Source organism: Corynebacterium sp. 32222D000AT, assembly GCF_053546955.1.
Genome location: NZ_JBPPVW010000011.1, coordinates 1 through 56,838 on the forward strand (window position 1 = coordinate 1; position 56,838 = coordinate 56,838).

The 56,838-nt window shown below is 66.5% G+C and carries 48 protein-coding genes and 2 pseudogenes (1 of these 50 only partly in view); 25 read left to right on the forward strand and 25 right to left on the reverse strand.

All coding sequences use genetic code 11. The features are described from left to right. Window positions 1–207, forward strand: a 207-nt coding sequence (locus ACEE23_RS07675; protein WP_296203177.1) for an integrase core domain-containing protein, incomplete at its 5' end; no start/stop codon positions are given. A 69-nt stretch (window positions 208–276) separates the two neighbouring features. On the opposite strand, the gene ACEE23_RS07680 is transcribed toward ACEE23_RS07675, so the two are convergent. The 6 genes and pseudogenes from ACEE23_RS07680 to benA all read right to left on the reverse strand — a co-directional run bounded on the left by ACEE23_RS07680 (window position 277) and on the right by benA (window position 7,389). Further along, window positions 277–567 carry a muconolactone Delta-isomerase family protein gene (locus tag ACEE23_RS07680; protein ID WP_368520136.1) on the reverse strand — a complete coding sequence of 97 codons (291 nt, stop codon included), beginning with the start codon at window positions 565–567 and terminating at the stop codon, window positions 277–279. Window positions 568–630: 63 nt separating this feature from the next. Further along, a complete protein-coding gene (locus ACEE23_RS07685; RefSeq protein WP_448872901.1) occupies window positions 631–3,294 on the reverse strand; it encodes a LuxR C-terminal-related transcriptional regulator in 2,664 nt (887 codons plus the stop codon). Between the two features lie 144 nt (window positions 3,295–3,438). Next, window positions 3,439–4,287 carry a 1,6-dihydroxycyclohexa-2,4-diene-1-carboxylate dehydrogenase gene (locus tag ACEE23_RS07690; protein ID WP_448872903.1) on the reverse strand — a complete coding sequence of 283 codons (849 nt, stop codon included), beginning with the start codon at window positions 4,285–4,287 and terminating at the stop codon, window positions 3,439–3,441. A gap of 6 nt (window positions 4,288–4,293) precedes the next feature. Then, window positions 4,294–5,355 (reverse strand): annotated as a pseudogene (gene benC, locus ACEE23_RS07695) (benzoate 1,2-dioxygenase electron transfer component BenC); the annotation flags it as partial. A gap of 32 nt (window positions 5,356–5,387) precedes the next feature. Further along, entirely contained in the window at window positions 5,388–5,885 is a 498-nt protein-coding gene (gene benB / locus ACEE23_RS07700) for a benzoate 1,2-dioxygenase small subunit (RefSeq protein WP_448872905.1), read from the reverse strand. Window positions 5,886–5,907: 22 nt separating this feature from the next. Next, complete coding sequence (benA, locus tag ACEE23_RS07705) at window positions 5,908–7,389, reverse strand: benzoate 1,2-dioxygenase large subunit (RefSeq protein ID WP_368520140.1); 1,482 nt, start codon at window positions 7,387–7,389, stop codon at window positions 5,908–5,910. A 505-nt stretch (window positions 7,390–7,894) separates the two neighbouring features. On the opposite strand from benA, the gene catA reads away from it, so the two are divergent. Together catA and ACEE23_RS07715 are read left to right on the forward strand one after the other, a co-directional pair. Next, window positions 7,895–8,764, forward strand: coding sequence for a catechol 1,2-dioxygenase (catA, locus tag ACEE23_RS07710; RefSeq protein ID WP_368521651.1), 870 nt, complete (start codon window positions 7,895–7,897; stop codon window positions 8,762–8,764). Window positions 8,765–8,854: 90 nt separating this feature from the next. Then, entirely contained in the window at window positions 8,855–9,976 is a 1,122-nt protein-coding gene (locus tag ACEE23_RS07715; RefSeq protein ID WP_448872907.1) for a muconate/chloromuconate family cycloisomerase, read from the forward strand. On the opposite strand, the gene ACEE23_RS07720 is transcribed toward ACEE23_RS07715, so the two are convergent. Genes ACEE23_RS07720 through ACEE23_RS07730 form a run of 3 tightly spaced genes read right to left on the reverse strand, consistent with a single transcriptional unit; the run spans window position 9,973 to window position 12,791 of the window. Further along, window positions 9,973–10,737 carry an alpha/beta fold hydrolase gene (locus tag ACEE23_RS07720; protein ID WP_368520143.1) on the reverse strand — a complete coding sequence of 255 codons (765 nt, stop codon included), beginning with the start codon at window positions 10,735–10,737 and terminating at the stop codon, window positions 9,973–9,975. The genes ACEE23_RS07715 and ACEE23_RS07720 overlap by 4 nt on opposite strands. Window positions 10,738–10,756: 19 nt before the next feature. Continuing rightward, window positions 10,757–12,013 (reverse strand): acetyl-CoA C-acetyltransferase, encoded by a 1,257-nt coding sequence (locus ACEE23_RS07725; RefSeq protein WP_368520144.1) that lies wholly within the window; start codon window positions 12,011–12,013, stop codon window positions 10,757–10,759. Next, window positions 12,006–12,791, reverse strand: a complete 786-nt coding sequence (locus tag ACEE23_RS07730) for an IclR family transcriptional regulator domain-containing protein (RefSeq protein ID WP_368520145.1) — start codon at window positions 12,789–12,791, stop codon at window positions 12,006–12,008. Before ACEE23_RS07730 ends, ACEE23_RS07725 begins: the two co-directional genes overlap by 8 nt. 84 nt (window positions 12,792–12,875) lie before the next feature. Between ACEE23_RS07730 and ACEE23_RS07735 the strand changes: the two genes are divergently transcribed. Both ACEE23_RS07735 and ACEE23_RS07740 read left to right on the forward strand, forming a co-directional pair. Further along, a complete protein-coding gene (locus ACEE23_RS07735) occupies window positions 12,876–13,616 on the forward strand; it encodes a CoA transferase subunit A (protein ID WP_368520146.1) in 741 nt (246 codons plus the stop codon). Continuing rightward, complete coding sequence (locus ACEE23_RS07740) at window positions 13,617–14,267, forward strand: 3-oxoacid CoA-transferase subunit B (RefSeq protein ID WP_368520147.1); 651 nt, start codon at window positions 13,617–13,619, stop codon at window positions 14,265–14,267. It abuts the gene before it with no gap. Between the two features lie 21 nt (window positions 14,268–14,288). On the opposite strand, the gene ACEE23_RS07745 is transcribed toward ACEE23_RS07740, so the two are convergent. The 3 genes from ACEE23_RS07745 to ACEE23_RS07755 form a co-directional block, all read right to left on the reverse strand. Then, window positions 14,289–14,852, reverse strand: coding sequence for a TetR/AcrR family transcriptional regulator (locus ACEE23_RS07745; protein ID WP_368520148.1), 564 nt, complete (start codon window positions 14,850–14,852; stop codon window positions 14,289–14,291). Between the two features lie 147 nt (window positions 14,853–14,999). After that, window positions 15,000–15,290 carry a CBU_0592 family membrane protein gene (locus tag ACEE23_RS07750; protein ID WP_070768715.1) on the reverse strand — a complete coding sequence of 97 codons (291 nt, stop codon included), beginning with the start codon at window positions 15,288–15,290 and terminating at the stop codon, window positions 15,000–15,002. Window positions 15,291–15,317: 27 nt separating this feature from the next. Next, a complete protein-coding gene (locus ACEE23_RS07755) occupies window positions 15,318–15,590 on the reverse strand; it encodes a CBU_0592 family membrane protein (RefSeq protein ID WP_368520149.1) in 273 nt (90 codons plus the stop codon). Window positions 15,591–15,997: 407 nt separating this feature from the next. On the opposite strand from ACEE23_RS07755, the gene ACEE23_RS07760 reads away from it, so the two are divergent. From ACEE23_RS07760 to ACEE23_RS07770, 3 genes are read left to right on the forward strand one after another with little or no spacing between them, the layout of a single operon-like run. Continuing rightward, entirely contained in the window at window positions 15,998–16,486 is a 489-nt protein-coding gene (locus ACEE23_RS07760; protein WP_368520150.1) for a hypothetical protein, read from the forward strand. Between the two features lie 2 nt (window positions 16,487–16,488). Then, window positions 16,489–17,982 carry a molybdopterin-dependent oxidoreductase gene (locus ACEE23_RS07765; protein WP_448872397.1) on the forward strand — a complete coding sequence of 498 codons (1,494 nt, stop codon included), beginning with the start codon at window positions 16,489–16,491 and terminating at the stop codon, window positions 17,980–17,982. Window positions 17,983–17,994: 12 nt separating this feature from the next. After that, on the forward strand, window positions 17,995–18,684 hold the full coding sequence (locus ACEE23_RS07770) for a hypothetical protein (RefSeq protein ID WP_368520152.1): 690 nt from the start codon (window positions 17,995–17,997) through the stop codon (window positions 18,682–18,684). Here the strand turns inward: ACEE23_RS07770 and ACEE23_RS07775 are convergent. Further along, entirely contained in the window at window positions 18,681–19,121 is a 441-nt protein-coding gene (locus ACEE23_RS07775) for an Lrp/AsnC family transcriptional regulator (protein ID WP_368520153.1), read from the reverse strand. The two genes, ACEE23_RS07770 and ACEE23_RS07775, sit on opposite strands and share 4 nt — an antisense overlap. Window positions 19,122–19,253: 132 nt before the next feature. On the opposite strand from ACEE23_RS07775, the gene ACEE23_RS07780 reads away from it, so the two are divergent. Continuing rightward, complete coding sequence (locus ACEE23_RS07780; protein ID WP_448872400.1) at window positions 19,254–20,489, forward strand: NAD(P)/FAD-dependent oxidoreductase; 1,236 nt, start codon at window positions 19,254–19,256, stop codon at window positions 20,487–20,489. 84 nt (window positions 20,490–20,573) lie between these two features. Here the strand turns inward: ACEE23_RS07780 and ACEE23_RS07785 are convergent, their stop codons facing one another. The 3 genes and pseudogenes from ACEE23_RS07785 to ACEE23_RS07795 all read right to left on the reverse strand — a co-directional run bounded on the left by ACEE23_RS07785 (window position 20,574) and on the right by ACEE23_RS07795 (window position 28,750). Beyond that, window positions 20,574–22,136 carry an alkaline phosphatase gene (locus ACEE23_RS07785; protein ID WP_448872402.1) on the reverse strand — a complete coding sequence of 521 codons (1,563 nt, stop codon included), beginning with the start codon at window positions 22,134–22,136 and terminating at the stop codon, window positions 20,574–20,576. Window positions 22,137–22,349: 213 nt separating this feature from the next. After that, on the reverse strand, window positions 22,350–23,486 hold the full coding sequence (locus ACEE23_RS07790; protein ID WP_448872404.1) for a class II histone deacetylase: 1,137 nt from the start codon (window positions 23,484–23,486) through the stop codon (window positions 22,350–22,352). A gap of 232 nt (window positions 23,487–23,718) precedes the next feature. Beyond that, window positions 23,719–28,750: pseudogene (locus ACEE23_RS07795) on the reverse strand (DEAD/DEAH box helicase). A gap of 100 nt (window positions 28,751–28,850) precedes the next feature. Here ACEE23_RS07795 and ACEE23_RS07800 point away from each other — a divergent pair. Then, window positions 28,851–29,156 (forward strand): DUF2316 family protein, encoded by a 306-nt coding sequence (locus ACEE23_RS07800; protein ID WP_368520157.1) that lies wholly within the window; start codon window positions 28,851–28,853, stop codon window positions 29,154–29,156. Between the two features lie 108 nt (window positions 29,157–29,264). Here the strand turns inward: ACEE23_RS07800 and ACEE23_RS07805 are convergent, their stop codons facing one another. The 5 genes from ACEE23_RS07805 to ACEE23_RS07825 form a co-directional block, all read right to left on the reverse strand. Beyond that, entirely contained in the window at window positions 29,265–31,346 is a 2,082-nt protein-coding gene (locus ACEE23_RS07805) for a fructose-specific PTS transporter subunit EIIC (RefSeq protein WP_368521655.1), read from the reverse strand. A gap of 193 nt (window positions 31,347–31,539) precedes the next feature. Further along, window positions 31,540–32,922, reverse strand: coding sequence for a hypothetical protein (locus ACEE23_RS07810; RefSeq protein WP_448872406.1), 1,383 nt, complete (start codon window positions 32,920–32,922; stop codon window positions 31,540–31,542). A 649-nt stretch (window positions 32,923–33,571) separates the two neighbouring features. After that, window positions 33,572–35,395 carry an amino acid transporter gene (locus ACEE23_RS07815; RefSeq protein WP_368521662.1) on the reverse strand — a complete coding sequence of 608 codons (1,824 nt, stop codon included), beginning with the start codon at window positions 35,393–35,395 and terminating at the stop codon, window positions 33,572–33,574. A 275-nt stretch (window positions 35,396–35,670) separates the two neighbouring features. Beyond that, window positions 35,671–36,402: a TIGR03089 family protein gene (locus tag ACEE23_RS07820; protein ID WP_368520160.1), complete on the reverse strand. Its 732-nt coding sequence runs from the start codon at window positions 36,400–36,402 to the stop codon at window positions 35,671–35,673. 82 nt (window positions 36,403–36,484) lie between these two features. Beyond that, a complete protein-coding gene (locus ACEE23_RS07825; RefSeq protein ID WP_368521657.1) occupies window positions 36,485–38,128 on the reverse strand; it encodes an LCP family protein in 1,644 nt (547 codons plus the stop codon). 137 nt (window positions 38,129–38,265) lie between these two features. Between ACEE23_RS07825 and ACEE23_RS07830 the strand changes: the two genes are divergently transcribed. The 3 genes from ACEE23_RS07830 (at window position 38,266) to ACEE23_RS07840 (ending at window position 41,193) form a co-directional block, all read left to right on the forward strand. Continuing rightward, the gene (locus tag ACEE23_RS07830; RefSeq protein WP_448872409.1) at window positions 38,266–39,180 is read left to right on the forward strand and encodes a glycosyltransferase family 2 protein; all 915 of its coding nucleotides are present in this window, start codon (window positions 38,266–38,268) and stop codon (window positions 39,178–39,180) included. A gap of 181 nt (window positions 39,181–39,361) precedes the next feature. Continuing rightward, window positions 39,362–40,465 carry a sugar phosphate nucleotidyltransferase gene (locus tag ACEE23_RS07835; RefSeq protein ID WP_368520240.1) on the forward strand — a complete coding sequence of 368 codons (1,104 nt, stop codon included), beginning with the start codon at window positions 39,362–39,364 and terminating at the stop codon, window positions 40,463–40,465. 428 nt (window positions 40,466–40,893) lie between these two features. Next, complete coding sequence (locus ACEE23_RS07840) at window positions 40,894–41,193, forward strand: WhiB family transcriptional regulator (protein WP_070768728.1); 300 nt, start codon at window positions 40,894–40,896, stop codon at window positions 41,191–41,193. Window positions 41,194–41,336: 143 nt separating this feature from the next. Here the strand turns inward: ACEE23_RS07840 and ACEE23_RS07845 are convergent, their stop codons facing one another. Beyond that, the gene (locus ACEE23_RS07845) at window positions 41,337–41,804 is read right to left on the reverse strand and encodes a metallopeptidase family protein (RefSeq protein ID WP_368520162.1); all 468 of its coding nucleotides are present in this window, start codon (window positions 41,802–41,804) and stop codon (window positions 41,337–41,339) included. 94 nt (window positions 41,805–41,898) lie between these two features. Here ACEE23_RS07845 and ACEE23_RS07850 point away from each other — a divergent pair, with 94 nt between their 5' ends. The 7 genes from ACEE23_RS07850 to ACEE23_RS07880 all read left to right on the forward strand — a co-directional run bounded on the left by ACEE23_RS07850 (window position 41,899) and on the right by ACEE23_RS07880 (window position 50,052). Continuing rightward, entirely contained in the window at window positions 41,899–42,351 is a 453-nt protein-coding gene (locus tag ACEE23_RS07850; RefSeq protein WP_368521658.1) for a DUF3499 domain-containing protein, read from the forward strand. A gap of 91 nt (window positions 42,352–42,442) precedes the next feature. Further along, window positions 42,443–43,810, forward strand: coding sequence for a phosphomannomutase/phosphoglucomutase (locus tag ACEE23_RS07855; RefSeq protein ID WP_368520163.1), 1,368 nt, complete (start codon window positions 42,443–42,445; stop codon window positions 43,808–43,810). Between the two features lie 91 nt (window positions 43,811–43,901). After that, entirely contained in the window at window positions 43,902–46,046 is a 2,145-nt protein-coding gene (locus tag ACEE23_RS07860) for a LamG-like jellyroll fold domain-containing protein (RefSeq protein WP_448872412.1), read from the forward strand. A gap of 295 nt (window positions 46,047–46,341) precedes the next feature. Then, window positions 46,342–48,021 carry a nitrite/sulfite reductase gene (locus ACEE23_RS07865; protein ID WP_368520165.1) on the forward strand — a complete coding sequence of 560 codons (1,680 nt, stop codon included), beginning with the start codon at window positions 46,342–46,344 and terminating at the stop codon, window positions 48,019–48,021. Next, window positions 48,018–48,281 (forward strand): hypothetical protein, encoded by a 264-nt coding sequence (locus ACEE23_RS07870; RefSeq protein ID WP_368520166.1) that lies wholly within the window; start codon window positions 48,018–48,020, stop codon window positions 48,279–48,281. The genes ACEE23_RS07865 and ACEE23_RS07870 overlap by 4 nt, the downstream gene beginning before the upstream one ends. Further along, window positions 48,274–49,101: a sirohydrochlorin chelatase gene (locus tag ACEE23_RS07875; protein WP_448873567.1), complete on the forward strand. Its 828-nt coding sequence runs from the start codon at window positions 48,274–48,276 to the stop codon at window positions 49,099–49,101. The genes ACEE23_RS07870 and ACEE23_RS07875 overlap by 8 nt, the downstream gene beginning before the upstream one ends. After that, window positions 49,102–50,052: a sulfite exporter TauE/SafE family protein gene (locus ACEE23_RS07880; RefSeq protein ID WP_368521661.1), complete on the forward strand. Its 951-nt coding sequence runs from the start codon at window positions 49,102–49,104 to the stop codon at window positions 50,050–50,052. A gap of 125 nt (window positions 50,053–50,177) precedes the next feature. On the opposite strand, the gene ACEE23_RS07885 is transcribed toward ACEE23_RS07880, so the two are convergent. Together ACEE23_RS07885 and cobA are read right to left on the reverse strand one after the other, a co-directional pair. Then, window positions 50,178–51,182: an HNH endonuclease signature motif containing protein gene (locus ACEE23_RS07885; protein ID WP_448872983.1), complete on the reverse strand. Its 1,005-nt coding sequence runs from the start codon at window positions 51,180–51,182 to the stop codon at window positions 50,178–50,180. A gap of 212 nt (window positions 51,183–51,394) precedes the next feature. Then, window positions 51,395–52,147, reverse strand: coding sequence for a uroporphyrinogen-III C-methyltransferase (cobA, locus tag ACEE23_RS07890; RefSeq protein ID WP_368520170.1), 753 nt, complete (start codon window positions 52,145–52,147; stop codon window positions 51,395–51,397). 42 nt (window positions 52,148–52,189) lie between these two features. Between cobA and ACEE23_RS07895 the strand changes: the two genes are divergently transcribed. Together ACEE23_RS07895 and manA are read left to right on the forward strand one after the other, a co-directional pair. Next, entirely contained in the window at window positions 52,190–53,128 is a 939-nt protein-coding gene (locus tag ACEE23_RS07895) for a hypothetical protein (protein WP_368520171.1), read from the forward strand. Window positions 53,129–53,149: 21 nt separating this feature from the next. Continuing rightward, a complete protein-coding gene (gene manA, locus ACEE23_RS07900) occupies window positions 53,150–54,361 on the forward strand; it encodes a mannose-6-phosphate isomerase, class I (RefSeq protein WP_368520172.1) in 1,212 nt (403 codons plus the stop codon). A 105-nt stretch (window positions 54,362–54,466) separates the two neighbouring features. Here the strand turns inward: manA and ACEE23_RS07905 are convergent, their stop codons facing one another. After that, window positions 54,467–55,225, reverse strand: coding sequence for a hypothetical protein (locus ACEE23_RS07905; RefSeq protein WP_368520173.1), 759 nt, complete (start codon window positions 55,223–55,225; stop codon window positions 54,467–54,469). 115 nt (window positions 55,226–55,340) lie between these two features. Here ACEE23_RS07905 and ACEE23_RS07910 point away from each other — a divergent pair, with 115 nt between their 5' ends. The 3 genes in view from ACEE23_RS07910 to mtrA are tightly spaced (at most 21 nt apart) and all read left to right on the forward strand, a layout consistent with a single transcriptional unit that may run on beyond the window. Further along, entirely contained in the window at window positions 55,341–55,706 is a 366-nt protein-coding gene (locus ACEE23_RS07910) for a DUF4259 domain-containing protein (RefSeq protein WP_448872956.1), read from the forward strand. 21 nt (window positions 55,707–55,727) lie between these two features. Beyond that, window positions 55,728–56,345: a dTMP kinase gene (locus ACEE23_RS07915; RefSeq protein WP_448872954.1), complete on the forward strand. Its 618-nt coding sequence runs from the start codon at window positions 55,728–55,730 to the stop codon at window positions 56,343–56,345. Next, a protein-coding gene (gene mtrA / locus ACEE23_RS07920; protein ID WP_368520176.1) for an MtrAB system response regulator MtrA crosses the window boundary here: on the forward strand, window positions 56,345–56,838 show its 5' portion. 211 nt of this gene lie beyond the right edge of the window; only the first 494 of its 705 coding nucleotides appear in the window; it begins with the start codon at window positions 56,345–56,347; its stop codon lies beyond the right edge, outside the window. The genes ACEE23_RS07915 and mtrA overlap by 1 nt, the downstream gene beginning before the upstream one ends.

The window sequence follows — 56,838 nt, forward strand, 5'->3', positions numbered from 1 at the left end:
GCCGAGTCGTTCTGGTCGACATTGAAGACCGAATTTTACGATCGGAAGAAATGGCGAACCCGTGACGACGCTCGGAAGGCGGTGGCTCGCTGGATTGAGATTGTCTACAACCGGCGGCGTCGCCACTCGTCCATCGGGATGGTAAGCCCCGTCGATTTCGAAGCCCAGCTCGCTGATCAAAATGGTAATAAGAAGGCCGCTGCTTAACCCCTAAGCAGCTTAACAACGTGTCCACGATTTGCGGGTAACCCCAGTAGGCGGAATCAGTAGGCGGAATCAGTAGGCGACGGCGTCGGTGGAGTTGGGGTGCTTGGCCAGCGGGGTGACGTGGATCTTCATGTACTTGTACATGGGGAAGCCGGCGAAGATGTCGTGGAGGGCATCGTTGTCGGGGGCGTCGTAGATGGAGTAGTTGGAGTACTCGCCGACTACGCGCCAGATGCCTTTCATTTTCCCGGCGGTCTGGAGCGAGCCGGAGTACTCCTTTTCGCGGGCCTGGAAATCGGCGACCTCTTCGGGGCTTAGGTGATCGGGGAAGGTGACGTCCATTCGGGCAAGAAACAGCACGGTGGAAAATCCTTTCCTTGTAGGTTCCGGGTTCAGTTCAGGGGTAGGTTGCGGATGGTCTATTTAATTGTCGGGGCCCGCGTGCGCGAGGGCACGCGGAAGTTCGTTGCGCGAGCGGATGCCGAGCTTCCGGTAGACCCGCGTCAGGTGGTACTCGACGGTCTTGGTCGATAGGTAGAGTTCCTCGGCGACCTCCCGGTTGCTGGCGCCGTCGGCGACGGCCTTCGCGATCTCCTCCTCCTGCGGCGTCAGTCCGCCGGCGCCGGTGGTGCGCCGTCCGAGCCCGCTGGCGCGGCGCTCCTGGTTGCAGCGCTCGACGAATTCGGGCGCGCCCATCGCGGCGTAGACTTCGCCGGCGCGGCCGAAGATCTCGTCGGCGTGGCGCCGCCGGCCCAGCCGGCGCAGGATGCGCCCGTACTCAAACAGGATGCGCGACTGGTAGAAGGGCAGGGGGCGCGACTCGATCATCTCGACGGCATCGGCGAGCCGCTTCAATCCGGCGGCGGTCTCGCCGCGCTGGATGAGCAGGCCGGCGCGCGGGACGGCGAGCTTCGCGGCAACGGACAGGATGTCGCTGCCGGCGGCGCGTTCCTCGGCGCGGGAGGTGACTTCCTCGGCGAGGTCGGCATCGCCGGCGTGGAGGAGCTGCTGGGCCCAGATGTCCTCCCAGGGCCAGAACCCGGGCTGGCCGATGTCGACCAGCCGGCCCATCTCGTACAGCGAGCGCCCGAAGCGCACCGCGGCGGGGAAGTCCTTGTTCATGGCGGCCGAGTGCATCTGGGTCATCGCAGACGGGATGCGCTGGATCAAAAACGCGTCCTGGCTCAGGGTCAGCCGGTTGGTGTAATCGCGCCCCAGCTCCCGGTCGCCGCGGTAGTGCGCGACGATGGACCCAGTCCACAGCAGCACCGGCTCCAGCACCCGGATGCCGAACTGCTCGGCCCGAGACAGGCCCCGCTCGACGATGCCCAGCGCCCCGTCCAAGTCCCCCATCAGCAGCAGGGCGCGGGCGTGCCAGGCGTCCATCCACAGCGCGATGCGCTCGGAGCCCTCCACGTGGTAGGTCGTGCGCAGCAGCTGGCTGGCGGTGACGGGGTCGTCGTGGACGACGGACAGCCAGCCCTGCGTCATCGCGCGCCGGTGTGCCAGGGCCGGGGTTTCGTGCGGGAGGGCGGGCCCGGCGTGGTCGGCGCCGGTCAAGATGGCGTGGGCGAAGGAGGACAGGTAGCGGGCTTCGGCGCTGGGGGCATCGTTGGCCGGGGACCACTGGGCGGTGGTCTGGGCCCAGTCGAGGACCCGCTCGGGGCGCCATTCGTGAAGGTAGTACAAGGTGTGGCGGGCGGCGACGGTGGCGCGCAGGGAGCGGTCCGGGGTGTCGTCGCGCTCGAGCTTGTCCCACGCGCGGTCAAGGACGCCGCGGGCCTCGGTCCGCCGGCCCTCGTGCAGGGCGAGGTAGCCGCGCACGGAGTCCACCCTGGGGTCCGCGCCCGCGGAGTTGAGCAGCGACGTGTACAGCTTGGCCTGCCGGATGTCGGAGCCGGCAATCAGCGCCTCGATGGCCGACAGGGTATTGCTTGTCGATGCCTCCTCGCCGTCCGCCAGGTGCGCCGCCAGCCGGTAGGAGTCGGCGGCCGCCCGCCAGCGGCCCGCGTGTCCCAGGGCGGCGCCGCGTTCAGCCAGGTCCTGCGGGGCGGTGGCGCCGGAGTCGGTGGGCTGGCTGAGAGCCCGGTGGAAGGTGGCGGCGTCGATGTCGTCGCGGGCGGCGTAGTAGTCCGCGGCGCGGGCGTGCAGGCGGCGGGCGCGGGCGGGATCCGTGGTGGAGCGGACGACGGCGCGGTCGGTGGGGTGGCGGAAGTAGACGCTGTGCTGGTGGTCGTCGGTGGCCAGCGCGAGGATGCCCGCCTCCAGGGCGGGCTCCAGGTTGGTGGCGGCCTGCGGGTCGAGGTGCTCGATAAGCCCCAGGTCGAGGCTGGAGCGGTGCAGGTGCTCGAGGGCGGCAATGGGCAGCAGGTCGCCCAGGTCACGGCCGTCGATGCGCGCCGCCAGCGCCCCGTGCCACGCCTCCGGCAGGCGGATGAGCGGGTTCGGATCGCGCCAGTGGTCGGGCGCGGCCACGTCGAGGAGCTGGCGCACCAGCGACGGGCGCCCGCCGGAGACGTGCTGGAGGCTCAGCGCCGACAGCGGGGACAGGTGCACGCCCAGGTGGGTCAGCGCCAAAGACTGGATCTCCTCCGCGCCCAGCGGTGGGATGTCGACGACGACGTCGGAGATGGCGCGCAGCCGTGGCATCGGGAGGCGGTTGGTGCCGGAGTGGGTGGCATCGATGGTAAAGACCAGGCACATCGTGCCCACCGTGAGGCGGCGGGCCAGGGTGACCAGCTGCTCGAGGGATTCCGGGTCGGCCCAGTGGGCGTCGTCGACGATGATGAGCGTGGCGGCATCAGGGGTATCCAGCACGCTTTCCAGGCTGGCGTGCGGGTGGCGGGAGCGGGCCAGCAGGCGGGCGCGGATGAGGTCGAGCAGCGGGGTGTCGTCCCAGTCCAGCGCGGCGGCCTGCACCGTGGACCAGCCGGACAGCGACTGGAGGATGCGGCGGGTCAGCTCCGTCTTGCCCGCGCCGGCCGGGCCAGAGATGCTGGCGATGAGGCTTTCGCCCGGGCCCAAGTGGCCCAAGGCTGAAAACAGGTGCCGGCGCGAGTGACGGGAATCACTAGTGGGGTGGGGCATGTGTTCTGAGTCTACCGATTCTGCTCGAGGCCGTGATCTAGGGCTGTCGTGGGTTTGCCTAGCGTTGCCCTAGCTCGGCCCCGGTCTTTCCCGGGCGGGCGCTAGGTTCACCCTGGGCAGGCGCTAGGCCGGCACGGGGCTGTTCTAGCCCTGATCCCCGCCGGCGACCGGGAGGACGGAGCCGTTGATATAGGAGGCCTCCGGCGAGGCGAGGAAGGCGATCGGGGCGGCCTGCTCGTCCAGGGTCCCGTAGCGCTTGGCCAGCGAGGACTCGATAGTCTGGTCGACGATCTCCTGGTACCAGGCCTTCTCCTGCTCGCTGCCGGGGCCCGGCCCGCGGGGGACCTGCCGCTTGGGCGCCAGCGTACCGCCGGGCGCGGCGGCGACGACCCGCACGTTGTGGCCGGCCGCCTCCTTCGCCAGGGCGGAGGTCAGGGCGTTGACCCCGCCCTTGGCGGCGGCGTAAGGCACGCGGTTGATGCCGGCCGTGGCCACGGAGGAGACGTTGACGATGGTGCCGCCGCCGGCATCGATAAGCAGGGGCAGCTCCGCGCGCACCGACCACAGGGTGGTAAACAGCGAGCGCTGGATCTCCTGCGTGATCTCCTCTTCGGTGTAGTGCTGGTAGGGCTTGGCCCAGATGGTACCGCCGACGTTGTTGATGGCGGTATCCACCCCGCCGAGCGCCTCCGCGGCCTCCGCCAGCGCCTCCTGGGCCCCGCTGAAGGTCTCCAGGTCGGCGGTGGCGGAGCCGATGGCGCCGAGGGTCAGCTCGCACAGGGACTCGGCGACCTCGTGCACGATCGGGGAGCGGTCCACCAGGAACACGGAGCCGTTCTCGCGCGCGATGCGCCGCGCCACCGCCCGGCCAATCCCCTGCGCCGCCCCAGTGACCACGACCTTGCGGCCGCGGAAGCGGTCAGGGGTATACAGCTGCGAGGTCTCCTCGCCGCCGACGGGGACCTCGCCGGGTTCGGATTGCGTGGAAGACATGGTTTAGGCGGACTCCTTCGCTGGTTCTTTTTCCTTTGCCTTTTCCGCCGTGGTGGACGGGTTGAACTTCTCGAAGTAGAAGTTGCGCGGCGGGGTCTCCTGGCCGTCCAGGTACTTGCGGACGGCCTCGACCATCGGCGGCGGGCCGCACAGGTAGACGTCGGCGTCGCCGTCGTGCAGGTGCTCACTGATGTCCATGTGATCGGTGACGTAGCCGCGGCGCTCGTGGGAGGACTCCGGGTCCGCGACCACGGTGGTGTAGTCGAAGTCCGGCAGCTTGTCGCGGAAGGCATCGAGGCGCTCCAACTCCACCAGGTCGTGGTCGAAGGTGGCGCCGTAGATGAGGCGGACGGGCACGTCCAGCAGCTCGTCGCGGGAGAGCTTTTCCAGGATGGCCATGATGGGCGCCAGCCCCGTACCGCCGGCCAGCAGCAGGATGGGATCCAGGGGCTCGCGGAGGAAGAAGGAACCGACGGGGCCGGCCATCGTCAGCCGGTCGCCGACGGCGGCGCGCTCGTCCAGGTAGGTCGACATCAGCCCGCCCGGGGTGTGCTTGATGAGGAACGTCGCCAGCTCGTCGGAGACGTCGGAGGAGAAGGAATAGGAACGGTGCTCGGAGCTGCCCGGCACGGTGATGTTGATGTACTGGCCGGCCAGAAAGTGCAGGGCGGACGGGTCGTCGAGCTTGACCGAGAGCTTGAAGGTCGAATCCGACAGGCGGTCTAAGGCGGCGACCTCGCCAGCGAACTCGCTGACGCCGGTCTTGGCCATCTCCGAGGTGGAGGCGATTTGCACGACCATGTCGGTCAGCGGCTTGGTCTGGCAGGCCAGGATGTAGCCTTCCGCGGCCTCGTCGGGGGAAAGCGCCTCGTCGACGTAGTCGCCCTCGGTGAAGTCGCCGGCGTCGCAGAAGGACTTGCAGGTTCCGCAGGCGCCGTCGCGGCAGTCGAAGGGGATGTTGATGCGGGCCTGGTAGGCGGCGTCGGCGATGGTTTCGTTCTCCGCGCAGTCGATGAAGCGGGTGACGCCGTCCTCGAAGGCCAGCGCGACCTTATGCGGTGCAGTCATGATTTCTCACCTTTCCTAGTGTCAGCGGTGGTTTAGACCTGGTAGATGTCCACGACGTGGTGGATGTAGTCGTTTTTGAGCACGATCTTCTTCTTGGCGATCTGGAGCTCCTCCTGGGAGGTATCCAGGGTGATGAACGTGGTGCCGAAGTAGTGGTCGGTGGTGTTGTAGCGGAAGTAGTAGGAAATCCAGTTGAAGCGGATGTCGACGGCGTCGTCGCGGCGCTCCAGGATTTCGACGTTGGTGATGTTGTGGTTGTGGCGCGGCTCCGGGATGGAGGTCGCGGACGAGCGCTCGGTGCGGATGCGGAAGACACGGTCCTCGAGGCCGGCGCGGGTCGGGTAGTAGATGAGCGAGATTTCTTGCTGCGGGTCCTGGGTCAGCTCGTCGTCGACGTCCCAGGCCGGCATCCAGTACTCGGCGTCTTCGCGGTAGCAGTTGAGCCAGTTTTCGAAGTCGCGGTCGTCGAGCAGGCGGGCCTCGTAGTAGAGGAAGTCTTCGATTTCCGTGCGCGTGATGTTCTGTGACATGGGTTTTCTCCTTGGGGCTTGGTTAGCGGCGGCGGCGACGGCGGCGGGCGGGGGCGTTCTCGGCGGCTTCGGCCTTGGCGGCGGCCTTCTGCTTGGCGTAGTCGACGGTCGCGGCCTGCGATGCCTCGTTGTCCTCCCGCTGCTTAACCGCGCCGGATTCCTCGTGGTCGAGGGCCTTTTCCATGACCTGCTCCCAGTAGCCGTGCTGGACCGGGTAGAGGCCTTCGTCCTCGGTGCGGGCGCCGGAGGAGAGCACCTCGTTCATGCCCAGCTCCTTGGCCTTGTCATTGGGGCCTGCGGACTGCTGCTGCTGGCCGCGGGTCATGTCGTTCCAGGGGAAGGCGGAGGCCTGGTAGGTCTTCTGGCAGCTGCGGAACTCTTCCAGGTCGTCCGGGGTGGCCATGCCGGTGGCGTTGAAGAAGTCCTCGTACTGGCGGATGCGCGCGGCGCGGGCCTCGGCGGACTCGCCCTTCGGCGCGATGCAGTAGATGGTCACCTCGGTCTTGTCCACGCCCTTCGGCTCCAGGCGGCGGATCTGGGTGGAGAACTGGTCCATGATGTAGACGTTCGGGTACAGGCACAGGTTGCGGGAGGCACCGACCATGAAGTTGGCGCGCTCCTCGCCGTGCAGGTCCTTCAGCGCGTCCAGGCGGTCGTAGAGCGGGCGGTCCTCCGGGTTGGCCCAGGTGGACCAGAGGGCCAGGTGGCCGTTCGGGAAGGAGAAGTAGCCGCCGCCCTGCTCGCCCCACTTGCCGGCGTCCATGGCCTTGGTGTCGTTCTTGGACTCGCCGGAGCCGCGGCGGGAGGTGGTCGCGGCGTAGTTCCAGTGGGTGGAGGAGACGTGGTAGCCGTCGGCGCCGTTTTCGGCCTGCAGCTTCCAGTTGCCGTCGAAGGTGTAGGTGGACGCGCCTTTTAAGACCTCGAGGCCCTCGGGCGACTGGTCGATGAGCATGTCGAGGAAGACGCGGGCATCGCCCAGGTGCTCTTCCAGGTCGACGACGTCCGGGTTCAGGGAGCCGAACAGGAAGCCGCGGTAGGAGGCGAACTTGGGCACGCGGCGCAGGTTGTGGGAGCCGTCGGTGTTGAAGTTGTCCGGGTAGCCGCCGTCCTTTTCGTCCTTGACCTTGATGAGCTGGCCGTCGTTGGAGAAGGTCCAGCCGTGGAAGGGGCAGGTGATGGTGGTGCGGTTGTCCACCTTCTTGCGGCAGAGCATGGCGCCGCGGTGGGAGCAGGCGTTGATGAGGCAGTTGAGCTCGCCGTCTTTGGAGCGGGTAATGACGACGGGCTGGCGGCCGATATTCGTGGTGAAGTAGTCGCCGGGGTTGGGGATCTGCGAATCGTGGGCCAAAAACAGCCAGTTGCCCTCGAAGATGTACTTCATCTCCAGGTCGTAGATCTCCTGGTCGGTGAAGACCTCGCGGTTCACGCGAACGATGCCCTCGTCCGGGCGGTTGTCCAGCGCCCGGGAGAGGAGCTCGCGGGCAGAAGAGGTGGGGGCAGTCATGGGAAAACCTTTCCTCGTTGTGCAGTTAAAGTAACGTCATGTGTTCGCCCTCACGTTTTCGGTGAAGGTGTGACAATGATGGGTCGAACGTGACCCGAGTCGCATTAGGGAAAGTCCTAGGGTGATTTAAGGGGTGTATGTTCACAACATTCCCGGGTGGTTCGCGGGTCGAAAACCTGCAGCTCAACCCCGGTAAGGCAAGCCTTTATTTACTGAGATAAGTATTTTTCGCGCCGCCGGGTGTGTCGTCACCCCCAAGCGCCAGGGTGGGGCCTAGTGGTTGTTAGGGGTGCCGCGTTCGCGTGGCGGCGGAAAGCGGGGAAAGTGCTGTTCGGGTACGCCGGCCGACCAAATTAGGGCAGCGTAACCTAAAGAAAACGCTCCAAAAAGGGGCTTGCGCACCTTGGTGAGTTGCAACACACTGATGGTCATCAAGTCGCCCACATCACGGGACGGGCGCTTGGCACTCCACAAGACCGAATCACCGACAACGAAGGAGCACCCCATGTCTAAGCTGGCAAACGCCCACGACGAGGAACTGTCCGCCAAGGGTTCCGGCAACGCCGCCACTGACGCGTTCAAGAACACCATCGTCAAGGCCGACACCTCGAAGGAACGCGCCGGGGAAATCTACAAGGACCTGCTGGCCGCCATCGCCGAGGTCGCCCACAAGCACCAGGTCACCTACGACGAGTACCGCGTGCTCAAGGACTGGATGATCAAGGTCGGCGAGTACGGCGAGTGGCCGCTGTGGCTGGACGTCTTCGTCGAGCACGAGATCGAGGAAATCAACTACAACCGCAACAACTTCACCGGCACCAAGGGGTCCATCGAGGGCCCGTACTACGTGCCTGACTCCCCGAAGCTGCCGTGGAAGACCGAGATGCCCATGCGCGACAAGGACAAGAACTCCGAGCAGCTCATCTTCAAGGGCCAGGTCACCGACCTGGACGGCAACGGCTTGGGCGGCGCAACCGTCGAGCTGTGGCACGCCGACGAGGACGGCTACTACTCCCAGTACGCCCCGGGCATCCCGGAGTGGAACCTGCGCGGGACCATCGTGACCAACGAGAACGGCGAGTACGAGATCACCACCGTCAAGCCGGCCCCGTACCAGATCCCGACCGACGGCCCGACCGGCTGGTTCGTCGAGTCCTACGGCGGCCACCCGTGGCGCCCGGCGCACCTGCACCTGCGCGTCAAGCACCCCGGCTACCGCGTAATCACCACCCAGCTCTACTTCCAGGGCGGCGATTGGGTCGACAACGACGTCGCCACCGCCGTCAAGCCGGAGCTCATCCTGGACCCGCAGCCGGGTGAGGGCGGCATCGACGTGGTGACCTACCCGTTCGCACTCGACAAGGAAGAAGCCTAAGGGATTAGCACCTTTAAAACACCTGGCCCCAGCCGCACTCGGACGCGGCGGGGCTTTTGGTGCGTTAAAACTAGAAGCGAGGAGCGAGCAATGACTGATTTGATAATTGACAAGGTAGAAACCCGCCTGCTGGACGTGCCGCTGTTTCGCCCGCACGGCTTCGCCACCTACACGGCGACGGCGCAGCCCATCCTGCTGGTGATGGTGCGGCTGAAGGGTGGCATCGTCGGCTACGGCGAGGGCGTGGTGCCCGGCGGGCCCTGGTGGGGCGGCGAGTCGGCGGAGACGATGAAGGTCATCATCGACGGCCACCTGCGCCCGCACATGGAGGGCCGGCCGGTCAACGAGCTGGCGGGCATCGTGGCGGATTTCGAGCGCTCGGTGGCGAATATGCGCTTCGCGAAGGCCGCCTGCGACGTCGCCATGCACGACGCCTGGGCCCGCGCGCTGGGCGTGCCGGTCACGGACCTGCTGGGCGGGCGCGTGCGCGAGACCATCGACGTGACCTGGGCGCTCGGCGTGCTGCCGCTGGATGAAGCGCTGGAGGAAATCAACGACCGCCGCGAGCGCTTCGGGCACACCTCGTTCAAGCTGAAGATGGGCGCGGGCGATCCGGACCGGGATACCGGGCGCATCGCGGAGCTGGCCGATGCCCTGGGCGGCGAGGTGGGCCTGCGCATCGACGTCAACGCGCGCTGGGACCGGCTCACGGCCCTGCGCTACCTGCCGCGGCTGGCTGAGGCCGGCGTGGAGCTTTTCGAGCAGCCCGCCCCGGCCGACGACCTGGCCACCCTGCGCGAAATCACCACCCGGGTAGGCGTGCCGGTGATGGCGGACGAGTCGGTGTGCTCGCCGGCCGATGCCCTGCGCGTCGTACGCGAGCAGGCCGCCGACGTCGTGGCCATCAAGACGACCAAGCTGGGCGGGCTGCAGGAGTCGAAGAAGACCGTGGCGGTCGCCGCAGCCGCGGGTCTGGCCTGCCACGGCGCGACCAGCCTGGAGGGCCCGTTCGGCACGGCGGCCTCGCTGCACTTTGCGTGCGCTACCCCGGAGATTAACTTCGGCTCCGAGCTTTTCGGGCCGCTGCTGTTGCGCGAGTCCTATACCACCGAGGACCTGGTTTACCGCGACGGCAAGGTCGAGCTGCCCCAGGGCCCGGGCCTGGGCCTCGAGCCGGACTGGGACAAGGTGGATTTCTTCACCCGCGACTAGGCGGGCAGGAAGTCTGCCAGCGCCTTCGTCACGTCCGTGGGGGATTCCAGGGTCGGCACGTGCGCGCCGGGCACGGTCACGGTGGTGGCCGGCCCGGCCACGCGCTCGGCGATGGAGTGGACGGTGGCGGGTGGGGTGGAGGCATCGTCGGCGCCGGCCAGGGTGAGCACGGGGCAGGTGATGTCGGCGAGCTGCTCGGTGAAGTCCCAGTCGGCGAGCGCCTGGGCGCAGCTGGCGTAGCCGGACCCGCGGGTGGCAAGCACCATGTCGAGGCAGGCGGCCGTGGTGGCCGGGTGGGTGCGGCGGAAGTCTTCAGTCAGCCAGAGCTCGACCACGGACTCGGCCATGGGGGCAAGGCCCTCGCGGCTGGTCAGCTCGACCCGCGGCAGCCACTTGTCCGGGCCGCCGAAATAGGAGGCGGTGCACAGGAAGGCGGCGCGCTCCACGCGCTCCGAGGTCGCGGCCAGGTACTGGGCGATCGCCCCGCCCAGGGACAGGCCCACCACGCTAAAGCTATCGATGCCGGCTGCGTCCAGCGTCTCCAGCACGTCGGCGGCCAAGCGCTGCATGCTGGCAGGCTCCGTGATATCCGGCGAGCGCCCGTGGCCGCGGTGGTCGATGGCGACAACGCGGCGGGTCCCGGCGAGCTCGTCTGCGACCGGCGCCCACATCGCGGTGGTGGAGGCGATAGAGCCCAGCAGGAGCACCGGGGCGGAAGCGTCCTGGGTGCCGGGGAAGTCGTGATAGTGCAAGACGGTCATGGATTTTTCCTTTCGGGAGCTAGTCGCGGGTGATAACGGCTGCCAGGCCCTGGCCGCCGCCGATGCACATGGTCACCAGCGCGGTGTGCAGGTCCTCGCGTTCCAGGGTGTGGGCGGCGGTCACCAGCATGCGCGCGCCGGTCGCGCCGACGGGGTGGCCGAGCGAGATGCCGGAGCCTAGCGGGTTGAGGCGCTTGTCGTCGGCGGAAATGCCCCATTCGCGAAGGCAGGCCAGGGCCTGGGCGGCGAAGGCCTCGTTGAGCTCGATGAGATCCAGGTCGTCGAGGCTCAAGCCGAGGCGCTCGAGGACGCGGGCGGTGGCGGGCACCGGGCCGATGCCCATGCGCTCCGGTTCGACGCCGGCGACGGCCCAGCCGCGCAGGCAGGCGGCCGGGGTTAGGCCGAGCTCGCGGGCGCGGGCGCGGGTGGTCACGATCATGGCGGCCGCGCCGTCGTTTTGGCCGGAGGCGTTGCCGGCGGTGACGGTGGCCTCCGGGTCTTGGGAACCCATGACCGCGCGCAGGCCGGCGAGCTTGTCCGCGGTGGTGCCCGGGCGCGGGTGCTCGTCGCGCTCGACCACGACGTCCGGGTCCTTGCGGCGCCGGCCCGGTACGGTCACCGGCACGATTTCGGCGTCGAAGAGCCCGCCTTCCTGGGCGGCGACGGCGCGCTGCTGGGAGGCGGCGGCCAGCTCGTCCTGGGCGCTGCGGGTTAGCCCGGCCTCGCGGCGGAGGTTCTCGGCGGTCTCGATCATGCCGCCGGGGATGGGGTGGTGCTTGCCGCCGGCGGTCTCGCGGGCCTGCTGGAGGCGGTCGCGCAGGACCATGTTGCCGGCCTTGACCCCGGTGCGGATGGACGGGTCGACAGTGTATTCGGTCTGGGACATGGACTCGGCCCCGCCGGCGATGATGAGGTCGGCCGCCCCCGTGGCCACGTGCGCGGCGGCGGTGGTCACCGCCTGCAGGCCCGAGCCGCAGCGGCGGTCCAGCTGCATGCCGGGCACGCTTTCGCCCAGGCCGGAGTCCAGCGCCACCACGCGGCCCAGCGCGGGGGCGGCGCCGTTCGGGGCGGCCTGGCCCAGGATGAGGTCGTCGACGTCGGCGGTCCGCAGCCCGGTGCGCTCGACCAGGGCGCGCACGACGGTGGAGGCGAGATCCTGGACCGGCACGGCGGCCAGGGCGCCGCCGAAGCGGCCGACCGGGGTGCGCAGGGGCGAGCAGATGACGATGTCGGCATCGTTGGCATCGCTCACGTCGTGGGCGGTGGACTTAGGCATGATAAGGCTCCTTCGCGTGGGTGATATCGGCGCTGATGGCCTGCGTGGTGCGCAGCAGCGCGGGGATGAGGGTGGTCTCGATGTGCTCGAGGTCGTAGGAGGCGGTCTGGGTGGAGATGTTGACCGCGGCTACGACCTTGCCTTCCGGATCGGTTACGGGCGCGGCGATGGACCGCAGGCCCAGCTCGAGCTCCTGGTCGACCAGGCTGTAGCCCTGCAGGCGGACCTCGTGCAGGATCTCGCGCAGCTGCGCCGGGGAGGTGACCGTCCGCGGCGTGAGCGGGGCGAGCTGGGTGTGGTCGAGGTGCTGGGCCAGGGAGGCATCGTCAAGCCCGGCCAGCAGGACGCGCCCCATGGAGGTCGCGTGGGCGGGGAAGCGGGTGCCGACGGTGATGTTGACCGTCATGATGCGGCGCACGGGCACGCGGCAGACGTAGACCACGTCCGCGCCGTCGAGAACGGACAGGGAGCTGGACTCGTCGATGGTCTGGGAGAGCGCCTCCAGGTGGGGCTGGGCCAGGGCCGGCAGCTCGAGCCCGGAGACGAAGCTGTAGCCGAGCTCCAAAACCTTCGGCGTTAGCCAGAACTCGGAGCCGTTGGTGGCGGCGTAGCCTTCCCCCACCAGGGTGTGGAGGAAGCGCCGGGCGGTGGCCCGGGCCAGGCCGGTGGCGGTGGCGACCTCGGAGAGGGATTGCCGGGGCGCGCTCGGTCCGAAAGACCGGATGACCTGCAGCCCGCGGACCAGGGACTGGACCGGCTGGGTGGTCGAGGTGGACATGGTGGTTGCTCCTAAGCGTGTGTGCTGGGTGTTCGCATGGTGAACCCTTGTGCTCTGTATGAACATCAGTGTACATTGTGGGGCATGTTTGACAAGACATTCCCCGAAATTTCTGCGGCGGTGGCCGATATCCCGGATGGGGCATCGGTGGCCGTCGGCGGGTTTGGCCTGGTAGGCATCCCCGCCCGACTCATTGACGCGCTCCGCGAAAAGGGCGCCAGCGATCTGACGATTATCTCCAACAACTGCGGCACCGACGGCTTCGGCCTGGGCCTCCTGCTGGCCGACGGCCGGATTGCCCGGACCATCGGCTCCTATATCGGCTCCAACAAGGAATACGCCCGGCAGTACCTAGCCGGCGAGCTGACCGTGGAGTTCACCCCGCAGGGCACCCTGGCCGAAAAGATGCGAGCCGGGGGCGCGGGCATCCCCGCCTTCTACACCACCGCGGGCGTGGGCACCCAGGTCGCCGACGGCGGGCTGCCCATGCGCTACAACCCGGACGGGACCGTCGCCGAGGTCTCCGAGCCGAAGGAGACCCGCGTCTTTGGTGGCCGGACCTACGTGCTGGAAGAGGCCATCGTGGCCGACTTCGCCCTGGTCCACGCGCACACCGCCGACCGCTGGGGCAACCTGGTCTTTTCCAAGACCGCCCGCAACTTCAACCCGGATGCCGCGCAGTGCGCGCGGACCACCATCGTGCAGGCCGAGCACGTGGTCGACCAGCTCGACCCGGACGAAGTCCACCTGCCCGGCATCCACGTCGACCGAGTGGTGGAAGTAGGACCGCAGGAAACGGGCATCGAAAACAGGACGGTGAGGTAAATGACCTGGACGAGGGAACAGATGGCCGCGCGCGCGGCACAGGAACTGACCAACGGGCAGTACGTGAACCTGGGCATCGGCATGCCCACTCTGGTGCCGGGCTTTCTGCCGGAGGATTCGGAGGTCATCCTGCACTCGGAGAACGGCGTGCTGGGCGTGGGCCCGTACCCGACCGAGGACGAGGTGGACCCGGAGCTTATCAACGCCGGCAAGGAGACCATCACGGTCAACCCGGGGGCGGCGTTTTTCTCCTCCTCGGATTCCTTCGGCATGATCCGCTCGCGGGCGGTGGACGTGGCCATCCTGGGCGCGATGGAGGTCTCGCGCTACGGCGACCTGGCCAACTGGATGATCCCGGGCAAGACGGTCCGCGGCATGGGTGGGGCGATGGACCTGGTCCACGGCGCCCAGCGGATCGTGGTGATGATGTCGCACACCAACAAGCACGGCGCGTCCAAGGTGCTCAACACCTGCGAGCTGCCGCTAACCGGCGCGCAGTGCGTGGACCTGATCATCACCGACTACGCGGTCTTCCACGTGGACCCGCAGGAGGGGCTCACGCTCATCGAGGTCGCCGAGGGCGAGACCGTGGACTCCGTGCGCGCGGTGACCGACGCGGACTTCGCCGTCAGCGACCGGCTAGCGGGTTAGAAAGCTAGAAAGGCCAGCACCCTAGGCGCCCGGCCCGATATAGCTTTCGGGCGGGGTCAGCCGGGTGATCGCCAGGTTGATGCGGTCCTCGGTGAACTCGCCGAGCGACATGCTGCGGTGGAGCAGCAGGCCCTCGTAGAAGGCGTCGAGCAGGTAGGTGGTGTGGGCGTCGAAGTACTGGCCCATCACGTTGCGGCAGCCCTGCGTCCACTCCAACAGGTTCATGCGGTGCAGGGGGCGCCGCAGGGACAGGGTGTAGAGCTCGGTGCCCAGGATCAGCGTCTTGCGGGAGGCCGCGGACGCGATGAGCATCTGGGACAGGGCGGCGCGGGCATCGGCAAGGCTGTCGATGCCGGTGAAAAAGGAGCCGAAATCCGCCACGGATCGCTCCGCGAAGACGGAAAAGGCCGCCGCCAGCAGGCCGTCCTTGTCGTTGAAATAATAGGAGATGGACCCCAAGGACACGTCCGCCTTGTCGGCGACGACGCGCATGGTGGTGCCGACCACTCCGTTGTGCACGATGGAGTCTAGGGTGGCATCGATAATGCGCAGTCGGGGGCCGTACTGGGGGTTATTCTTGGGCAACCATCGCTCCTCAACGCAGCCGAAACGCGGCCAACAATAAAACAGGCGGCCGCGGCAGTAATCCGTGTGCTAGGGAAAGTATAGTTGCCCACCCCGGACCGGCAAGCAGGGGTCGGGGGTGGTGGCGTTAAATTTAGGCGCTTAGTCTTAGGCCTCGTTGCGGCGGGTATCCGGCACGGCCTCGGCAGCCTTGCGCTTGCTGGAGGAGGTGAAAATCTTCCACAGGCCGAACAGGGCGACAATCGCCCAGACAGCCTCGGTGATGAACAGGCCCGGGTTGAACGGGGACAGGGCGGTGTAGACGAAGCCCATCGCGCCCAAGAAGTTCAGGGTCTGGTAGATGGGGGAGGTAGCGGTCAGGACCTTGAAGTTGAGCAGGCCGAAGGCAACGACGAAGCAGATGCCGGCGATGATGCCAATTTCGTAGGAGAGTGCCATGAGGGTATTCCTTTCGTTCGTTGCGGACTAGGCGGTGGCGGACTGGGACTGGTTGTTCTTGCGGCGGTTCAAGAAGATCTTGATGATGCCGTAGAGGCCCAGCAGGGACCAGATGAGCTCGGTCCAGAACACGCCCGCGTTGAACGGGTTGGCGGCAGAGGCGGTCAGGAAGCCGGCGCCGACGAAGTTCAGGATCTGGTAGGGGTAATCGTCCGGCGTCCACTTGCCCAGGTTGAGCATCGCGAAGGCGAAGAGCAGGGCGACCGAGGCGATCAGCCCGAAGATGACCATTGCTGACATTGTTCGACGGTCCTTTCAGAATGTGTGCGATATGGGAGCGCGACTAGCCGCGCGCAGGAGCGCCCCGCGGGCGCTACATTTATAGACTCTAAGCTGGGTTTTTAATCCATGCGAAGTCGAACGAGCATACGGTTTTGAACGCTTGATCTAAACCGCAGGTAAATGGGATAGCCCCGCCCTTGAACGTACGATCAATTCAGCGCGTTTGCCCAGCTTAAACTACCTTGGGGTTATGGGCACGGAGGCCCAACATAGCCTCCCGCGCGCCCGTGGGGAAGGCCTCAACACCTCCCGCACAATCCGAACGGAACTTTAACCTAACGGACGACGTCACCGGCCGGCGCACACGCGAAGCGCCGCCAGACGAAGTCGATAAAGAACAATCTGAACAGAAAAGGAGCCGAGCCGTGTCACAGCAACCGAACCCGGACACCGAGGACATTAAGCTCCACGTCAAACCCGGAAAGACGCGGGCGCCGTTTTTCCGCTATATCCGCATTAACCTGCCGCGCCTGACCAAGGCCGCCATCCTGGTGATCGTGGCGCTTATCGGCGGCTGCGCCTGGGCCGTGCTGTCCAGCGGCTTCGATATCTTCGCCGGCAGCGACATCGCGCTCGGCCTGGTCATCGCCCTGGCCGCCATCTTCCTGGTGCTGGGCCTGGTGACCAAGTGGCGCATCTGGGGCTTTGGCACCGTGGTGGCCGCCGCCGGCATCCTGGTCTACATCGGCGGCCTGTTCGGGCACGCGCCGTTCGTGGGCAACGGCGCGGGCGTCTACCTCGCGGCCGGCTGGAACACCATGTTCTTCGCCAGCCTGGCCTACTGCGTTATCTACTGGGCGCTGGACTACGGCGTGCTGGTGGCATACCCGGATACCCAAGGATTTGAGGATTAATCATGTTAGAAGAATTTCCGGTCTGGCTCCGCGTCGAGCACTTCGTCAACATCTTGTTCGTGACGCTGTTTATCCGCAGCGGCATCGAAATCCTGGGCACCTTCCCCAAGCTGCACCGCTCCGTGCACACCCCGCTGGGCGGGCAGTGGGCGCAGTTTTCCATTAAGCAAAAGCGCAAGCGCAAGTACTTCCCGGTCTCCGGCGAGTATGACGACTATTCCCCGATCATCTCGCTGCCGGGCTACGGCGCCCTGGGCCAGGGCCGCTACTGGCACTTCATCAGCGTGATGGGCTGGGTGCTGCTGATGGTCATCTACTGGGGCCTGCTACTGGTCACCGGGCAGTGGCGCCGCTACTGGCCGGAGGACTGGGGTGTTTTCGCCCAGGCCTGGGACGATCTCATCCACTACCTGGCCTTCCAGATCCCGCCGGCGATGGACGGCTACCCCTTCAACGCCATCCAGCAGCTGTCCTACGGCTTCGTGGTGCTCATCCTCCCGCTGTGGATGATCATCACCGGCGCCTTCCAGTCGCCGGCCATCAACAACCACTTCCCGCGCATTTCCAAGCTGATGGGCGGCCGCCAGGTCATCCGCACCCTGCACTTCTGGGGCCTTATCGCCTACGTGGTCTTCATCGTCGTCCACGTCGCGATGGTGGTGCTGCACGGCTACGGCCACGAGGTCTCCAAGATGGTCTTCGGCCACGCGGAGAACCCGATCGCCGGCGGCGTGATCTTCACCCTGGGCCTGGTCGGCATCGTCGCCTTCCACGTCTGGGCCACGAAGACCTCGCTGGAGCGCCCGAAGGTCATCGAGCGCCTGCACAACGTGGTGGTCCGCCCGTTCACGCGCGCGCTGCGCAAGCTGCCCTCGCGCCAGAACGCCTACAGCGATGCCGAGATCACCAAGGCGCCGCACCACCGCGCCTCGGGCATGCCGCCGTCAACGGAGGCCTATATGTCCCTGGTCTGCAACGACTACGAGGATGACTACGTGCTGGAAATCGGCGGATTCGTCGAAAAGCCCATGCGTCTGACCATGGCGGATATCCGCAAGATCGCCGACGGGCACTCGCAGAACACCGTCCACCACTGCGTGCAGGGCTTTTCCTCGGTGGGCAAGTGGGACGGCGTGCCGCTGTACAAGCTGCTCGACCTGGCCGGCCCGCTGGACGGGGCCAGCGACGTGGTGGTCCACAGCTTCCAGAACATGACCCGCGACGACGATAACTACAACGGTTCCTACTACTACGAGTCCATGCCCATGGAGGAGGCCCGCCAGCCGCAGTCGCTGATCGCCATTGGCTACGACGGCGACGAGATCCCCATCAAGAACGGCGCGCCCATGCGCCTGCGCCTGGAGACCTCCACCGGTTTCCGCTCGGCGAAGTGGCTGGACCGGATCGAGGTGGTCAACCGCTTCGACATCATCGGCAACGGGATGGGCGGCTTCTTCGAGGACACCGATTCCTACGACCGCCTGCAGATGCTCTAAGGAGGACACACCATGTCACGAGCGTTATACCAAGACATTTTCCTAAGCCCCGAGCAGCAGCAGCGCGTGCGCGACTACCTCCACGAGGTCGACTTCCGCCTGCCGGGCGCCACCCCGGACGACTTCGAGATCAACCCGCGCGCCCGCTACCTGGGCTACATGTTCCAGGCCGAGGACCTGGAGTCCTTCGGCGTGGGCCTGCAGTGCACCCGCCCGGGCATGGAGGACCAGCGCACCTTCATCCGGATAAGCCGCGGGCAGCTGCTGGGCGAGGACGATGCCCCGCGCCTGCCTGTCAACGACCCGGTCCTGGCCCGCGAGGCCATGACCCTGGACCGTTTCTACCGCGCCGAGGACCCGCCGCGGCCCACCGGGGTTAACGCCTATGCTCACGATGCCGGCCTGCCCGGCGCCGACATGGACCTGTCCATGTTGGAGGAGCAGCTGCGCGATATCGTCGCCTTCCACAACGGCGAACCGGTGCCGGGTAACCAGGAGATCCTGGACCTGCGCATCTACTGGGGCACCCTGCTGGCCGGCCGCTACCCGCGGCTGAAGGCCCTGTGCGGCAAGCTCAGCGAGAACCAGGCCGCGCGCTTGGACCAGCTGGAGGCCGATATTACGGCCCTGGCCGGCATCCTCGAGGCGCTGGGCCTGCCCACGCTGGAGGATCTGACGAAGCCGAAGCGCGAGGACGGCTAGCCCGCCCGGTGGTCGAAGACCAGGGAGGTGTTGGTGGAGGCCACCTCGGGGCGTGCGCTGACCACGTCCGAGATGAAATCGCGCAGGCCGGCCGCGCTGGCCAGCTGCACGTGCGCCACAAAGTCCTGGTTGCCGGCCACGAAGAAGACGTGGCGCACCGGCTCTAGCTCCAGCAGGTAGTGGTAGAAGTCTCGCAGGGCGCCGCGGGCTCCGGGGTGGAGGCGGATGTGGATGAGCGCCTCCGTGCCCAGTCCCAGGGCCGCCGGGTCCACGTGTGCGGAAAAGCCGGTGATGACCCCGCGCGCGATGAGCGAGTTCAGCCGGCGGTGGGCGGTGGACTCGCTGACGTTGATGCGGTGGGCGAGTTCGGAGATGGGTAGGCGGGCATCGGACGCTAATTCGCGGCAGATGGCCGCCTCAATCTGATCCAGCTGCATGGGGTTTTGTTCTCCGCGGTGGGGGATGCTTGCAAAATCGGGCGGATTCTGGGGGATCCCGCCAATGTGTACCCGCCCACTCTATCCTCCGTGGATGATATAGGTATTCAAATCATATGTGAGGAGGAGCACATGACTAAGGCTATTGTGGTAGGCGCCGGCATGACCGGCCTGTCGACGGCGTGGTACCTGCAGGAACACGGCTACGACGTGGAAATCGTGGACAAGATCGGCGTCGCCGCCGGCGCGTCCTGGGGCAACGCCGGCTGGCTGGCGCCGGGCAAGACCATCCCGCTGTCCAATTCTAGCCTGTGGGGCTACGGCCCCACCGCGCTGTTCGACAAAGATGCGGCGCTGAGTGTGCCCACCCGCATCGACCCGAAGCTGTGGGCCTTCGTCGCCCAGTTCATGGCCCGGGCCAACCAGCGCTCCTGGGACAAAACCATGGCGGCCCTGACGCCCATCGACACGGCCGCCCTGGGCGCCTACGACGAGCTCATCGACGGCGGCGTCGACGCCGTGACCCACGAGGGCCCGTTCATCGTCGGCTTCGAAAACGATAACCAGGCCAAGGGCTTCTTGGACGAGGTCGAGGGCGCCATCCGCCACGGCCAGGAGATCCCCTTCGACAAGCTCAACCACACCCAGGCCCTGGAATACGCCCCGATGCTCTCGGAGCGCGTCCAGACCGTCTACAAGCTGGGCGGCCAGCGCTACATCGAGCCGCAGTACTTCTGCGAGGCCATCGCCGAGTCCTTCGTCGCCCGCGGCGGCACGATTACCACCGGTGCGGAGGTTACCGACGTCCAGTCCACCCGCAAGCCGGCCATCCAGCTGGCCACCGGCGAGTGGAAGCCCGCCGACGTGGTGGTCATCGCCACCGGCGCCTGGCTGCCGAAGCTGGCCAAGTCCCTGGGCGTGCGCACCATGGTCCAGGCCGGCCGCGGCTATTCCTTCACCGTCAAGCCGGAGCAGGAGGCCAAGCACTCGGTTTACCTCCCGGAGACCCGCGTGGCCTGCACCCCGGCCCCGACCCGCGGCCGCTTCCAGATCGCCGGCACCATGGAGTTCCGTGGCCCCGACGAGGCCTTTCAGCCCGGCCGCATCGAGTCCATGATCAAGGTCACCGCCCCGATGTTCAAGGGCATCGACTGGGATGACATCCAGGACGAGTGGGTCGGCTCCCGGCCCGTCACCCCGGACGGCCTGCCGCTTATCGGCCAGACCCAGGTGCCCAACGTCTACACCTGCGGCGGCCACGGTATGTGGGGCGTCGTGCTCGGCCCGATTTCCGGCAAGCTGCTGGCCAAGCAGATCGCCACCGGCGTTATCGATCCCATCCTGGACCCGTTCGACCCGCTGCGCTAAGCGGCGCCCGCAGCGCGCGCACGAGCAAGAGCGCATAAAAAATTCCCATCACCTCCAGCGAGGCGATGGGAATTTTTTTAAAGCTTAAGCCAGGCCGATCTGGCGCAGCAGCTTCTGGATGGGGGAGAAGTCAATCTTCAGGATGCCGGCTGCCTGCGCGGCGGCGAAGATGGCGCCGAAGATAGCGGCCACGATGCCCGCGCCCGCCAGGCCGGAGGCGGCGTTGGAGCTGCCCTGGGAGGCACCAGCGTTGTCGTCCTGGTTGCCATCACCCGGCTGCCCGGAACCATCCGACCACCAGTTCTTCATGGCCAGCTGGGCGACGTCGGTGTTGTCGATGTAGTCGCCGCGGACCGGGTCGGTGCCCTTGACGCGGGAGATGATGTCCTCGGAGCCGGCGCCCTTGAAGAAGAACGGAACCAGCTGGTTGGTGTGCTCGTCGGAGTACCACTGGTGGCTCGGCAGGGACTCGGCGTCGCCGGCCATCTGGTTGAAGCGGCCCTCGTCCGGCTCGTTCTCACCGGACAGGTAGCCGGTCTCGTGGTCAGCGGTGACGATGAGCAGGGTCTCGTCCCAGTTGGAGTTCTCCTCGACCCACTGGATGGCGGCGTCGACGGAGGCGTTGAAGTCCTGCATCTCCTCGATCTCGCGGGCGGACTGGTTGGCGTGGCCGGTCCAGTCGATGGCGCCGCCCTCAATCATCACGGAGAAGCCGTCCTCGTCCTGGCCCAGGGCGTTCAGGGCGCCGGTGGTCATGGTCGGCAGGTCAACGACGTCGTTCTGCGGATCGGAGTACGGGGTGGTGCCCTCGCCGGAGCGCTCCTGCTGCAGGGTGGAGTGGACCGGAGCCAGGCCCCAGTACTTCTTGCCCTCTTCCACGTTGCCCTCGGCCAGGCTGGCGAAGCCGTCGTTGGAGTCGAAGTACTCCCAGTCGGTCTCGCCCTCGGCCAGGCGGTTGTAGTCGGCTTCGTTGATGTAGCCGAAGGAACCGGTCTCCGTCGGCTGGGCGTCCTTGTCGAAGAACGGGTGGCCCGCGCCCATGACGACGGAGAGATCCGAGTCGATCATTTCCTTGGCGATCTCGCCGTAGGCGTTGCGGTCCTGGTTGTGGGCGGCGAAGGCGGCCGGGGTGGCGTGGGAGAACGGTACGGAGGAAACCACGCCGGCGGACTTGCCCTGCTCCATGGCGGTCTCCTGGAAGTTCTTCTGGGCCATGCCGTAGTTGGACATACCCAGGACGCCGTTTTCGACCTTCACGCCGGTGGCCATGGCGGTACCTGCCGCAGCCGAGTCGGTGATGATGCCCTTCTGCACGTAATCGTGGGTGGCCCAGGCCTGGGACGGGTCGTAGGAACCGCCCTGGGAGTAGGTGGACATGGACAGGCGGTTGAAGTCCTCGTAGGCCTGGACGGACTCGCCGTCCAGCTCCTGCGGGCCGGCTTCGCTGAATTCGCCGTCGACCAGGTACTTGGACTGGCCGGTTTCATACAGGTTGTTGTAGGCGACGTGGCCGTAGCCCATGCCGTCACCGATCATGTAGATGATGTTCTTCGGGCCGTTGGATTCCTGGGCGGTGGCCGGGGCAACGCCCGCGGCAATCAGGGAAGCAGCCACAGCCACGGAGCCGGCGCGCAGAGAAAAACGCATAAGAAGAGTCCTTCACAAAGACGGAATAGAGACAAGATGAGACAGTGCACAGGCGGTGGCTCGCCCGCGTCCCCACGCTGTGCCAAGCACAGCGTTATGGTCCTGACAGGTCAATCACAGCCGCACGTGAAGGAACTCTAATCTCCGAACATCTCGGGACGATGACAGAAAAGAAAACTTCGCGTTAACTCTCCCGGGAACACGCCCCGGGCACTAGCCGGCCGGCACCTGCTCGACGAGCGCTGCGGCGCGGGCGACCTCGGCGCGCTGGTGATCGTAGAGATCGTCCACGCCCTTGGTGTCCAGGTTCGCCGCGTGCGGGTCCCCGAAGCCGGACTCGCGGCCGGTCAGCTCCTCGATGACCCCCAGCCCGCAGACGGGCAGGTAGTACGGGCTGTAGCCGCCCTCCTGGAGGAAGGCGATCCGGCCGCCGCAGAGGGCATCGGCAGCCGCTAAAAGCCGGCGGGTAAGCGCCTTGAAGCCGCGCTGGGTGACCATCATCTGCGCCAACGGATCCATGACGGCGGCGTCGAAGCCGCTGGCCACCACGATGAGCTCGGGGTTAAAGCGCTCGAGCGCAGGCACCACGACGTCCGCAAAAGCCAGGTCGTAGACCGCGTTGCCGCTGCCCGGCGGCAAGGGAATATTCAGCGCCGCGCCCTTACCTGCGCCGGTGCCGTTGTGCTCCCGGTGCCCGGAGCGCGGCGGGAAGCTGTTGTGCTGGTGGATGGAGATGGTCAGCACCTCCGGGTTGTCCCACCAGATATCCTGGGTGCCGTTGCCGTGGTGGACGTCCCAGTCCACCACCGCCACGCGCCGAACCCCGTGCACTTCACGCGCGTGCGCAATCGCCACGGAGGCGTTGCCGAACAGGCAAAAGCCCATGCCGCGGGCGCGCTCGGCGTGATGGCCCGGCGGGTTGACCAGCCCGTAGGCCGTATCCACCTCGCCGGTGACCACGGCCTCCACCGTGCGGATCGCCCCGCCGGCGGCCAGGCGCGCGATGTCGAACCCGCCCCGGCCGAACGGGCTGGCGTCGTCGCCGGCATCGCCCCCGCGCAGCAGCTGCGACTGCCGCTTCATCTCCGCGATGTGCTCGCGGGTGTGTACCCGCGCAAGCTCGTCCTCGCTCGCGTACCGCGCCTGCAGCGGCGTCAAGTGCTCGCGCAAGGCGCTGACCTGCACCAGCTCGTGGAAGCGGCGCTTAGTATCCGCGTGCGCGACGTGGTGGGAAATAGGCTGCAGGCCCCGCGCCGGGTCCGCGGCCTCCATCCCGCCGGTGCCGGTATCCACCCAGCCATAAAGCGTGTCCCACACGTACCCAACCCGGCGCTTTGCCGCCTCCACCATCACAGCGTCCTTTCCTCGCGTCCACGAAACCACAATGTGATGTGGAGCCTACCGAAGGGAGACTGTGGTGTAAACGATAATGTGCGCGGCGGGGTTAACCGGCTAGGCCTCAGTTACACCCGCAACTTCTTACCGCGGTGTACGCGGTGTGCCAGAACCACACCCGTAAGTCCCCAGTCAGTCACGACCACTGAGGAGTGCTCTTTAGGGAGCGTGCCTGCGCTGCGTTGTTTTACGGCTGAGGCAGATTGTCGACAATACGGTTCGTCTCCATAGCGACACGAGTGACCTTGGCAACCAGATCCACGATGTAGCGCGGGTTCCCGGCTTCAGCAGCGAGGTCGTTCGGGTCATTGACGATGCCGGAGGCCTTGTCCTTCTTAATCTGGTAGCGGTCGATGATCCACGCTAGCGCCGAGCGGGAGCCGAGCTGGTAGCGCTCGGCCTCGGCGGGGATATCGGCGATGGTGATCTTGGGGTTGTAGATCATCCGGGTGGTGTCGTTGACCTTCTTGCCGGTCTCCGGGTCGGTGGTCTTAGCCCACTTCGGCTTGGTGACCTTCCAGGTATCTGGGTCGTCGGGGTCGGCGTTCTTCTTGAGTTGCACGTCGACGGGCCAGGGCTCGACGTCCTCGTAGTTGACGTGGAGGTCGAGAAGTTCCTTGCCGGCGGAGACGTAGGCGTCGAAGAAGTCCCGGTCGGCGGGGGTCTCGATGTGAGGCAGCATCTTCTTCAGGTCTGTCTTGTACGTCTCCCGGTAGTCGGGGGAGTGCAGCACGGCGTAGACAAAGTGGAAGATGTCGTCGCCGGTGACGTCAGATCCGAGACTGTCCCGGTAGATCGTCTTGATCTCGTCGGTGATGTTGTCAACGCGTCGGTAGCCGTCGACGACCTCGCCGATCTGTCCGTAGACGCTCGCCTCGGCTTCGGTGGTGGTATTCATGTCGAGGTTGAGTTCGCCTTCGGGCGCGTCGACGGGTTGCCAGGTGAAGCGCGAGAAGAACTGGCCAGCATTCGACCCCCACATCGCGAGATCCGGAAGGAGATTGGTGGCGATGGTGCTGAACGGCTTGGCCGAACCAGGGTTGACGACGTAGTAGCCGATGTTCTTGTGGTACGGGGTGGGGAACAACCGTGGGAGTTGGTAAATGCGTTGGTTCAGATGGGTGTCGTAGTAGACGTTCTGCTTAGTGAACGGGCGGTACAAACTCTTTTGGATGGATGGAGCAGATACTGAAATGCTCTTGTTACGCGCGCAGTTAGACTTCAGGTTGCTGTCCCAGGAGATCTTCGATCGATCTGTGTACTGAGGATTTTCATTGAGGAACTCGTCAACGACTCGCTCCGTAAGCTTCTGAAGCCCCGCAGACGCCGCCCAGTCGTGGAAGTCATTTCGGGCTTGGTTGTAAGCGGTAGCTAAAAGATCGATATTGTTTAACAATTTCGATCTATTAGGCCCGTAGCACCACGCGTCTCGTGCAGTCGCAAGGCCTAGGGAGTGTCTACCGAAAATCGGCGTGCCTTCCGCGGGCTTCTTGGATCCGAGGACTGGCCACGTCTCGAACTCTTCGTGGCGCTGAGACACCCAGTCTCCGTATTTGTTCGGGGTGATGGCCCACCATCCGTGGGATTCGGCATCGTCGGCCAGTGCGGTGGCGGCATGGTCGACGATGTCGAGCTTCTCCTCGGTGCTCAGGTAGTCACCGATGTCCCGGTAGAAGATCCTGCAGCCGGTCGCCTGCGGGTCCTTGACCCCGATGGTGATCGCGACCGTGGTCTGGGAGCCGCCTTTGAAGATTTGGCCGCCTTCCTCGCGCCAGTTCGCATTCCTCATGTTTCCGCGCAGGTTGAATACGTGGACCTCGTTGAAGTCCTCAGTGAAGGACAGCCGTACCCCGTCTGCGGTGTTGCCGTCGATCCATCCGCCGTTGGACACGAAGGCGACCACACCCTTGTCCCCGATACGGTCGGTCGCCCACCGGAATGCTCGCATATAGGAGTCGTAGAGCTGCGCTTTGCGGCCTCCGGTGGAAAGCTTGGCATAGGTTTCGCGGATTCGACTGTCGAGTGTCGGGTACTTCAGATTCGCGTTGAGGTCGTTCGCGTTACTCTGCCCGACCGAGTACGGCGGGTTACCGACCACCACGTGGATCGGGGCGTCCTGCTGACGTTGGATACGCTCGTTGTTGTCCTTGAAGACCTCAAGATCCAGCGTGTCATCCTCCTCGCTGATCTGGAACGTGTCCGCCAGAGCGATCCCCGCGAACGGCACATAGGCGGGAGCCTCACGATTCTCGCGTTGTGCGGCTTCGGTCGCTAGGGCGTTGTAGGTTGTCTCGATGTTGACCGCAGCGACGTAGTAGGCCAGCAGCATGATTTCCGTGGCGTGCAACTCGGTCGCGTACTTGCGCGCGAGATCCTCCGGTTTGATTAACCCGGACTGGATTAGCCGCACGATGAACGTGCCGGTACCGGTAAACGGGTCGAGGATGTGCACGCCTTTGTCGGTCAGGCCCTTGCCGAAGTGGGCTTTGAGGATCTCGTCGGCGGCACGAAGTATGTAGTCGACGATTTCGACCGGGGTGTAGACGATGCCGAGTGATTCGGACTGCTTCTTGAACGCCTTCTGGAAGAAGCGCTGGTAGAGGTCCTTGACGACCTGCTGCTTGCCGGAGGCCGAAGTCACCTCGCCGGCGCGTTTGCGCACCGACTCGTAGAAACCTTCGAGTTTCTCGGTCTCGCTGTCCAGCTGCTTGTCGTTAAGCGCGTCGACCATAGTCTGCATGACCTTGGAAACCGGGTTCTGATCGGCGAACTCGACCTCGGTGAACAGCGCGTTGAACACTGGGGCGGTGATCAGGTGCTGAGAGAGCATGTTGACCGCTTCTTCCGCGGTGATCGACTCGTTGAGGTTGCCGCGCAGCCCCTCGACGAAGCGATCGAATTCCTTTTTCAGCTTCGGGTTGGCGTCGGCGAGAAGCGCGTTGATGCGTGCGGTTTGAGCGTGGGCGATGTCGGCGACGTCGTCGGCCCAGTCCGCCCAGTAGGTGCGGTCGCCGACCTTGTCGACGAGCTTGGTGTACATCGCCTCCTGCCACTCCTCCAAGGAGAACAGCACCTGCTGAGCCAGGTCCGACTCGTCCGCGGGCGACTTGTCGTCGGTGTGGTCGCCTTCCGCGGCAAGCCGGGCTTTCTCCTCGGCCTTACGCTTTTTCTCCTCGAGGGCCTTGTCAGGGTCGACGACTGGATCGACAACGATGGGAAGCTCCGGGTCGCCCTCGTTGAGTTTGATGGAGTTGACCTTTGCATTGAACCGGTCGTCGTGGGCACGAAGGGCGTTGAGGATCTGCCAGACAACTTTGAAGCGCTGGTTGTGGTCGAGTACCTGCGACGGGGAAGCGCCCGCCGGCACGGCGACAGGCAGGATGATGTAGCCGTAGTCCTTGCCCTCGGACTTACGCATGACACGGCCGACGGACTGAACGACATCGACCATGGAGTTGCGCGGGTTGAAGAATACGATCGCATCCAGCGCCGGCACGTCGACGCCTTCGGCCAAGCAGCGTGCATTGGACAGAAGCTTCGATTCTTCTTCGCCGGTAGGTGCTTTCAGCCAGGTCAGAAGGTTGTTACGCTTCAGCGCGTTCATCGATCCGTCGACATGGCGCGACGAGACAGTCAGGTCAATGTTGTGCAGGCTGACATGCGGATTGGCGACTGCCTTCGAGCGCATCGTCTCGGTGTAGGCGCCGACAATCCGGGGAAAGATTTCGGCGATGCGAGTGGAGGTCTTGATGTCCTTGGCGAAGGCGACCGTGCGCCGCATAGGGGTCTCGTTCGAGGAGAATCCGGAGCGGGTGTCCTGCTCGTCACCGGAGCGCTTGGCTAGCGCGTTCCACGTGCCGATCATGGCGCTTGCCAGGTTGAGAGTGATCTCGGATCCCTCAGCCATGGTTACCTTGGCCATCGCGTCGGCGGCGAGTTTCTCGTCGACGGTCATGACCACGACCTTGTAGTCGGTTAGAAGCCCGCGCTCGACTGCTTCACCGAAGCCGAGGCGGTGGAATTCGGGGCCGAAGACGGCCTCGTCGTCCATCGAGGCAATTTCGGCGGAGTATTCTTCGGCCTTGCCCTTGACCGTATCGTCGAAGAGCTTCGGGGTGGCGGTCATGTACAGCCGCTTCTGGGCTTTGATGTAATCGGCGTCGTGGATTCGAACGAAGTTCGACGCGTCCACACCGTCCAAGGTCACCCCGGTGGTGCGGTGGGCCTCATCGCAGATGACCAGGTCGAAGTCATCGGCACCGGCAGCTTGAGCGTCGTGGACGGAGGGAAGGGACTGGTAGGTGGAGAAGACTACCGTCAGACCTGCCGCGCGCTTTCGGTGGGAGAGTTCCTCGGCGAGTACTTTGCCGTCGGTGGTCACGGGGACTTCGAGGTCATAGGTGGCGATGTCTTCGGCGTCGCGGGAGACCTTCTTATCGGAACAGACCGCGAAAGTGCGAAGGTCTAACTCTGCCTGGGAGTGCCAGCCGCGCAGGGACTGGGACAAAAGACTGATCGAGGGAACCAAGAAGAGCACGCGTGCGCGTCCGCCGTTTTCGCGCGCGAATTTCTCGGCTAGGCGCAGAGAGGTGAACGTCTTTCCGGTGCCGCAGGCCATGATCAGCTGGCCGCGGTCGCGGGTGGCAAAGCCGGCCATGCATTCATCGATGGCTTCGATCTGGTGAGGTCGGGGCTCAAAGGTCTGTCGGCGGGTGAGGTTGATGGTGACCTCGGAGCCGGGGAAAGCGATGTCCCAGTTGATCTCGGATTCGGCGATGTCTGACAAACCGATACGCGAGACAGGAATGGACTGGTCGTTGAGCATCTCCTCGGCGTTCTTACTCCACTTGTCGGTGGTAGCGATGATGATGCGCTGCTTGAATTCGACCGTCTCCCCGTCGATGTCGAAGGTATGCCCCGAGGCCTCGAAGAACGAGTCGAGGTTGCCTTTGGCCAGGGTGGTGGTTGGTCTGTAGAACTTGCACTGGATCGCGGCCCAGGAGTCGTCATCGACGCGTTGGGCTACCAGGTCGATGCCTGTTTCGGGTTTGCCGTTAAAGAAGGGGGGAGTCGTTGAAGCGGGCGACGTTTTTGTAGGTCTTCGATAGAACGGGGTCGACGGTGAAGTAGTTGACCATGAGCTTTTCGAAGGCGAGGCCCGCTTTGGCGTCCGAGGGGAGATCACGCAGGGCTTTGACGGAATCAGCAAACGACGACATATCTAACAGTATGCCGAAGTATGCCGACCATGTCGGGCAAACACTCGAGACTCGGCTCGATAGGGAATGGAGTCCTCTAAACCGGAGTACTCTTTCTCCCATGAGTCTGAATAACAAAGAACGCCAGGCCGCTGCGGCGGAGATTGCGGAGAACCTGCGGCGGGCGGGCATCGATGAGCCGGCGCTGCAGGCCCTGACCGGTTTGCCGGATGGGCGCTTTGCGGCGGCGTTGAACGTGACTGCGGCCTGCGACCCGGCGGATGTCTGGCTGGTGCGCGACGCGGTGGTCAAGGCCGTCGTGGACGCGGGCGCGGAGCCCTATCCGTTCTCGAAGATGGCGGATTCCATGCGGGACGCCGCCGGCAAGTGGTTCGGCTACCAGCGCCCGGAGCACCTGCGCTACTAGGCGGGCGCGCGCTGGTGGTAGCGCAGGAATGACAAAAGCGGCCGAGGGTCGGATTCTGGATCCGGTCCTCGGCCGCTGTTTTCTGTACCCGGCAGGGTAGTGCGGGTTTTAGGCCACGGCCTCTTCGACGAGGGCGACGACGGCGCGGCGGTCGGCGGCGGCGTAGAGCTTGTCGCGGAAGTCCTGCTTCATCAGGCTGCGGGCCAGCTTGGAGAGCAGCTTGAGGTGCTGCTTGCCGGCATCGTCGGGCACGGCGATGAGGAAGACCAGGCGGGAGGGGCCCTCGTCCGCGGCCCAGGGGATGCCGGGCTCGTTCAGGCGGGCAAAGGCCAGCGTCGGGGCGGCCACGCCGGCCACGCGGGCGTGCGGGATGGCCACGGCGTTGCCCACGGAGGTCGAGTGCTTGGCCTCCCGGGCGAGGGCAGCGTCGATGACGGCCTCGGCGTCGGTGATGCGCCCGCTTGCGGCCGCGGCGGCGACGAGCTCACGGATGACGTCGTCGCGGCTGGAGACGGCCTCCGGTTCCAGCAGCACGACCGAGGGGTCGATGAGCGTGCTGGGGGTGGTGGCAGTCGCCGTAGCGCTCGTGGCGGCCGTGGTGGCACCCGCGGCGCCGGCCGGGACCGCGGCACCGGTGGTGTCGGTCCCGGTGGTCTCGGTGCCGGTGGTCTCAGTGCCGGGCTGGGCGCTGGTGGCGTCGGTGGCGGCGTCGGCGTCGGTGTTCTGTTCTTCAGTGGTGGCGGGGTTCTTCTTCTGCGTCAGCCCCACCAGGACCAGGATGAGGATGGTCGTGGCGGCCACGCCGGCAGCCATGGCGATGAAGAAGCCGACGACGTTGTCCACGGCGCCCAGCAGGGCGACGATGGGGCCGCCGTGCATGACGTGGTCGGCCGCGCCGAAGGCACCGGCCAGGGCGCCGGCGATGGCGCCGCCGACGACGTTGGCCGGGATGACCTGCAGCGGGCGGGCCGCGGCCAGCGGGATGGCGCCCTCAGTGATGCCGAAGAAGCCCATAAAGAGGGCGGCGATGCCGGAGTCGCGCTCGGCCTTGGTGAACCAGGCGCGGCGGATGAGCGTGGACAGGCCCACGGCCAGCGGAGGGACGGCGATGGCGGCCGCGGCCATGCCCATGGGCAGCGCGTTGCCGGAGGCAATCATGCCGCCGCCGAAGAGGAAGGCGGTCTTGTTGAAGGGCCCGCCCATATCGAAGGCCATCATGGCGCCGATGATGGCGCCCAGCACCAGCACCGAGGCGCCCTGCATGCCGGCGAGGTATTCGGTCAGCGCGGCGAAGACGCTGGCAATCGGGGCGCCGATGAGCCAGATGAAGGCCAGGCCCACGATGAGGGTGGTCAGGATCGGGATGACGATGATGGGCCAGATGGGCGCGATGAACTTGTGGACCGGGATCTTCCTAATCCCCAGGGCCACGTAGCCGGACAAGATACCGGTGACAATGCCGCCCAGGAAGCCGGCGCCGGCCTCCGAGCCGTAGAGGGAGCCGGTGGTGGCGATAAAGCCCGTAATCAGGCCGGGCGCCAGCCCGGGCCGGTCCGCGATGCCGACGGCGATATAGCCGGACAGCACCGGCACCATCAGCGAAAACGCCAGGGTACCCAGCTCAGAGATGGTGAACCAGAAGGAGTCCTCCGGGATGGCCAGGCCCTCCGGGGTGGGTGTGCCGCCGATGGACAGGGCCACGGCCAGCAGCAGACCGCCCGTGACCACGAACGGGATCATGTGGCTGACACCGTTCATCAGGGCCTTGTACATCGTCTGGCCCACGCCCGCGATGCCGGAGGATGAGGACTCGGCGCCTGCGTCCTGGTCGGCCTGCTGCTTCTGCAGCTGGCGGTCGGTGAAGGTGTTGGCCTCCAGGGACTGGCGCAGCAGCTCCTTCGGGCGCTTGATCGCGTCGTCGACGCCGGTGGCCAGTAGGCGCTTGCCCACGAAGCGCTCCTTGTTGATGACGGTATCGGCGCCGATGAGGATGGCATCGGCAGCCTCAATATCAGCGGGGGTGAACGTACCCTCGACGCCGATGGAACCGTGCGTTTCGACCTGAAGATCGAAACCCAATTCTTGCGCGGCCGCGGTGAGGTTTTCGGCCGCCATATACGTGTGCGCAATGCCCGTGGGGCAGGCGGTGATCGCCAGGATGCGCGGCGGGTTCTTAGTGTTATCGGACATGGAACCAATTTTATGGCCCCAGCCGGGCCGGGCCAAGACAATTGGGAAGAAAAACAAAAAGAAAACTCCCTTGGTTGCGCGAGAAGGAATCACTTTCTCAGTGCGCAACCAAGGGAGTTTAGTGCATCATCGCCGCGGGCGATGAGCAGTTAGTCCCATGTAGTTCCTCTGTCCCTAAGGAACTTAGTGGTCTTTAGTACAGACCGCTGTGCTTCTTGTCGAAGTCGTTGGTGCCAACCTTGCGGGAGTCAACGTTCTGGTCGTTGCCCTTGGAGTTGTCACCGTCCAGGCGGGAGGTCTGGGTAACGGTGATGTAGTTCTTCAGGCGGCCTTCCTTGGTGTTGCCGTCGCCGAAGTCCAGGAACGCCAGCTCCTGCTTGTCACCCTTGTTGATCGGGTTGGACAGGTTGACCTCGAAGGAGCGGGTGGAGGTCTTCTCGTTGAAGCCCAGGTCGCGGATGTGAGCACCGTTGGTGGAGCGCGGGGTGATCAGGCGGTCAACGCCCTCCGGGCCCTTGTCGGTCTTGACATCGACGCGGAACTGAACGGCCGGGAACTCGCCGTAGTAGCGCTTGGAACCAACGTTCTCAGCGCCGATGGCGACGGTGCCGGCGAAGCCAGCGTGCTTAGCGTCGGAGGTCTTGATGAACGGCTTCAGGTCCAGCTCGGAGTCTTCCTCGGTGGCCTCGCCCTTGTCGACCTCTTCCTGCTTCTTCTTGTCAGCAGCCTCTTCCTTCTCGCCCTCAGCCTCGGAAGCAACCTCTTCCTTAACCGGCTTCTCGTTCTCGGCGATGACCTCGGCGTCAGCCTTCGGGTCCTTGTCTTCCTCGACAACCTTCGGGTCGTTGACGTCGGTGGTGTTCTGAGCGTCCTTGTTCGGAGCGAAGGAGTCAGCCAGGTCGTCGTACAGCTTGACGCGGACCTCGTTCTTAACCGGCTGCAGAGCGGACCAGAAGGTCGGGGTGGACCAGGTGCCGTTCGGCTTGCAGTACTGCTGGGTGCCGGTCATGTTCAGGACGCGGAAGCCGTAGGTGGCCTCACCGGTGTGGTTCGGCGGAACGTCGTACGGGCCAATGGTCTGGCCAGCGTCCCAGGACAGGGAGTAGGAAGCGGAAGCGCCAATCTTGGTGGCGATGGAGTGGGAGATGCCGACGGAGGACTCGCCGCCGTCCTTGGAGTAGCCGCCACCCAGGTTCATGGAGGTGGTGGAGGTGCGGTCACCGTTGATCTCCACGTTGATGGACTGGGACTTGGACAGGTCCTGGCTGAGCGGGATGTCCTTCTTGGTCTGGTTGGTGGTGGAGATGGTGCCGGCCGGCATGAAGGTGTCGGTGGCCTTGTAGACCACGGTGCGGTGGTCTTCCCACGGGTTGCAGACCGGACGCGGGTTCAGCACGTTGGCCTTCATGTGGTCGGAGCCGTGGGTGGTGTGGATGATCGGCAGCTTCGGGTTCAGCGCCGGGGTCTCCGGGTAGGACTCGGTCTGGGTAGCGGCACCGGCGACCGGGGCGGTCAGGGCGGTACCCGCAACGATGATGCCAGCGGTCAGGCCGGCAAAACGACGACGGATATTCATAAAGAAAGTCTCCTGAAGTAGGGGATGGTTTTTGACAGTACGACACGCATTCCTCAAGGCGTGATGGAATCCAACGTAAAGGCCGCTGGAAAGAACCGCAATAGCCAAGATGTCTAGACAAATGATCGTTTTTCAGGGTCGGACATCTGGTTCACCCTTTATTGAGCTTTTTCTGGACTTTCGCTGGCTACGGCGGGATAAATCATTATCTACTGGACCTTTAAAGGTATATACAATTGGAATTTCCAGAAATAGCCGGCACACCGATATGGGGGTGAAATTAAGCTTGCTGATCAGGAAACTCTCAGACGTTACTAACGGGTAAACAGTGATAAAAAGCGTTATTGAGCTGGAGCTTGCGAGATCGTCGAGGGTTGTGGATCATTTTGGTTAATGCGTCAAGTTAACGGAAGGTTAACTATGTCACGCTGGTTAGGCTGACCTCTGTAGATGGGTGGCGAGTGATGAAAGTTTTGCAATCTTGGGTCTAGCTGGGCACTGGGACAGCTGTTTCGGGGTGTTTCGCCCGTCGCAGGTGGCAGGCTGCCGCGAGTTTTGGGGCTTTGCTGCGGCTTTGCTGCCCTGTGCGGCTCGGTGCAGGTGGGCGCGGCGGGGCGGGGGAGTTTGACGCAGCCTGTGTGGCGCCTGCTTAAGCCACGTGCACGCTGGGGCTGGGCTGGCCGGTGTCCAGACTTGTCCGACGCAGGATCTCCCGGGTGACGGTGGCGACCTGGCCGCGGCCCAGGAAGACGGTGCGCAGGGCGGCCTTGAGCGGGCCGTCGTCGGCCCACTCGAAGTAGACCTCCACCGGCTTGCCGGTGAGGCGTTGGATGTCCAGGGCGATAACGGCCACCGCGTTGGAGACCGAGGCTGCCTCGACCACCAGGGCGCCGTCCACGCCGCGCACGGTGTAGGGTTCGGTGAAGGCGCTGGGATCGCGAACGGAAATCTCCAGCGCCACCAGCTCCGCAGTGCCGGCCAGGTGGTGGGCGCGGCAGACGCGCCGCTTCTTAGTGCTCAGGTCGGGGCAGGGGGCCGCCGGCATCAGCTGGACGCTAGGTCCGGGGACCTCGAGCAACGCCCGGGCGGCTGCGTCCCAACAGATGCCGTTGTCGCGCAGCTCGTAGGAGCGCGCGGCGCGGGAGGCCAGCGAGCTCAAGACAATGGCCACGATGAAAAAGCCGGCCACGCGCAGGCCGTCGGGGCGCTCCACGAGGTTGGCGGCAAGGGTCAGCCCCAGAACCACCGCGATGGCGGCGAACCAGGCCTTGGCGCGCGCAGTGCAGGTAACCGCCACGGCCCCGGAGAAAATCACCACCAGCACGCCGGTGGCATAGGCCCCGGACTGCTTGTCCACGTCCGCGTCGAAGAGGCAGGTAATGCCGACGGCGATAACGCTGAGCAGCAGCACCATCGGCCGAGAGCGCTTGGCCCACTCCGGGGCCATGCCGAACCGCGGCAGGTACTTCGGGATCAAAGCGAGCATGCCCGACATCGCCGACGCACCGGCGAACCACAGAATGGCCGTGGTGACGTAGCCATAGAACTGCCCGAAGGAAGCCCCGAGGTAGTGCTCGGCCAGCCAGGCCAGCGCCCGCCCGTCGGCGCTGCCGCCCGCGCCGAACTGGTCGGTGGGGATAAGCGTGGTCACCAGCAGGGAGGTCGCCAGCAGGTACAGGCTCATAATCACCGCGCTGGTGGTCACTAGCCGGCGGGCGCGCTTGATGCGCTGCGGCAGGGACTGCGAGCGGATAAGTGGCATGACGGACACGCCGGTCTCAAAGCCGGACAGTCCCAAGGCGAGCTTCGGGAAGACAATCAGGCTAAGCACGGCCATGCCCACCGGGTGCGGGTGCTGGGCGTTAAGGGTAGTGGCCCATTCGCCCAGGAGGACCGGGTGGGTGGCTAGCTGCCAGAAGCCGGCGCCAATGACCACCAGGGTCAGCGCGAGGTAGGTGACGACCAGGGCCACGGCCACGCCGACGGCCTCGCGGAAGCCGACCAGGAAGACCACGGCCAGGGCGCACACCAGGGCGATGGTCACGGCCAGCTGGTGCGGGCCGTCGGTGGCGCCGAGGAGGTGCGCGGAGGCATCGGAGGCCGACAGCGTGATGGTGACCATGAAATCCGTGGCGGCAAAGCCCAGCAGCACCAGCACGAGCAACTTGCCCCACCAGCCGTGGGTGAGGGCCTCCATCATCGCGATGGAGCCCAGGCCGTGCGGCGAGCGCGCCGCCACGCGCCGGTAGACCGGCACTGCCCCGGCCAGGGTGACGGCAACGAGGATGAGGGTCGCGGCCGGGGCCAGTGCGCCGGCGGCCAGCACCGCGATGCCGGGCTGGTATCCCAGTGTGGAGAAATAGTCCACCCCGGACAGGCACATCACCTGCCACCACGGGTAGGTGCGTTCAAGAATGGGGTCCGAGGAAAAATTGTCCCTCCGCACTGGCTTGTGCGGGCGGGGAAGATGCATTGCCACGACAAAGGAATATACGCCGCGCGCCGGAGAATAAAAGTCCCGCGACGGTGACATATATCATTGGCTCGACAGCGCGTGCCCGCCGCGAAGGGGCTAAAGACATGAAGTTGCCCCTCCGCTTGCTCGGGGGGTGATAGGCAGAGGGGCAACGGGTGCGAGGTGGGGCGGCCGGAACGCTCGGGGGGTGATGTTCCGGCGCCACGCTGCCTCGCAATTACGATACTAACGTAGGTCGGCAAAAAATGCACGCCCAAAGCACAAACTTTTTGTTAGTGCAGCTCAGTGGCCTTTTCGTTGGCCCGGATTTCCTCTAAACGGGCGGCATCTGCTAGGCCCGAGACCACTACCGCGGACCCACCCAACGCCAGCGGTTCCAAGACATTCGCGCGGAAGCTGTCCCAATCGTGCCATCCGGTGCTCAGCACGCGGGGTCCGCCGTGGCCGCCGTGGCTGTCAGGGTTGTTCGCGGCCGCGTTCGTGGGCACGAGCTCGGGCAGGGGAGTGGTCGGCTCGAAGTACTGATCGCCGTAGAAGCGCACGGTGGGGCCGAAGTCGATGGCGCCCAGCGGCAGCGCGCCGCCGGACTCGACCACGCCGCGGCCGAAGGGGTCCTCGGTGACTAGGACGACGTCGCGGCCCGGGAAGTCCTCGAAGCGCTCCGGGCTGGTGAAGACCACCTGCGGGGTGCTGGGGCCGGTTGTGTCGGCGCCGGCGCTGGCGTCGGTGGTGCCGGTGCTGGCGTGGGTGGATAGCTGCACGCGGACGTCGCGGGCCAGGGCGCCGAGGCAGATGACGGCGGCCTGCCAGCTGACCGGCAGGTTCACGGCGATGGTGTCGCCGGGCTCCAGGTCGAGCTCCTCGGCGAGCATGTTGGCGATCTTCGCCACCCAGTTCTGCAGGGTCTGGGCGGAAAAGTCGAGGCGGGCGCCGGTGGCCTCCGTGTAGACGGTAATGCGCGGGGCGGCCGGATCCTGGTCCAGCAAAGCTTTGACGAAATCCATGGCACCCCATGGTAGGCAAAAGCCGCCTGCCACGGCGCTGGGGGGCGGTGGCAGACGGCGGTGTGGCTGTGCGGCTGGGTGGCTAGTTCACGCAGCGCGGGCCGTGGCCGCCGGCGTCGATCTCCGGGGAGACCTCGGCGGTGCCGAAGTCGCCGCCCGGGGTGCCGACGGGGGCATCGGCGTCCGCGTCGGCCTCGCCGGCCGGGCCCTGGGCCTCCTCGTCGGAGGGGCCGGAGTACTCGTCGGCGGTGACCACGATGAGGGTGGAATCATCCAGGCCCTCGTTGACCGTGACCGGCAGGCCGCCGAGCTTCTCCGCCAGGGCCTTGGCCTTCTCGTCGTTGGCGTCGGCGGCGACGACCTGGGACTCGGCGTAGACCCCCGGCTGCGCGTTCGAGGTGCGCGCCACGGTGTAGCCCTCGCCCTCCAGGAAGGAGCCCACGCCGCCGGCCAGGCCGGAGACCGAGCCGGCGTTGAGGACGTGGACCTCGACGCCGTCGACGTGGGCCGGGGCATCGCCCGCGCCCGCGCCGTCGCCGGAGTCCTCGGCCGGGGCCTCCTCCTGGTCCTTTTCCTCCTGGCTGCGGGCCAGGTCGTCCATGAACTTGTGGACCTCGGCGACGTCGATGGTGATAATCGACTCGCCGTAGTCGCCCGTGCCGTCCACGGAGGTCACCGGGATGGTGTTGAAGGTGACGTTGCCGCCGGCCAGATCGGCCAGCTGCGTGGCGAAGCTCATCACGTCCCAGTTTTCATCGATGACGACGGAGCGCTCCACCGCCTCGGAGATCTTGCCCAGCTTGGACGGGTTGGTCAGGGTGCCCGCATCCAGCATCTTGTTGACCAGGGAGGCCATGAAGGCCTGCTGGCGGGTGATGCGGTCCAGGTCGCCGCGGGGCAGGCCGTAGCGCTGGCGGACAAAGGCCAGGGCGTCGGCGCCGTGCAGGGTCTGCTCGCCGGCGGGGAACTTGGCGCCGGACATGTCGTCGTCGACCGGTTCGTTCAGGCAGACGTCCACGCCGCCGACGGCCTCGGTCAGCAGGACGAAGCCCAGCAGGCCGATCTCCGCGTAGTGATCGATCTCGATGCCGGTTAGATCCCGGACCTCCTCCAGCAGGGCGGCGCGGCCGGCCTCGACGCCCTTTTGCTCGATCTCCTTGGCGTCGTGCGGGGCGGACTTGCCGGCGGCCTCGGCCTCGTCGTTTTCGGCCTGCAGCTGGTCCGTCATCGCGCCCTTGTGCGCGGCGTAGACGCCGTTGATCTTCATGTTGCCGTGCTCGTCGTCGGAGATATACGTATCGCGCGGGATGGACACGGCGGAGGCCCGCGAGCCGTCGTTGGGAACGCGGATGACCATGATGGTGTCGGTGTTTTCCTCGCCCTCGTCGACGCCGGCGTGGAGCTTTTCCAGCTCCTCGTCGCTCAGGCGGTTGCCGTGGGCGTCCGAGCGGGAGTCGGAGCCGACCAGCAGGATATCGACGGCGCCGTCCGCGGCGTCCTTATCCTTAAAGCCGCCCCCGCCGCCGAGCTGCAGGTTGGACACCGAAGACAGGTCCCCGCCCAGGCGGCCGATGGTGGCGTACCCGATGCCGCTGATAACCAGCACGATCACCGACAGGATGGTCAGCACGGTCTTCAGCGCCGTGGACCCGGACTGGGCGGTCTGCGGACCGCGCGTGGGGGCGGCCTGAATATCGCGCACGGGGCGGGCGAGTTCTTTGTTCACGAGTTCGACTTCCGTTGGACTGCTGGTAGCGAGGGGTACTGGAACTGGGAAATAATAGCACTCAGTTTAGGCGAAACCGGGTAGATCCCCGAAGCCGGGCCGGCCGGGTCGTGTCGTGGGCGAGAGCGACAGGCGGGGTGGGTAGTGTGGAAACCATTGTGACTACTCAGAACCAAACCCCGCTGGCCGTGGTGACCGTGACGTACTCGCCCGGCGCTTACCTGGCGGACTTCCTGGATTCGCTGGCCGGCGCCTGCAGCCAGCCGACCCACGTCGTGCTGGCCGACAACGGCTCCACCGACGGCGTGCCGGAGGCGGCCGCGCGCGAGCGCGACGGCGTCGACTTCGTGCCGACCGGCGGCAACCTGGGCTACGGCGGCGGCATGAACTCCGGCGTCAAGGCGCTAGAGAAGCTGCGCGCGGCCGGGGAGATCGACCCGGACTGGGTGCTGCTGTCCAACCCGGACGTGGCGTTTTCGCCCGGCTCCATCGATGCCCTCCTAGCGTGCGCCCGGGCCTGGGACCGGGTGGGGTCAGTGGGACCGCGCATCGTTGAGCCGGACGGCAGCAACTATCCCTCGGCGCGCGCGGTGCCGGGTTTGTTTACCGGGGTCGGCCACGCAGTCTTTTCCGATATCTGGCCGTCCAACCCGTGGTCGGCGCGCTACCGCGTGGGCGAGGACATGGCCCGCCAGCGCGAGGCCGGCTGGCTGTCCGGTTCCTGCCTCCTGGTCAGCTGGGAGGCCTTCCGGGCCGTCGGCGGCTTCGACGAGCGCTACTTCATGTACCTGGAGGACGTGGACCTGGGCGACCGCCTGGCTCGGGCCGGCTACCGCAACGTCTTCTGCCCGGAGGCGGTCATCAAGCACGCCCAGGGGCATTCCACCAAGGCACACTCGGCGGCCATGCTGCGCGCCCACCACGACTCGGCCTACCGCTTCCAGGCGGACAGGCACCCCGCGGTGTGGCAAGCGCCCCTGCGCTGGCTGCTGCGGGCGGGGCTGCGCCTGCGCGCCGGGCTGGCTGTGGCCAAAGGTACAGACAAAGTCTAGTCACGCCACGGCCCCTCTTTGGCGGCGTTTGACCAGCGTGCGTGCGGTGTTCCCGCGCGAGTGCGCGGGAGAGTGACGTAAAAAGCCGGCGGCACGCGCGTGGCAAGGCGCGGCGGCTGGGGCCGGGGGCTCTACAATCGGGCGAGAATATTTCTACCTAAACCAAAGAAAGATGGATTCTATGGCCGAGCACGAGACCGCCGCAGAGAACCTGGGCGCGGTTACCGATGCCGTGATCCTCGTCGGTGGACGCGGCACCCGCCTGCGCCCCTTGACCATCGGCACGCCCAAGCCCATGCTGCCGACGGCCAACTATCCCTTCCTGCAGCACCTGCTGGCGCGCATCCAGGCCGCCGGCATCACCCACGTCATCATGTCGACCTCCTACAAGGCCGAGGTCTTCGAGGAATACTTCGGCGACGGCTCCGAGCTGGGCCTGGAGATCGAGTACGTCGTCGAGGAGCAGGCCCTGGGCACCGGCGGCGGCATCCGCAACGTCTACGACCACCTGCGGCATGACACCGCCATGGTCTTCAACGGCGACGTGCTCTCCGGCATGGATCTCAACTCCATCCTGGAAACTCACCACTCCAAGGGCGCGGATCTGACCATGCACCTGCTCAAGGTCGCCGATCCGCGCGCCTTCGGCTGCGTGCCCACCGACGCCGACGGCCAGGTTACCGCCTTCCTGGAAAAGACCGAGGATCCGCCGACCAACCAGATCAATGCCGGCTGCTACGTGTTCGACAAGGAGCTTATCGCCACCATCCCGGCCGGGCGCGTGGTCTCCGTCGAGCGCGAGACCTTCCCGCAGGTCCTCGAGGCCGGCCGCAAGGTCATCGGGCACGTGGACAATTCCTACTGGCGCGACATGGGTCGCCCCGAGGACTTCGTGCGCGGTTCCTCCGACCTGGTCCGCGGGATCGCCCCCTCGCCGCTGCTGGAGGGCCGCACCGGCGAGGCCATCGTGGATGATTCCGCCGGCGTGGCTGGGGGAGCGCTCCTGCTGTCAGGTACCTCCGTGGGCCGCGGCTCCGAGGTCGGCGCCGGCTCCCGCCTGGACGGCACCGTGGTCTTCGACGGCGTGACCATCGAGCCGGGCGCAGTCATCACGAACTCGATTATCGCCTCCGGCGCGCACATCGGCGCCAACACGCACATCGACGGCTGCGTCATCGGCGAGGGCGCCCAGATCGGCGCCCGCTGCGAGCTCGAGGGCGGCATGCGCATCTTCCCGGGCGTGGTCATCCCGGACCGCGGCGTCCGTTTCTCCTCCGACGCCTAAAACCTCCCCGTGGGGCGGGCCACCGGCTGGTGGCCCGCTTTTTTGCTGCCGATGCCACCTGGCGCCCCGCAGCCAGAAGTAAATACCTGGCAAAAGGGTAGCGACACGCCGGGGATTCCTGTGAATTGTGAACAGGGATCGGGGTGGCCCCTATATGTAGTACCCCCGCCATCTCCCCCGGGGAAGCCGCGTCTGTGGTCAGTGTGAAAAATGTGAATAGTGACGTGGGGTTTCGGGATCTTTTCGGTTATTTAGCTCCCGACAGGTTGACGATATTTAGTGATACAGTGTGAAATAACAACAGTGTAAGTAACCACTTGGCGCGGTCCCGTGAGTACCGCGGCGGATGGTGTGGGTCGGCCCCTAGCGGGGTCGGCGAAGATTGTTCGAATTTTAAACTACTGCAAACTACGGAGGAAGGACGAGGCGTGAAAGACATGGCTAACGGCGCCATTCCCCGTGGCGGTGCTGCTGCAGAGATGTCCATCGACGAGCTTTTCGGGGCGGTCGAGCAAGAATGGCAAGACCAGGCGCTGTGCGCGCAAACCGATCCGGAGGCATTCTTCCCGGAAAAGGGCGGCTCCACCCGGGAGGCGAAGCGAATCTGCCAGGCCTGCGCCGTACGGGACGAATGCCTGGAATACGCGCTCGAGCACGATGAGCGCTTTGGCATCTGGGGTGGCCTCTCCGATCGTGAACGCCGCCGCCTGAAGCGCGAAATCAGCTAAACCGCACGTCAACTAACCGGTCAGAGCCCTTGTCCGTCGCGGGGTGCACCCGCTCCCAGCCTTCTCCGGCTGGGTTTTTGAGATCTTTGGGGCGGGCGGCCCGGCCGGGCGCTGGGTGCCGGTTGTCGGGTGTCGGCTACCGGCTACCAGCTAAACCGCGGGTCGATGTCCTGCGGGCTGAGGTTCAAGTAATTGGCCACCAGGGAGGTCAGGACGGTCGACAGGAGCTCGCTGCGCTCCTCGCGGGTGGTGCAGCGGGCTTCGATGGGCATGCGGAAAATTACCAGCCGCGAGCGCGTCGGCCGGCCCTTGGCATCCACGCCTGCCGGCACGATGCGCCCCAGCGGCACCGGCCCGTCCGCGATGATCTCGTCGGGCAGCACCGTCATGTCGGCGCGCAGACGCATCCGCGGCACGGTATCGACGGCCAGGTCCAGGGTGGTCAGCTGGTCGGCGAAGGCGTTCTGGATGGGCGCGTAGGCCTCCAACACGGCCATGTCGAAGCTCTGGGCGCGCGTGCGGAAACGCGGCGTCTGCTGCGGCAGCAGGGGGCCGCGCTGGCCGCGGCCGTGGCGGTCGCGGCGGACGGAAAGCGGCGGGGTAGCGGGCATGAGGCTTACTCTAGGGCCCCGCGCGGCGGATTTTTCCGGGGCGCGCCGGTGGGAGTCTGTCTAAATGACTACTTGAGGTCTAGACTGTGTGGCTGTGACTGAATCTCGACGTTGTTCCCGCCCCGGCTGCGGCCGTGAAGCCGTGGCTACGTTGACTTACGCCTACGCCGAGCAGACCGCCGTCGTCGGCCCGCTCGTGGAAGAAGAAGACCCGCACTCCTGGGACCTGTGCGCCGAGCACGCCGAGCGCATTACCGCCCCACAAGGCTGGGAGATGCTGCGCGTCGACCAGGTCGACATCGAAGACGACGATGATCTCCTGGCCCTCGCCGAGGCCGTCCGCGAGGGCGGGCGCGTGACCACCGGGCTGGTCGAAGGCGGCGAGCCCGGTTCCGGCGCGGACCCCATCGACTACGCGCCCACCTTCGACGGCGCCGATCCGGCCCGCTCCAACCACCCCGTCTTCCGCACCCGCCGCGTGGCCACCGCCAAGCAGCAGCGCCGCGCCCACCTGTCCGTGGTCCCGGATCCGGGCAGCAACAGCTAGCCTCCGGTTGCCTGTGAGTTAGCTAGCAGTAACCCATGGGGAGCCCGGCCCGTGGCTCGGTCGCCGCGGCGGCGGACTAGACTGGGCGTTTATGCGAGACCGTGAAAAGCTGGACCAAGTAATCAAGGCCTATGACGTGCGCGGCGTGGTGGGCGAGGACATCGACGTCGACTTCGTGCGCGAGGTCGGTGCGGCGTTTGCGGCACTGATGCGCGCCGAGGGCGAGCACGTCGTCGCCATTGGCCACGACATGCGCCCGTCGTCGCCGGAGCTGGCCGCCGCCTTCGGTGAGGGGGTCAACTCCCAGGGCCTCAACGTGGTCATGCTGGGGCTGACCTCCACCGACGAGCTCTACTTCGCCTCCGGCGACCTGGACTGCGCCGGCGCGATGTTTACCGCCTCCCACAACCCGGCCAAGTACAACGGCATCAAGCTCTGCCGCGCCGGCGCGAAGCCGGTGGGCGAGGCCACCGGCCTGGCCGACATCAAGGACGCGCTGGTCAACGGCGTGCCGGACTTCGACGGCGAGCCGGGCGCCTCCACGCCCCGCGAGGTCCTAGAGGACTACGCCGCCTACCTCAACAAGCTCGTCGACCTGTCCGACACCCGTCCCCTCGTCGTCGCCGTCGATGCCGCCAACGGCATGGGCGGCCACACCGTCCCCGCCGTCCTGGAGGGGCTGAACCTGGACATCCGCCCGCTCTACTTCGAGCTGGATGGCACCTTCCCCAACCACGAGGCCAACCCGCTGGACCCGAAGAACCTGGTCGACCTGCAGGCCTTCGTCAAGGAGCAGGGCGCGGACATCGGCCTGGCCTTCGACGGCGACGCCGACCGCTGCTTCGTCGTGGACGAGCTGGGCCAGCCGGTCTCCCCGTCGGCCATCTGCGCGCTGGTCGCCGAGCGCTACCTGGACAAGTTCCCGGGCGCGACCATCATCCACAACCTGATCACCTCCCGCGCCGTGCCGGAGCTGGTCGAGGCCAAGGGCGGCAAGCCGGTGCGCACGCGGGTGGGCCACTCCTTCATCAAGGCCCAGATGGCCGAGCACGACGCCGTCTTCGGCGGCGAGCACTCCGCCCACTACTACTTCCAGGAGTTCTGGAACGCCGACTCCGGCATGCTGGCCGCCATGCACGTGCTGGCCGCCCTGGGTGCCAGCGATAAGCCGCTCAGCGAGCTCATGGCCGACTACCTCAAGTACGAGGCCTCCGGCGAAATCAACTCCACCGTCGACGACCAGGACGCGGCCACCCAGGCCGTGCTGGACGGCATGGCCGACAAGATCGCCGGCGTCGATCGCCTCGACGGCGTGACCGTGGATCTCAAGGACACCCCGGCCTGGTTCAACGTGCGCGCCTCCAACACGGAGCCGCTGCTGCGCCTGAACGTGGAGGCGCCCACCAAGGACGAGGTGGACGGCATCGTCCAGGAAGTCCTAAGCTTCATCCGCGCATAAGCTCCTGTTCACGCTGGCGTCCCCAGCCGTTTACTAGCCGGTTTTAATATTCATCGCGTATTGAACCGTTCTAGTAAAAGGAAAGGCCGTCATGCCGAACCGTCGTTTCACCGCCACCGTGGTTTCCACCGCGGTGGCATCTTCTTTGGTCGTCATCGCCCCCGCTACCGCCGCCGAGGACACCGGCTCCCGGTTTACCTTAGGCGTCATCCCAGACACCCAGTTCTACTCGCGCTATTCCACCCCGGAGACCGGCAACCTGGCCAGCGAGCGCTACGGCAGCGAGCCCTACCAGACCCAGATGGAGTGGCTGGCCGACAACCAGGACGCCCTCAACATGGAATTCGCCACCCACCTGGGCGACGTGGTCGACCAGGTCGACGTCGCCGGCGAGTGGGACGTCGCCGACAAGGCCATGCAGGTCCTCGACGACTCCGACCTGAACTACTCCATCCTGCCCGGCAACCACGACATGGCCGAAGGCGCGCCCTTTAGCACCCACTTCCCGGCCTCCCGCGCGGCCGGCAACGACACCTTCGGCGAGCGCCACGAGGTGCCCAACCAGGAGTCTGAGTATCACATCTTCGAGGCCGAGGGCCAGCAGTACCTAGTCCTGGCGCTGGCCTGGCGCGCTAACGATGCCACCCTGGACTGGGCCCAAGGCGTCCTCGACGCCCACCCCGATCTGCCGGTCATCCTGACCACCCACGAGGTGCTCAACATCGACGGCCAGGGCCAGGTCTACTTCTCCGACGACTACGGCCGCGGCCTGTGGAACAAGTTCATCCGCAAAAACGACCAGATCTTTTTGACCATGGGCGGCCACCACCACGGCGCCGGCTACCGCGTGGACACCAACGACGCCGGCAACGAGGTCGTCTCCATCCTGCAGGACTACCAGATGGCCTACCAGGGCGGCAACGGCCTGCTGGGCGTGCTGGAATTCGACCTGGCCGGCAACGAGCTGGAGATGGCCGCGCTGTCGCCGTGGGTGGCCAAGAAGCCGCACAAGGAGCTGACCCAGTTCGACAAGCTCATCCTGGACGGCGAGGGCGACAGCTACCACATCCCGCTGAACTTCAAGGAGCGCTTCGCCGGCTTCGCCCCCGAGTGGGAGGCCGGCGACGGCCAGGAAGGCGACCTGGCCGGCAAGGCCAAGGAGGTAGTCGCGGAGGGTTACAAGCCCTACGAAATCACCGACGACGAGCTGCCGCAGGACGATGCCGACTACATCCAGGCCGAGGACACCGTCTTCCACTGGCGCCCGGGCCAGACCACCCTCGACGGCAAGCAGCTGGCCGAGGGCGAGGCCGCCGGCCGCGGCGCTATCATCCCGGACATCCACGGCGACGGCGATCTCACCCGCGAGTCCGGCCTGCCTAACCGCGTGACCTACAGCACCGAGCACCACCCGCTGTCCGCCGATGCCGGCTCCCTCTACTGGTCCGACCCGGCCGGCAAGCCCGCCGTGGCCTGGTTCAAGTCCGCCCCCGATGCCGCCATCAACAACGTCGACACCTCCCGCGGCTACACCTTCGAGTCCTTCGTGAAGCTGCCGGCCGACTTCGACGGCGAGAAGCACGGCTGGGGCAACGCCATCGCGCGCGATTCCTCCATCGCCGACCTGGTCGAGGGCTCCACCGACACCGACCCGACCGTGATGATGGGCGTGTCCAACCTGCGCGAGCTGCGCTGGTGGGCCGAGCCGGAGGAGGGCAGTGGCAGCACCGTCTGGTCCCACGAGGTGCCCACCGACGAGTGGATGCACGTTGCCGTAGTCAACGACCCGGAGCGCGACACTGTCGAGATGTTCATCAACGGCGCTCCCATCCTGCGCAACGCCGCCGGCGCGCAGGGCCTGCTGCCGCGCGAGCTGCGCTGGGTCATGGGCGCGGGCATGGACAACAAGCGCCCGCAGGACCCGTGGTACGGCTGGATCGGCGAGACCCGCCTGGTCAACAGCGTCATCGGCGAGGACGAGTGGCTGACCGCCCGCGCCCACGACGCCGGCGATGCCGACGGCTCCAGCTCCGATTCCAGCTCCGACGGTTCCAGCTACGGCTCCAGCTCCAGCTCCGACCTGAGCTCCAACGGTTCCAGCTCTGACTCCAGCTCCAGCAAGGCCGGCTCCATCGTCGCGATTATCGCGGCTCTGGCGGCGGGCATCGGCCTGGCGTTCAACTGGCGGACGATTGCCGCCCAGCTGGACAAGTTCGGCATCCACCTGCCGCGCTAGTCATCCCCCGCGGCATACCAAGCCGTCTAGAACAACCCGCCCCGGCGCTGATTAACCCAGCGCAGGGCGGGTTTTTCGCGATTGTGGCCCGCGTAACTTTTGGCTAACCGAATTCAGGTGGCCCCGCCGAGTTAATTAATTTCTAACCGGGCCGCCGAGCAAACCCCAGTACAGGGCATATTTATCCGCCACGCCCACCCAAGACCGAGCGGTCTAGCTAGACCGTACCTGTTTGTTCGCTAGACTTTGGTCACACAATTTTCCCGCCCCGCGCCACACGGAAAGGCACACGACTATGGCAACCGACGTCAAAGAGCGAAAGCGATCCGCCCGGCCGAAAAAGCCCGAGGGCCAATGGAAAATCGACGGCCACAAGCCCCTCAACAACGACGAGGTCATCAAGCAGGAAGACGGGGGCATGTCGGCGCGCCAGCGCGTCATCGACATCTATTCTAAACAAGGTTTCTCCTCCATCCCGGCCGACGACCTCGCCCCGCGCTTCAAGTGGCTCGGCCTGTATACCCAGCGCAAGCAGAACCTGGGCGGGGAGCTGACCAGCCAGCTCGACAACTCCGAGCTGCAGGATGAATATTTCATGATGCGCATCCGCTTCGACGGCGGCCGCGCGACCCCGCAGCAGCTGCGCGTGGTGGGCGAAATCTCCCGCGACTTCGCCCGCTCCACCGCGGACTTCACCGACCGCCAGAACATCCAGCTGCACTGGATCCGCATCGAGGACGTCCCCGAAATCTGGGACCGCCTCGAGGCCGTCGGCCTGTCCACGCTCATGGGCTGCGGCGACGTCCCCCGCGTCATCCTCGGTTCGCCCGTGGCCGGCGTCGCGGCCGACGAAATCATCGACGCCACCCCCGCCATCGAGGAGATCGTCGACGACTACCTCCTCCGCGAGGAATTCCAGAACCTGCCCCGCAAGTTCAAGACTGCCATCTCCGGAAACGCGCGCCAGGACGTCACCCACGAAATCCAGGACGTCGCCTTCATCGGCACCAACCACCCGGAATACGGCCCGGGCTTCGACTGCTTCGTCGGCGGCGGCCTGTCCACCAACCCGATGCTCTCCCGCTCCCTCGGCGCCTTCGTGCCCCTGGAGCGCGTGCCGGAGGTCTGGGCCGGCGTGGTCGGCATCTTCCGCGACTACGGCTTCCGCCGCCTGCGCAACCGCGCGCGGCTGAAGTTCCTGGTCGCGCAGTGGGGCGTCGAGAAGTTCCGCCAGGTCCTCGAGGACGAGTACCTGGATGCCCCGCTAGCCGACGGCGTGCCCACGCCGATTAACCCGGGCAGCCGCGACCACCTGGGCGTGCACCAGCAAAAGGACGGCAACTACTACGTCGGCGTCAAGCCCACCGTGGGGCATGCGACCGGCGAGCAGCTCATCGCCATCGCCGACGTCGCCGAGCGCTTCGGGCTCACCCGCATCCGCACCACGCCCATGAAGGAGCTGCTCTTCCTCGACGTGCCGGAGGACCAGGTCGCAGAGCTCAGCGATGCCCTCGACGCCACCGGCCTCTATTCGCACCCCTCCGAGTTTCGTCGCGGCGTCATCTCCTGCACCGGCCTGGAGTTCTGCAAGCTCGCCCACGTGACCACGAAAGCGCGCGCCATCCAGCTCGTCGACGAGCTCGAGGACGCCCTCGACGACCTCGACGTGCCGATCTCCATCGCGCTCAACGGCTGCCCGAATTCCTGCGCCCGCACGCAGGTCTCCGACATCGGCTTCAAGGGCCAGACCCTGACCGATCCGGACGGCAACCGCGTGGAGGGCTTCCAGGTCCACCTGGGCGGCGCGCTCGGCCTGGACCCGGACTTCGGGCGCAAGCTGCGCGGCCACAAGGTCCTGGCCGACGACGTCACCGACTACGTCATCCGCGTGGTCACCAAGTTCAAGGAGCAGCGCACCGAGGGCGAACAGTTCCGCCAGTGGGTGCTGCGCGCGGACGACGAGGACCTGCAATGAGATTCCGCCGCCAGCCCAACCCGAACCGCAACCACCCGACGTACTGCCCCTACTGCGCCGGCACGCAGCTCTTCCCGGACACCGAGGACGACTTTGCCTGGAACTGCCAGGACTGCCGCCGGGTGTTCTCGGTGCGCTTCCACGGTCAGGACGACTCGCCGGTCGCCCCGTCGCCGGCTCCGTCGTCCCAGGAGGCGCTGCAGCAGTCGCTGCGCCGGCACGGTCACGCCACGGCCCGGCAGGAGGCCAACGATGCCTAACCGCGCCCTCATCACCCTCGCCCACGGTTCGCGCCGGGCGGGGGCGGCCGCCGGCATCGAGCGGCTCACGGCCGCCGCCGCGCGCCGGGCCGGTGTGCCGTTGGCCGCCGCCGCGCACCTGGAGTTCAACGACCCGGACCTGGCCAGCGCCGCCGCCCGCCTGCGCGATCGCGGGGCCGACGAGGCCGTCGTCGTGTCGCTGTTGTTCACACCCGGCTACCACCAGCGCGTGGACTACCCAGCCGTGCTCGCCGATGCCCAGTCCGCCACCGGCCTGCCCCTCAAGGCAGCCGCCGGCCTGGGCACGGGCGCGGATCTTGCCGACGTGTTGGCCCCGCGCTGCCCGGCAGGTAGCCACGGCGTGCTCTACGCGGTGGGCTCTGCCGACCCGCAGGCCAACGCCGCCGTGGCCGACCTGGCGTCTGAGCTGGGCTGGTCCACGCTCTTTGCAACGAAGGCATCCCCGGACGCCCCGCGGGGTGCGGCCGGCTTGGAGCACCTAGCCCGAAAGCACGCCCAGCGGTGCACTCAGCAAAACGCCCAGGAACAGGCTCAACAGCCCGCCCCGCAGCGCACTCAGCAGCACGCACGCCTGCACGTGGTGCCGATGTTCGTCACCGACGGCCTCCTGCTCGACCGCCTGACCGCGGCCGTGCCGCACATCGAGGCGGCGACGGGCGCGAGCGTGACCTGCCGGCCGCCGCTGGGCGCTGCGCTCGCGGGCATCGTCGCGGCGCGGTACGGTGCCGCATATAAGCACGACAAGCACAGGCAGCACCAGACGCTACCGGCGCGGGAACTGTTGAAGGTAGGTGTCTAGATGACGGCATTGCTCTTGATTGCGGTGGGCGGCGCGGCTGCCCAGCTGGTCGATGGCGGCATCGGCATGGGCTTCGGCGTGACGTCGACGACCATCCTCATCTTCTTGGCCGGCCTCGGGCCGGCGCAGGCTTCTGCCGTCGTGCACACCGCGGAGCTGGGCACCACGCTGGTCTCCGGGATCAGCCACTGGCGCTTCGGCAATATCGACTGGAAGACCGTCGTGCGCCTGGCAGTACCAGGGTCTATCGCGGCGTTTGCCGGCGCGACGGTGCTCTCCAGCCTCTCGCTGGATGCCGCGGCGCCGATCACCTCGACCATTCTCTTCGCCGTCGGCCTGAACCTGGTCTGGCGCTTCTCCCGTGGGCGGGTCACGCGCAAGCTCACCGAGACCCCGCATTCCACCCCGTTCCTGTTGGGCCTGGGCTCGGTCGGCGGCTTCGTCGATGCCACCGGCGGCGGGGGCTGGGGTCCCGTCACGACGTCCACGCTGCTGTCGTTGGGCAAGCAGCAGCCGCGGCGCATCGTGGGCACGGTCAACACCGCGGAGTTTTTGGTCACCCTCGGCGCGACGCTCGGCTTCGTGGTGGGCCTGTGGGACGACCTGGTCTCGAACGCGGCCGCCGTCGTGGCGCTGTTGGTCGGCGGCTGCCTGACCGCCCCGGTCGCGGCGTGGCTGATTAGCCGGCTGAACCCCATCGTGCTGGGCGGGTTCGTGGGCACCGCGATCGTGCTGCTCAACGTCGGCACCATCGTGGACGGGGCGGAGAACGCCTTTGGCTTCACGATGCCCACCGCCCTCACCATCGCCCTCTACCTCGCGCTGGCCGCCGGGGGAGTGGCCCTGACCCTGCGGGGGCGTAAGCGCGCCCGCACCAACCGGCAGGCCGCCGCCGACCAGGCGCCGGCCGTGGAGACGACCGACCCCGTGCCGGCGCCTTCCAGTCGCTAGGCACGCCGAGTAGGCACGCCGAGTAGGCGCTACGGACGTGGTCCGTGGCGCCTTTCGCGTGTTTTGGCGGGGTTTGTTCCCTTGGGTTTGCGGCTGCCCCCGTCTCAGCCGTCCGCCGTCAGCCGTTAGGTGCCGCCGCCCCAGGGCGGGTCCCATGTCACCTTGTCGTTTCTTCGGTTGACCCTGCCGTGTCTGGGGTAGGTGGGGTCGTCGTCGTTCCAGGAATTATGGAACTCGCACAACAAGGTCAGGTTTTCTTGGTTGGTCTCACCGCCGTCTACCCAGGGGTGGATGTGGTGGACCTGGCACTCATCGGCCGGCTTGCGGCAGTTTGGCCAGGCACAGGTGGTGGTCTCCGCCTTGGTCATGTCCTTCTGCTTGGGTGAAGCGTGGCGCTGGTAGCGGTATTGGTTGACCGGCCCGCGCCTAGGATCCACCAGGGTGGCCAGGCCCGCGTCCCACAGGCATTGGCGGACGTATTCGGCACCCGTCATGGTGGTCCCGTTGGTCAGCTGCAGGGTGATTTCGTCCCCATCGCCGGACAGGATACGAACCCAGTCCGGCAGGGAGATGACCACGTGCGTGGCCTTCGGCTGCTTGTTCAGCCCGCCGCTGAACAAGGCTTCCACGTCGGGGATGGTCTTAATCGACGCCCAGAGGTTTTCCACCAGCTCCGGGTCCCCGGTCACCGAAAACGTGCTGGGGCCGTCTTTGCGGCGGGTGACCCGCACGCCTTCGGCCGGCGGGGCCGGGCGGTTAAGCTCCAGGACCTTCTTGTTGGCTAGGCGTTTCAGCTGTTTGGTGGTGCCGGGGGTGTTGCACAGTTCGATGAGCATGGCCCAGGCCTCGCCCTGGTTGCGCACCCGCCGGAAGGCGTTGTCCAACACCAGCAACGTGTCCAGGTGGTGTCCGGATTCTGCGGCACCCCGGCGGGCGGCGTCTTGCTTGCGCGTATAGGTCGTGTGCCCAAAGAAGGTCTGGCAGGCACGGTAGTGCGCGGCCGCGGCAACATCCGACATGACAGCCTTCAGGGCAGGCAGGCTCAACTCGCGGCACAGGCCCAAATACTGGATCCCGTCCGCGAAGATGGAGTGCGCTGCTTTCAAAGTGTCCATGGCTGTCGTCGTCATGACCCACACGCTAGAAGCCCCTGACAACCCCCTACAAGGCCCGGAAACCCAATCTGTGGATAACTCAGGCCAAAGTAACCATCCTGCGCGGGCACCAAAACAGCCGAAAACGCCCGGATTTACGGTTCAACCTGCCTAAAGGCTGAAAAATGGAGCAATGTGCCCAAGTTGGCGCAAAGCTGGTCCCTATACGCGTCGGGACTGTGCAGAACTTATCCCTCCGCGCGCAGGCCCGCGACGTTTCCAATGACGAAGACGGCCGGCGGCTGAATCTTTTCCTCCTCGACCACGGCACCTAAGGCGGACAGCTGGGTGCGCACCACGCGCTGGCCGGACAGGGTGCCCTCCTGGATGGCGGCGACGGGGGTGTCGGCGGGGAGGGAGGCATCGATGAGCGCGGTGGCAATCGCGCCGGCGTTGCGCACGCCCATGATGACCGCCAGGGTGGCCCCGGAGCGGGCGAGCGCCTCCCAGTCGACCAGGGAGCGCTCGTGGCCGGGCGGCAGGTGCCCGGAGACCACCGTCATGGCGTGCACCATCCCGCGCTGGGTCACGGGGATGCCCACGGCCCCCGGCACGGCGACGGCGCTGGTGACCCCGGGGATGACCTCGCAGCTTAAGCCGGCGGCAGCCAGCGCCTGGACCTCCTCGAAACCGCGGCCGAAGACGAAGGGATCCCCGCCCTTGAGGCGGGCGACGCGGCGGCCGGCGCGGGCGTGGGAGATGAGCATCTCGTTGATCTTGTCCTGCGACGTCTGGCGCTTGTACGGCAGCTTGGAGACGTCGATGAGCTCCTTGCTGGCGATATCGCAGAGCTTATCCAGCTGCGCGGTCGGGCCGAGGTGGTCGGCCAGGATGACGTCGGCATCCTGCAGGGCGTGCATGCCGCGCACGGTGATGAGGTCCCAGGCGCCGGGGCCGCCCCCGATGAGCTGGACGGGATGAACAACAGTGTTTCCGGTCATGATGTCGAAATAGTATAACCGGCGCTACTAAGGTGAGAAACCATGGAGAGCACACAGTGGACCCCGGAGCAGGTGCGCTTTTTCGACATTGCGCACGAAGGGGCGCAATTACGCGCGCTCGCCGGCCAGGTGGCGGGCCTGAATGAATATCTGGCCGGCCTGCGCCCGCGCTCGGTCGTGGTGCTGGCCACCGACCAGGTCGCCGCCGCGGCCGCCCGCGCGATCGCCCAGGTCTACCAACCCCAGGCCGCCTGCCCGGTGGTCGTGGCCCGCGCGCTGCCGGCCTACGTCGGCGCCCTGGACATCGTGCTGACGGTGGGGGAGGCCGCGGACTGCGAGTGGGTATCGCGGGCCCTGCTCACCGCCCAGCAGCGCGGCGCCGCCACGGTCTTTGCCGGCCCGCCCGGGCCCCTGGCCGACGACGTCGCTGACGATGCCTTCTTGTTCACCGCCCTGCCCAACGTCTCCGGCCCCGCTCCGGCCCGCGCCGCGGGCGCAGTCTGGCTGGTCCTGGGCGGCGACCCGCAGGCCCTGGACGAGGCCGCCGCTGCCGTCGATGCCGAACTGGCCGCCTGCGCCCCCGACCGCAGCGCGGATACCAACCCGGCCCGGCAGCTGGGCGCCTTCACCGCGCAGGCAGGTGGCAGCGGGGTGATGCACTCGGCGCCGGCGGGGGACCGGGTGGGTGAGGCGGTGGCATCGGTAGCCGCGGCGGTTTGGGCCACGCGCGGGCGCTCCGGGACCGTCGTGGAGGCCGCCCAGCTGCCGCAGGCCCTGGACGGCGCCGACACACAGGCGGCTGACGATATCTTCTACGATCCTTTTATAGATGGTGCGCTAACCTGGAGGGTGATTTTCTGGGGGCAGGAGGAGGCGAACCTGCCCCATAGCCTGGCTGTCAACGCCGCCGAGGGAAGCGAATTCTCCCGGGCGCTGCAGCTTTTCACGCGCGCCTATGCCGCGACCGCCTTTGATGAATGAGGAAAAGGACCCATAAACCGCATGAAGTTGCTCGATAGTTCGGTGCGTAACTATTCGTGGGGATCCAAGACCATGATCCCGCAGCTCTTAGGCCAGCCGGCGGGGGACAACCCCGTGGCCGAGCTCTGGTTCGGTGCCCACCCGGCCGCCCCGGCGACGCTGGACGGCACGCGCCTCGACGAGGTCATCGCCGGCGACCCGGAGACCCACCTGGGCCACCGCGTGCGCAGCACACACGGCGACCGCCTGCCCTTCCTGCTGAAGCTGCTGGCGGCCGAGGACGTGCTCTCGCTGCAGGCGCACCCGTCCAAGGCCCAGGCCGAGGAGGGCTTCGCCCGGGAAAACGCCCAGGGCGTGGCCCTGGACTCGTCCCAGCGCAACTACAAGGACGACAACCACAAGCCGGAGCTCATCGTCGCCCTGACGGAGTTTTATGCCATGGCGGGCTTTAGGCCGCTGGCGCGCACGCGCGAGCTCTTCGCCGCGCTGGATTGCCCCAGCCTGGAGCGCTACCTGTCCATGCTCGACGACGACCCCGCCGCCGAGGGCGCCAGCCTGCGCGCGCTGTTTACCACCTGGATCACCATCCCGGCGGGCGTGCGCAAGGAGCTCATCGCGGACATCGTGACGGCGGGCGAGCGCCTGGTCGCCGCCCCAGCCCCGGGCACCCCGGAGTGGATCGTGCGCGACGTGCGCACCGTGCTGGGGATTAACGAGCAGTACCCCGGGGACATCGGCGTGCTGGGCGCGCTGCTGCTCAACCACATCGTGCTGCAGCCCGGCGAGGCCGTCTTCCTGGCGGCCGGCCAGCTGCACGCCTACGTCCACGGCCTCGGCGTGGAGCTGATGGCCAACTCGGACAACGTGCTGCGCGGCGGGCTCACGCCGAAGTACGTCGACGTGCCCGAGCTGGTCAAGGTGCTGGATTTCCAGGCCGTCGCCGACCCGCAGGTCCACCCGGGGCACGCGAACCCGGCGGCCGGCTGCGAGGTCTTCGACTACCCGGTGCCCATCGACGAGTTCTCCCTGCGCCGCTACGCCCTCGATGCCGGCGCGCAGGCCACCGTCGAACTCGACGGGCCGGCCATCGTGCTGTGCACCCGCGGCGACGGCGCCACCGCCGGCGGTGTCCGCCTCACCCCGGGCCGCGGCGCCTGGGCCCCGGCCGCCGATGGCCGCGTCAACTTGGCAGCCGGCGATAGCCCGGCGGAATTCTTCGTCGCCAGCGTCTAGGAGCCAAACGCTCTAGCGCCAGGCGCCTAAGCTGCAGGCGGCCCTAGCACCGGGCGCCTTGAGCCCCGGGCGCTTTTAGCGCCGGCGCGCCCAGTGCCGCCGCGCTTAGTTGTTGCCCGGCTCGCCCGCGGTTTCCTCCGTGGGCTCGGGCGCGTCGCGGGTCTCGCCGCGCTCTTCGGCCGGCGGGGCCTGCTGCTGTGCCGGCTCCGGCAGGAGATCGGAGATCTGGATCTCCAGGTGGCCGTTGTTCTCTTCGGCCGGCAGGCCCGGGATGGTCGGGGAGGGCGCGGGCTGGTTCGGGCTGCTGGGCTGCGGCTCGGTGGTCGTCGACGGCTCCTCGCTGGTATCCGGGCGGGTAGTCGGCGCGGGCTGGGTCGGCTGTCCCGGCTGCGTCGGCTGAATCTGCGTGCCCTGCTGGCCCGAATTCTGCGAGCCCTGCTGACCTTGCTGACCCTGCTGGTTCTGCTGGCCCTGGGACGCGGAGAGGTTGTCGGGGCGGTAGTACGTCGTCGGCGCGGCGGGCGCGGTCTGGGCGTCCACCACGGAGTTGGGGGCCAGGAACGGATCGTTGGCCTGCGGGGCCGAGAACTTGGCGTCCTCGCGGGAGCTGTGCTGGTTGCCGTCGTTGTCCTTCGCGTCGTCGCGATCGCGGCGGTCGGAAGGCGCGGTGCTGGACGTGGAGCTCGACGAGGTGGTTGCTTTCTCCTCGGAGCTGGTTAGCTGCTTGTTGGCCACCGGCGTGGCATTATCGTCCATGGAAGAGGATTTGGGCGCACCGAGGTGCCAGACGCTCACCCCGACGCCGGCGGCCACGAGCAGGCCCACGACGACGAAGATGACGACGCGGCGCGTATCAGTATTCACCGTGCGGTCCCCTTCCATGGTAACAAGTCGATAACAACAGTACCATGCACTTTAACGTCTGATACCCGACTTCCGCTAGTGCGGGAGCCAAATTCACCTTGCGAAGGAGATCACAGTGAGCACCTGGGACGAAGAGATTTTCACCCGCGACAGCAACACCGATTTTCTCGATGAGCTGTCTGCCCTCGAAGAAGAGGAGGTCGTAGAAGCCGTGCGGGACGCCGTTGTCCTCGCTGCCGATTCCGCCCAGCCCACCGACGAGGAGCTCGCCAACGGCCTGGCCGCCGCCACCATCGCCGCCATTTGGTCGGGCGCGCCGTTCAGCGCCGGCGACGTCGTGGCGGAGTACCCGTTCATCCGCTCCCTGGCCGGCAGCTCCGACGAGCAGCTCAACGAAAAGGCCGCGGAGCTGCTGGAAACGGCCGAGCCGGGCGAGGCGGGCGACGCCGACATCGAGCCCTTCCTCGAGGCCCTGGCTTAAAGGAGAAGGTGACGCACTGCTGTGATTATTGCCATAGAGGGCATCGATGGCGCGGGCAAGAACACGTTGGTGGCCCGCCTGCGCGAGGCCATCAGCCGGGAGATCCACACGCTGGCCTTCCCGCGGTACGCCGACTCCATCCACGCGCAGCTGGCCCAGGACGCGCTGTACGGCCGCATGGGGGATATGACGGACTCGGCCTACGCGATGGCCACGATGTTCGCCCTGGACCGCTGGGGCGCCAAGGAGCAGCTGCTGGCGGCCCACCGCGCGCCGGAGGTGTGGGTGCTGGACCGCTACGTGGCATCGAATGCGGCGTATTCGGCCGCGCGCCTGCAGGATGACGCGGTGACGGACTGGGTCTATAACCTGGAGTTCGAGCGCCTGGGCCTGCCCAAGCCGCACCTGCAGGTCTTCCTGGACACCGACGTCGAGCTGGCCGGGGCCCGCGCCCAGGGCCGCGCGGCTGACGATGCCACCCGGGCCCGCGACGCCTACGAAAAGGACGCTGGCCTCCAGGCCCGCACCGCCGCGGCCTACCGCGCGCTGGCCGACCGCGAGTGGGCGGCGCGTTGGATAGCTACAGCCGATAGCGATATGATTATTCAAGCTGTACGACAACTGGTAGGGGAGAAGTAGTGGCACCGACAATCCTGGTGGTCGATGACGACCCGGCGATCTCGGAGATGTTGACCATCGTCTTGGAGTCTGAGGGCATGGAGCCCATCGCCGTGACCGACGGCAACGACGCGGTGCCCATGTTCCAACGCCACGACCCGGATCTGATCCTGCTGGATCTGATGCTGCCGGGCATGAACGGCGTGGACATCTGCCGCAGCATCCGCCAGGTCTCCTCGGTGCCGATTGTCATGCTGACCGCCAAGACGGACACCGTCGACGTCGTGCTGGGCCTGGAGTCCGGCGCGGACGACTACATCACCAAGCCGTTCAAGCCGAAGGAGCTGGTGGCCCGCATCCGCGCCCGCCTGCGCCGCACGGACACCGCGACCACGGAGATGATCGAGGTCGGCGACCTGGTCATCGACGTGCCCGAGCACACCGTGACCCGCCGCAACGCGGACGGGAGCTCCCGCGAGCTGAACCTGACGCCGCTGGAATTCGACCTGCTGGT

What these genes read in the sequence shown, in the direction of transcription:
- ACEE23_RS07875 (WP_448873567.1), top strand. Translation starts at nt 48,274, where the DNA reads ATGCCTAACCGCGCCCTCATCACCCTCGCCCACGGTTCGCGCCGGGCG.
- catA (WP_368521651.1), top strand. Translation starts at nt 7,895, where the DNA reads ATGTCTAAGCTGGCAAACGCCCACGACGAGGAACTGTCCGCCAAGGGT.
- ACEE23_RS07885 (WP_448872983.1), bottom strand. Translation starts at nt 51,182, where the DNA reads ATGACGACGACAGCCATGGACACTTTGAAAGCAGCGCACTCCATCTTC.
- ACEE23_RS07810 (WP_448872406.1), bottom strand. Translation starts at nt 32,922, where the DNA reads ATGAATATCCGTCGTCGTTTTGCCGGCCTGACCGCTGGCATCATCGTT.
- ACEE23_RS07815 (WP_368521662.1), bottom strand. Translation starts at nt 35,395, where the DNA reads ATGCATCTTCCCCGCCCGCACAAGCCAGTGCGGAGGGACAATTTTTCC.
- ACEE23_RS07780 (WP_448872400.1), top strand. Translation starts at nt 19,254, where the DNA reads ATGACTAAGGCTATTGTGGTAGGCGCCGGCATGACCGGCCTGTCGACG.
- ACEE23_RS07750 (WP_070768715.1), bottom strand. Translation starts at nt 15,290, where the DNA reads ATGGCACTCTCCTACGAAATTGGCATCATCGCCGGCATCTGCTTCGTC.
- ACEE23_RS07715 (WP_448872907.1), top strand. Translation starts at nt 8,855, where the DNA reads ATGACTGATTTGATAATTGACAAGGTAGAAACCCGCCTGCTGGACGTG.
- ACEE23_RS07855 (WP_368520163.1), top strand. Translation starts at nt 42,443, where the DNA reads ATGCGAGACCGTGAAAAGCTGGACCAAGTAATCAAGGCCTATGACGTG.
- ACEE23_RS07805 (WP_368521655.1), bottom strand. Translation starts at nt 31,346, where the DNA reads ATGTCCGATAACACTAAGAACCCGCCGCGCATCCTGGCGATCACCGCC.
- ACEE23_RS07865 (WP_368520165.1), top strand. Translation starts at nt 46,342, where the DNA reads ATGGCAACCGACGTCAAAGAGCGAAAGCGATCCGCCCGGCCGAAAAAG.
- manA (WP_368520172.1), top strand. Translation starts at nt 53,150, where the DNA reads ATGAAGTTGCTCGATAGTTCGGTGCGTAACTATTCGTGGGGATCCAAG.
- ACEE23_RS07785 (WP_448872402.1), bottom strand. Translation starts at nt 22,136, where the DNA reads ATGCGTTTTTCTCTGCGCGCCGGCTCCGTGGCTGTGGCTGCTTCCCTG.
- ACEE23_RS07845 (WP_368520162.1), bottom strand. Translation starts at nt 41,804, where the DNA reads ATGCCCGCTACCCCGCCGCTTTCCGTCCGCCGCGACCGCCACGGCCGC.
- ACEE23_RS07725 (WP_368520144.1), bottom strand. Translation starts at nt 12,013, where the DNA reads ATGCCTAAGTCCACCGCCCACGACGTGAGCGATGCCAACGATGCCGAC.
- ACEE23_RS07720 (WP_368520143.1), bottom strand. Translation starts at nt 10,737, where the DNA reads ATGACCGTCTTGCACTATCACGACTTCCCCGGCACCCAGGACGCTTCC.
- ACEE23_RS07735 (WP_368520146.1), top strand. Translation starts at nt 12,876, where the DNA reads ATGTTTGACAAGACATTCCCCGAAATTTCTGCGGCGGTGGCCGATATC.
- ACEE23_RS07775 (WP_368520153.1), bottom strand. Translation starts at nt 19,121, where the DNA reads ATGCAGCTGGATCAGATTGAGGCGGCCATCTGCCGCGAATTAGCGTCC.
- ACEE23_RS07820 (WP_368520160.1), bottom strand. Translation starts at nt 36,402, where the DNA reads ATGGATTTCGTCAAAGCTTTGCTGGACCAGGATCCGGCCGCCCCGCGC.
- ACEE23_RS07880 (WP_368521661.1), top strand. Translation starts at nt 49,102, where the DNA reads ATGACGGCATTGCTCTTGATTGCGGTGGGCGGCGCGGCTGCCCAGCTG.
- ACEE23_RS07790 (WP_448872404.1), bottom strand. Translation starts at nt 23,486, where the DNA reads ATGGTGGAGGCGGCAAAGCGCCGGGTTGGGTACGTGTGGGACACGCTT.
- cobA (WP_368520170.1), bottom strand. Translation starts at nt 52,147, where the DNA reads ATGACCGGAAACACTGTTGTTCATCCCGTCCAGCTCATCGGGGGCGGC.
- ACEE23_RS07765 (WP_448872397.1), top strand. Translation starts at nt 16,489, where the DNA reads ATGTTAGAAGAATTTCCGGTCTGGCTCCGCGTCGAGCACTTCGTCAAC.
- ACEE23_RS07730 (WP_368520145.1), bottom strand. Translation starts at nt 12,791, where the DNA reads ATGTCCACCTCGACCACCCAGCCGGTCCAGTCCCTGGTCCGCGGGCTG.
- ACEE23_RS07800 (WP_368520157.1), top strand. Translation starts at nt 28,851, where the DNA reads ATGAGTCTGAATAACAAAGAACGCCAGGCCGCTGCGGCGGAGATTGCG.
- ACEE23_RS07755 (WP_368520149.1), bottom strand. Translation starts at nt 15,590, where the DNA reads ATGTCAGCAATGGTCATCTTCGGGCTGATCGCCTCGGTCGCCCTGCTC.
- ACEE23_RS07685 (WP_448872901.1), bottom strand. Translation starts at nt 3,294, where the DNA reads ATGCCCCACCCCACTAGTGATTCCCGTCACTCGCGCCGGCACCTGTTT.
- benA (WP_368520140.1), bottom strand. Translation starts at nt 7,389, where the DNA reads ATGACTGCCCCCACCTCTTCTGCCCGCGAGCTCCTCTCCCGGGCGCTG.
- ACEE23_RS07770 (WP_368520152.1), top strand. Translation starts at nt 17,995, where the DNA reads ATGTCACGAGCGTTATACCAAGACATTTTCCTAAGCCCCGAGCAGCAG.
- ACEE23_RS07870 (WP_368520166.1), top strand. Translation starts at nt 48,018, where the DNA reads ATGAGATTCCGCCGCCAGCCCAACCCGAACCGCAACCACCCGACGTAC.
- ACEE23_RS07740 (WP_368520147.1), top strand. Translation starts at nt 13,617, where the DNA reads ATGACCTGGACGAGGGAACAGATGGCCGCGCGCGCGGCACAGGAACTG.
- ACEE23_RS07860 (WP_448872412.1), top strand. Translation starts at nt 43,902, where the DNA reads ATGCCGAACCGTCGTTTCACCGCCACCGTGGTTTCCACCGCGGTGGCA.
- ACEE23_RS07895 (WP_368520171.1), top strand. Translation starts at nt 52,190, where the DNA reads ATGGAGAGCACACAGTGGACCCCGGAGCAGGTGCGCTTTTTCGACATT.
- ACEE23_RS07690 (WP_448872903.1), bottom strand. Translation starts at nt 4,287, where the DNA reads ATGTCTTCCACGCAATCCGAACCCGGCGAGGTCCCCGTCGGCGGCGAG.
- benB (WP_448872905.1), bottom strand. Translation starts at nt 5,885, where the DNA reads ATGTCACAGAACATCACGCGCACGGAAATCGAAGACTTCCTCTACTAC.
- ACEE23_RS07835 (WP_368520240.1), top strand. Translation starts at nt 39,362, where the DNA reads ATGGCCGAGCACGAGACCGCCGCAGAGAACCTGGGCGCGGTTACCGAT.